Source organism: Candidatus Paceibacterota bacterium, from assembly GCA_028711505.1.
Classification (GTDB): domain Bacteria; phylum Patescibacteriota; class Minisyncoccia; order JAHISW01; family Tagabacteraceae; genus JAQTSC01.
This window is the reverse complement of the sequence record JAQTSC010000005.1, coordinates 1-47373: the sequence shown is the minus strand read 5'-3', so window position 1 is coordinate 47373 and position 47373 is coordinate 1. Positions and strand designations below refer to the sequence as shown.

The 47373-nt window shown below is 41.2% G+C and carries 46 protein-coding genes, 1 tRNA gene and 1 rRNA gene; 11 read left to right on the top strand and 37 right to left on the bottom strand.

Annotated elements, in window-relative coordinates; all coding sequences use genetic code 11:
• The 17 genes from PHC85_02745 to rpsB all read right to left on the bottom strand — a co-directional run.
• Positions 1 to 773 (bottom strand): 16S ribosomal RNA (locus PHC85_02745); the annotation flags it as partial.
• Positions 774 to 897: 124 nt separating this feature from the next.
• A complete protein-coding gene (locus PHC85_02740; GenBank protein MDD5033004.1) occupies positions 898 to 2148 on the bottom strand; it encodes a glycoside hydrolase family 1 protein in 1251 nt (416 codons plus the stop codon).
• An 86-nt stretch (positions 2149 to 2234) separates the two neighbouring features.
• A complete protein-coding gene (locus PHC85_02735) occupies positions 2235 to 2612 on the bottom strand; it encodes a response regulator (protein ID MDD5033003.1) in 378 nt (125 codons plus the stop codon).
• 71 nt (positions 2613 to 2683) lie between these two features.
• Positions 2684 to 3664 (bottom strand): beta-galactosidase, encoded by a 981-nt coding sequence (locus tag PHC85_02730; GenBank protein MDD5033002.1) that lies wholly within the window; start codon positions 3662 to 3664, stop codon positions 2684 to 2686.
• A 1-nt stretch (position 3665) separates the two neighbouring features.
• On the bottom strand, positions 3666 to 4571 hold the full coding sequence (locus PHC85_02725; protein ID MDD5033001.1) for an EamA family transporter: 906 nt from the start codon (positions 4569 to 4571) through the stop codon (positions 3666 to 3668).
• Between the two features lie 2 nt (positions 4572 to 4573).
• Positions 4574 to 5275 carry a tRNA (guanosine(37)-N1)-methyltransferase TrmD gene (gene trmD / locus PHC85_02720; protein MDD5033000.1) on the bottom strand — a complete coding sequence of 234 codons (702 nt, stop codon included), beginning with the start codon at positions 5273 to 5275 and terminating at the stop codon, positions 4574 to 4576.
• A 70-nt stretch (positions 5276 to 5345) separates the two neighbouring features.
• Positions 5346 to 5669: a KH domain-containing protein gene (locus tag PHC85_02715; protein MDD5032999.1), complete on the bottom strand. Its 324-nt coding sequence runs from the start codon at positions 5667 to 5669 to the stop codon at positions 5346 to 5348.
• A 103-nt stretch (positions 5670 to 5772) separates the two neighbouring features.
• Positions 5773 to 6186, bottom strand: a complete 414-nt coding sequence (gene rpsP, locus PHC85_02710; protein MDD5032998.1) for a 30S ribosomal protein S16 — start codon at positions 6184 to 6186, stop codon at positions 5773 to 5775.
• Between the two features lie 54 nt (positions 6187 to 6240).
• Positions 6241 to 8412: a hypothetical protein gene (locus PHC85_02705; protein ID MDD5032997.1), complete on the bottom strand. Its 2172-nt coding sequence runs from the start codon at positions 8410 to 8412 to the stop codon at positions 6241 to 6243.
• Between the two features lie 34 nt (positions 8413 to 8446).
• Positions 8447 to 9190, bottom strand: coding sequence for a ribonuclease III (gene rnc, locus PHC85_02700; GenBank protein MDD5032996.1), 744 nt, complete (start codon positions 9188 to 9190; stop codon positions 8447 to 8449).
• 57 nt (positions 9191 to 9247) lie between these two features.
• A complete protein-coding gene (gene nusB / locus PHC85_02695) occupies positions 9248 to 10123 on the bottom strand; it encodes a transcription antitermination factor NusB (GenBank protein ID MDD5032995.1) in 876 nt (291 codons plus the stop codon).
• A gap of 64 nt (positions 10124 to 10187) precedes the next feature.
• Positions 10188 to 10454, bottom strand: coding sequence for a 50S ribosomal protein L32 (rpmF, locus tag PHC85_02690; GenBank protein MDD5032994.1), 267 nt, complete (start codon positions 10452 to 10454; stop codon positions 10188 to 10190).
• A gap of 109 nt (positions 10455 to 10563) precedes the next feature.
• Positions 10564 to 11154, bottom strand: a complete 591-nt coding sequence (locus PHC85_02685) for a PEP-CTERM sorting domain-containing protein (GenBank protein MDD5032993.1) — start codon at positions 11152 to 11154, stop codon at positions 10564 to 10566.
• A 225-nt stretch (positions 11155 to 11379) separates the two neighbouring features.
• Positions 11380 to 11453, bottom strand: a tRNA-Thr gene (locus tag PHC85_02680).
• A gap of 26 nt (positions 11454 to 11479) precedes the next feature.
• The gene (locus PHC85_02675; GenBank protein ID MDD5032992.1) at positions 11480 to 11860 is read right to left on the bottom strand and encodes a hypothetical protein; all 381 of its coding nucleotides are present in this window, start codon (positions 11858 to 11860) and stop codon (positions 11480 to 11482) included.
• A gap of 7 nt (positions 11861 to 11867) precedes the next feature.
• Positions 11868 to 12317, bottom strand: a complete 450-nt coding sequence (tsf, locus tag PHC85_02670) for a translation elongation factor Ts (GenBank protein ID MDD5032991.1) — start codon at positions 12315 to 12317, stop codon at positions 11868 to 11870.
• Positions 12318 to 12338: 21 nt separating this feature from the next.
• Entirely contained in the window at positions 12339 to 13121 is a 783-nt protein-coding gene (gene rpsB / locus PHC85_02665) for a 30S ribosomal protein S2 (GenBank protein MDD5032990.1), read from the bottom strand.
• A gap of 44 nt (positions 13122 to 13165) precedes the next feature.
• Here rpsB and rpmE point away from each other — a divergent pair, with 44 nt between their 5' ends.
• Positions 13166 to 13411, top strand: a complete 246-nt coding sequence (gene rpmE / locus PHC85_02660) for a 50S ribosomal protein L31 (protein MDD5032989.1) — start codon at positions 13166 to 13168, stop codon at positions 13409 to 13411.
• Between the two features lie 212 nt (positions 13412 to 13623).
• On the top strand, positions 13624 to 14358 hold the full coding sequence (locus tag PHC85_02655) for a PCRF domain-containing protein (GenBank protein MDD5032988.1): 735 nt from the start codon (positions 13624 to 13626) through the stop codon (positions 14356 to 14358).
• Between the two features lie 75 nt (positions 14359 to 14433).
• On the opposite strand, the gene PHC85_02650 is transcribed toward PHC85_02655, so the two are convergent.
• From PHC85_02650 to PHC85_02590, 13 genes are all read right to left on the bottom strand, one after another.
• A complete protein-coding gene (locus PHC85_02650) occupies positions 14434 to 15588 on the bottom strand; it encodes a hypothetical protein (protein MDD5032987.1) in 1155 nt (384 codons plus the stop codon).
• A gap of 186 nt (positions 15589 to 15774) precedes the next feature.
• A complete protein-coding gene (locus tag PHC85_02645; protein MDD5032986.1) occupies positions 15775 to 17076 on the bottom strand; it encodes a hypothetical protein in 1302 nt (433 codons plus the stop codon).
• Between the two features lie 28 nt (positions 17077 to 17104).
• Positions 17105 to 17764, bottom strand: coding sequence for a 50S ribosomal protein L25 (locus tag PHC85_02640; GenBank protein MDD5032985.1), 660 nt, complete (start codon positions 17762 to 17764; stop codon positions 17105 to 17107).
• A gap of 51 nt (positions 17765 to 17815) precedes the next feature.
• Positions 17816 to 18784, bottom strand: coding sequence for a D-glycerate dehydrogenase (locus tag PHC85_02635; protein ID MDD5032984.1), 969 nt, complete (start codon positions 18782 to 18784; stop codon positions 17816 to 17818).
• Between the two features lie 5 nt (positions 18785 to 18789).
• Positions 18790 to 19662 carry a class II fructose-bisphosphate aldolase gene (locus tag PHC85_02630; protein ID MDD5032983.1) on the bottom strand — a complete coding sequence of 291 codons (873 nt, stop codon included), beginning with the start codon at positions 19660 to 19662 and terminating at the stop codon, positions 18790 to 18792.
• Positions 19640 to 20938: a hypothetical protein gene (locus tag PHC85_02625; protein MDD5032982.1), complete on the bottom strand. Its 1299-nt coding sequence runs from the start codon at positions 20936 to 20938 to the stop codon at positions 19640 to 19642. The genes PHC85_02630 and PHC85_02625 overlap by 23 nt, the downstream gene beginning before the upstream one ends.
• A 61-nt stretch (positions 20939 to 20999) precedes the next feature.
• Positions 21000 to 21449 (bottom strand): GNAT family N-acetyltransferase, encoded by a 450-nt coding sequence (locus tag PHC85_02620; GenBank protein MDD5032981.1) that lies wholly within the window; start codon positions 21447 to 21449, stop codon positions 21000 to 21002.
• A 191-nt stretch (positions 21450 to 21640) separates the two neighbouring features.
• On the bottom strand, positions 21641 to 22564 hold the full coding sequence (locus PHC85_02615; protein ID MDD5032980.1) for a hypothetical protein: 924 nt from the start codon (positions 22562 to 22564) through the stop codon (positions 21641 to 21643).
• A 116-nt stretch (positions 22565 to 22680) separates the two neighbouring features.
• Positions 22681 to 23019: an ASCH domain-containing protein gene (locus PHC85_02610; GenBank protein ID MDD5032979.1), complete on the bottom strand. Its 339-nt coding sequence runs from the start codon at positions 23017 to 23019 to the stop codon at positions 22681 to 22683.
• A 46-nt stretch (positions 23020 to 23065) separates the two neighbouring features.
• Positions 23066 to 23497: a hypothetical protein gene (locus PHC85_02605; GenBank protein MDD5032978.1), complete on the bottom strand. Its 432-nt coding sequence runs from the start codon at positions 23495 to 23497 to the stop codon at positions 23066 to 23068.
• A 9-nt stretch (positions 23498 to 23506) separates the two neighbouring features.
• On the bottom strand, positions 23507 to 25975 hold the full coding sequence (secA, locus tag PHC85_02600) for a preprotein translocase subunit SecA (protein MDD5032977.1): 2469 nt from the start codon (positions 25973 to 25975) through the stop codon (positions 23507 to 23509).
• 463 nt (positions 25976 to 26438) lie between these two features.
• Positions 26439 to 27389 (bottom strand): UDP-N-acetylmuramate dehydrogenase, encoded by a 951-nt coding sequence (murB, locus tag PHC85_02595; GenBank protein MDD5032976.1) that lies wholly within the window; start codon positions 27387 to 27389, stop codon positions 26439 to 26441.
• Positions 27390 to 27787: 398 nt separating this feature from the next.
• Positions 27788 to 28330 (bottom strand): peptidoglycan-binding domain-containing protein, encoded by a 543-nt coding sequence (locus PHC85_02590; protein MDD5032975.1) that lies wholly within the window; start codon positions 28328 to 28330, stop codon positions 27788 to 27790.
• A gap of 1 nt (position 28331) precedes the next feature.
• On the opposite strand from PHC85_02590, the gene PHC85_02585 reads away from it, so the two are divergent.
• Positions 28332 to 28649, top strand: a complete 318-nt coding sequence (locus tag PHC85_02585) for a hypothetical protein (protein ID MDD5032974.1) — start codon at positions 28332 to 28334, stop codon at positions 28647 to 28649.
• A 14-nt stretch (positions 28650 to 28663) separates the two neighbouring features.
• Here PHC85_02585 and PHC85_02580 read toward each other — a convergent pair whose 3' ends face one another.
• Together PHC85_02580 and PHC85_02575 are read right to left on the bottom strand one after the other, a co-directional pair.
• Complete coding sequence (locus PHC85_02580; protein ID MDD5032973.1) at positions 28664 to 29398, bottom strand: hypothetical protein; 735 nt, start codon at positions 29396 to 29398, stop codon at positions 28664 to 28666.
• Positions 29399 to 29586: 188 nt separating this feature from the next.
• Positions 29587 to 31812: an O-antigen ligase family protein gene (locus PHC85_02575; protein MDD5032972.1), complete on the bottom strand. Its 2226-nt coding sequence runs from the start codon at positions 31810 to 31812 to the stop codon at positions 29587 to 29589.
• An 85-nt stretch (positions 31813 to 31897) separates the two neighbouring features.
• Between PHC85_02575 and PHC85_02570 the strand changes: the two genes are divergently transcribed.
• Entirely contained in the window at positions 31898 to 33223 is a 1326-nt protein-coding gene (locus PHC85_02570; GenBank protein MDD5032971.1) for an exopolysaccharide biosynthesis polyprenyl glycosylphosphotransferase, read from the top strand.
• Here PHC85_02570 and PHC85_02565 read toward each other — a convergent pair whose 3' ends face one another.
• Complete coding sequence (locus PHC85_02565; GenBank protein ID MDD5032970.1) at positions 33224 to 33442, bottom strand: ferredoxin; 219 nt, start codon at positions 33440 to 33442, stop codon at positions 33224 to 33226.
• Positions 33443 to 33534: 92 nt separating this feature from the next.
• Between PHC85_02565 and PHC85_02560 the strand changes: the two genes are divergently transcribed.
• From PHC85_02560 to PHC85_02530, 7 genes are read left to right on the top strand one after another with little or no spacing between them, the layout of a single operon-like run.
• Positions 33535 to 34395, top strand: coding sequence for a glycosyltransferase family 2 protein (locus PHC85_02560; GenBank protein MDD5032969.1), 861 nt, complete (start codon positions 33535 to 33537; stop codon positions 34393 to 34395).
• Positions 34396 to 34404: 9 nt separating this feature from the next.
• Complete coding sequence (locus PHC85_02555) at positions 34405 to 35061, top strand: nitroreductase family protein (protein MDD5032968.1); 657 nt, start codon at positions 34405 to 34407, stop codon at positions 35059 to 35061.
• A 2-nt stretch (positions 35062 to 35063) separates the two neighbouring features.
• A complete protein-coding gene (locus PHC85_02550) occupies positions 35064 to 35780 on the top strand; it encodes a methyltransferase domain-containing protein (protein MDD5032967.1) in 717 nt (238 codons plus the stop codon).
• Positions 35773 to 37215 (top strand): radical SAM protein, encoded by a 1443-nt coding sequence (locus PHC85_02545; protein MDD5032966.1) that lies wholly within the window; start codon positions 35773 to 35775, stop codon positions 37213 to 37215. Before PHC85_02550 ends, PHC85_02545 begins: the two co-directional genes overlap by 8 nt.
• 5 nt (positions 37216 to 37220) lie before the next feature.
• Positions 37221 to 39233: a hypothetical protein gene (locus PHC85_02540; protein ID MDD5032965.1), complete on the top strand. Its 2013-nt coding sequence runs from the start codon at positions 37221 to 37223 to the stop codon at positions 39231 to 39233.
• Positions 39234 to 39239: 6 nt separating this feature from the next.
• Entirely contained in the window at positions 39240 to 40658 is a 1419-nt protein-coding gene (locus PHC85_02535; GenBank protein MDD5032964.1) for a radical SAM protein, read from the top strand.
• A 6-nt stretch (positions 40659 to 40664) separates the two neighbouring features.
• Entirely contained in the window at positions 40665 to 41570 is a 906-nt protein-coding gene (locus PHC85_02530) for a lysylphosphatidylglycerol synthase transmembrane domain-containing protein (protein ID MDD5032963.1), read from the top strand.
• A 46-nt stretch (positions 41571 to 41616) separates the two neighbouring features.
• Here PHC85_02530 and PHC85_02525 read toward each other — a convergent pair whose 3' ends face one another.
• The 4 genes from PHC85_02525 to PHC85_02510 are packed head-to-tail and all read right to left on the bottom strand — an operon-like array spanning position 41617 to position 47203.
• Complete coding sequence (locus PHC85_02525; protein ID MDD5032962.1) at positions 41617 to 43260, bottom strand: hypothetical protein; 1644 nt, start codon at positions 43258 to 43260, stop codon at positions 41617 to 41619.
• Positions 43257 to 44477: a glycosyltransferase family 9 protein gene (locus tag PHC85_02520; GenBank protein ID MDD5032961.1), complete on the bottom strand. Its 1221-nt coding sequence runs from the start codon at positions 44475 to 44477 to the stop codon at positions 43257 to 43259. Before PHC85_02520 ends, PHC85_02525 begins: the two co-directional genes overlap by 4 nt.
• Positions 44478 to 44490: 13 nt before the next feature.
• Positions 44491 to 46815, bottom strand: a complete 2325-nt coding sequence (locus tag PHC85_02515) for a cobalamin-dependent protein (GenBank protein ID MDD5032960.1) — start codon at positions 46813 to 46815, stop codon at positions 44491 to 44493.
• Positions 46808 to 47203 (bottom strand): hypothetical protein, encoded by a 396-nt coding sequence (locus PHC85_02510; GenBank protein MDD5032959.1) that lies wholly within the window; start codon positions 47201 to 47203, stop codon positions 46808 to 46810. The genes PHC85_02515 and PHC85_02510 overlap by 8 nt, the downstream gene beginning before the upstream one ends.
• Positions 47204 to 47373 lie beyond the last annotated feature (170 nt).

Below are 47373 nucleotides of genomic sequence, written 5' to 3'. Positions count from 1 at the left end.
AGAGAACATCGTTTAGGGCGTGGACTACTGGGGTATCTAATCCCATTCGCTACCCACGCTTTCGTGTCTCAGAGTCAGGAATGCGCCAGTCTACTGCCTTCGCTTTTGGTGTTCCCCTGGATATCAACGGATTTCACCCCTACACCCAGAGTTCCGTAGACCTCTCACATCCTCCAAGCACTGCCGTTTCTCACCCATTCCCGACGTTAAGCGACGGGATTTAAGATAAGACTAACAGCGCCTCCTACACACTCTTTACGCCCAATAATTCCGGACAACGCTCGGGGCACTCGTATTACCGCGGCTGCTGGCACGAGTTTAGCAACCCCTTATTCTTAGGGTACCATCACGTAAGTTTTTCCCCTATAAAAGCACTTTACACTCCGAAGAGCGTCATCATGCACGCGGCGTCGCTCCATCAGGCTTTCGCCCATTGTGGAAGATTCTCGACTGCAGCCACCCGTAGGTGTATGGTCCGTGTCGCAGTACCATTGGTGGGGAACAGGCTCTCACCCCCCCTAGCCGTCATTGCCTTGGTAAGCCGTTACCTTACCAACTAGCTGATAGCCCGCAGGCCTTTCTCAAAGCGGATTGCTCCTTTACCCTTTCGGGACTATCGGGTATTACCCAACCTTTCGGCTGGTTATGCCCGTCTTTGAGGTAAGTACCCACGTGTTACTACCCCGTTCGCCGTGGGTCTAAACCCACACGACTTGCATGCCTTATCCACGCCGCCAGCGTTCGTCCTGAGCCAGGATCAAACTCTTAATGAAAATAAAAACTGGGATTTAAACCCCAATCTATATTTTGTAAATAGAACGGAACAAAACAAAAAACACTTTTCTTTTTTCAAAGAGTAGTCTTATTATATACGCCTACATATCCGTGTCAACCCTGTTAGATAATATATTCAAAACCATTATTTTTACAAATCTCCGCGTATTCCAAAGCGCTCTTTCGGACACGCCTTTCAAGCGCCTGACCCGCCTTACCACGAGGCAAATAATCAATTTCAACCAACCCAAACCTAGGCCAAAAACCTTTGTCCCATTCAAAATTGTCCAATAGCGACCAATAGAAATACCCCCTTACGTCAACACCTTCTTCAATCGCTTTATGCGTCCAATATAAATGATCTTTTATAAATTTCGTTCGTTCAATATCACGACTGTCAGCCAACCCGTTTTCCGTTATGTAAATCGGCTTGTCGTAATCCCTAAGATCTTTCAAAACATGATAAATTCCCTCCGGATAAATTTCCCATCCCATGTCCGTTATGAATTCGTTATCATTTTTATTAAACCTAAAACCTTTAATTTTATTATGAAAATAATAATTCAATCCGATAAAATCCAGATGATTTTTTATTTTCTTCAGAAAATAATTATTAACAAAATAATTGGCCGCCTGCTGGATCAAACGCCAACCCTCAAAATAAACATTATTTTCAGCTATGCCGACTTTAGCCTGCGGGCTTACGCTTTTTATAATATCAAAAGAAATTTTATGCGAGCGTATCAACACGCGCAGAACTCTAAAAACAGATATCCAGCTTTTTTTAGCCGGCGGCCATTTTCCCCTTATATAAGAATGGGAAATATAGATCCACGGTTCATTGAAAACAATCCAAAATTTCACATCTTTCAAATTTCTGGCAAGGTATCCGACAAATTCAGAAAAGTGAAAAACAGCGTCATCATGCTCCCAGCCGCCGACATCCTCAAACCACAGCGGCAAAGTCCAGTGATTTATTGTTATAAACGGTTCAATTCCCCTTTCTCGCAAAGCGGAAATAATTTTTTGATAATGCTTTATTTCTTTTTCATCAAACTTCCCTTCTTCGGGTTCTATCCGGCTCCATTCAATTGAAAAGCGGTGGGCGTTTTGACCAAGAGACAGAGCGATGTCAAAGTCCTCACAAAACCTGTTGTAATGGTCGCACGCTTTTCCCGAAATATAATTTTCGGGCTTAAACATTTCCGGAAATCTTTCCTGCTGCCATTTTTGCCAATGAGTTTTTGCCCTTTCGGCAAGCCGCGCTGCGTTTTCTTTTTCCCATTTTGACCAATCGTTATTACAACCGCCTTCAACCTGATGAGCCGAAGTCGCCGCTCCCCAAAAAAATTTTTCTGGAAATTTTAATTTCATATATTTTATCTTAACATTTACCCTGAGCCTGTCGAAGAACAAAAATCCCCCGGGAAAATTACCCGAGGGATCTGCAAACAAACATCTCACTTCTGCATTGCTTCAGCGTACTCAATGGCCTCCTGAAAATGAGCAATGCTAGCAAAAGGTTTGCCAATGAAGAAAGAACCGAGCCGATCTGCTTCAAGGATTTCTTCTTTAGACAACGATTCTCCAGACATCAAAACGAAAGAGATCTTGTGTTCCTGCGTCCTCCCCCTGACCGCCCTCAAAAGGTCAAGTCCATCCCAATTGGGCATTTCCCTATCGGAGACAATAAGCCTGATTCCGGAATCTCCACAGCAGAAAAAATTGTCCCATGCCTCAAGGCCGTCAGCGGCTTCGATCGATTCCGAAAAACCGAAGCTCTTAAGTATTTCGACAACAGTCTTCCTCACTGCCTCATCATCATCCACCACTAACACCTTTACGCTCGTATCCATAAATACCTCCTTGCGAAAGATTTTTTTCTTACTACAGAAAACACGAAACGATACTATTTGTCAAGTGCTTTCACCATATCCCACATTTCCGGATGCCCATTCTGTTTTAACTGATACCACCACTCAACGCCCCACAGATAGAAAGTATCAAAACCCGTTCCTTTTATATATTCTAAAACTTCCTGAAATTTTTCCGGGCTCATTGATTTATATTGCTGTTCAACAGTAATTTCATTTATATGTTTTTCGTCCCAAGGCTCGGCTTGAAGCTCTATCACCACGGCTGGTTTTTCCAGATAAAAAAATCTCGCGAGCCCGAGTTTCAGGCGGAAAAACACCGGAGGCAGAGGATAAGTAATTTGTCCGAAAATTTTATTGTACACAGTGCGATACATCGTTGTCCCGAAAATATCAGCGCGCTTGTAAGCCGAAAACCAACCGCTCATTTCCCCGCTGTCCGTTATCAAAACCGGCTTTTTAGAAAGAGACCTTGTCAAAACAATTTCTTCGTCTAAAAGTTTAACATCCAAATCTTCGCATTTTCCAAAACCCAGAAACGGCTCATTTTCAATTTGCCAAGCGACAATCGCCGGATTTTTGTCATAACGATTAATTGTTTCTTCCATATATTCCAAAATTTCTTTTCTTTTCGCTTCCGGATTTTCGTTTTTCGCCCATTCGGGCTCGTGGCATTCAGGCCAGCGCGGAAGCTTTACGCCAATCGCTAAAATTATTTCCGCGTTATTTTTTTGCGCAAGAGCAATCATTTCGTCATAAACGGAAAAATCGAATCTGTTTTGTTCCGATTCCACGTCTTGCCAATAAACCGGAACTCTTATTTTTTTAAACCCCAACTCTTCAAGCGTGGCGAGATAAACTTCGCGCCAATTCAAGCCAAGTTCATCGGCCTGTTTTTTGGAAAAAGTTATGCCAAAATCTTTAACTTCCCCAGAGGGCGCTTTTTCCAAAAGAAACCGGCCGAAACAAAAACAGCCAGCCGAAAAAATTAAAATCAAAAACAAAAACTTTTTCATATTACGAATAGAGAAAAAGCAAAACAAGAGCGATCGTCAGCGAAACGATACCCGATATTTTTTTAATGATTACGCCAAGAGTCGGTTTCTCTCCCACAAGTCCCGGCCTAAAAAAAGAAATTGCGGCTGTTATAAAAAATATAAACATAAACTGGATCCCCTGCATGGCATTAATAACGGAAACAGAGCCAAGGGAAATGGCGTAATTTAAAAGAAGGAAAGCCACCCCGCTTAAAGTCTTATTGGCGGCAAAAAAAAGAAAAAGCCTTTTTGAAACGCTCAGCGGGTTTTGCCTTATTCCCGCGCGCAATCTGCCGGAAAGCAAAATCGCAATGACCGGAACAATCAGGCCTATCCTGGTCCACGCGAATCCGTTTATAAAACTCGTTGAAAGAAAAACGTATTTTGTTGAAAAAAAAGTGAGAGCGAAAAATACGGCGGATACAAAAGAAAAGAAAGGCGGAGCTTTATGGGCTTTTACGCCCAAAGACCGCACGGAACCCAAACTTAATATAATTCCTCCGAAAATAAGCAGGCAAAGAGCCCAAAGCCAAGACTCCGGAAGTTTTTCTTCAAGAAAGAAAAAAGAAAGGATTAAAACCAAAACAGGAGACACTCCGCCCGAAATAGCCGCCGCCCTGTCGGCTTCTCCCTCCTTCACGGCCTTGTTCAAAAAATATATTGCCGGAAAAAATGATGCGCCGGCAATAAAAGCGACCAGCGCGGTTTTAGACGGAATTAAAGAAAAATCAAAAGGCCAAAGCAGAAAAACCAAAAGACTCAAAGAGGAAACATAGAAAGAATACACCAAAGGATCTTTGGATTTGTGCGACAATAAAAATTTGTCAAAGACCAGGACAACCGCGGCCAAAAAATAACTTATTGCGGCCAGGATAAGCCAAGACATGTTTATTTTATTTTAGAACGCGTTTCGCGCCACTTTTTTATTTTTTTATGGTCGCCCGACAGAAGAATTTTCGGCACGGGATATTTTTTGGCGTTAAATTCAAAAACTTCGGGACGGGTATAATGAGGATATTCCAGCGCTAAACCCGTTTTGATATTTTTTTCTTTTTTTAGCAAAACGTTCCAGTGCGATTCTTCCTGGAGAGATTCCATTTTTATAACTCCGGGCACGAGCCTGGCCACAGAAGAAATCAAAGCCATGGCTCCGACATCGCCGTCGGTAAGCACATAAGGCCCGATAGAAATTTCTTCGGCCTTAAGCGCCGATTTTACGCGCTCGTCGATTCCCTCGTATCTTCCGCAAATTAAAAAAACTTCGTCGTATTTTTTCGCCCACAAATAAGCGATTTTTTGATTAAATTGTTTTCCTTTGGCGGAAAGAATGGCAATTTTGATTTTACGGGCACTGGGCTTATTTTTTAATTCTTTAAAAACGGCTTTAAGTATGGGTTCGGCTTTCATTACCATTCCCGCGCCGCCGCCATATGGCGAATCATCGGTTGTTTTGTGTTTATCGTTTGCGAAATCGCGGATATTGTAAGTTTTTACGCGTATGATTTTTTTATCCAAAGCGCGTTTAAGAACCGATACGCCAAGGTACTTTTCAAAAACTTCCGGGAAAAGGGTAAATATTCTAAAAAACATGATACTGCAAATATAACAAAAACCGGCGCCTTTTTACAGCGCCGGTTTTTGTATAAACACAAAATTCAAATTAAAGCTTGAGGTCGTCAACGACATCATCTACGCTTCTGTCTTCGGATGGAGAAGGCATTCGGCGTCCGCCAGCCGGCTCTTCAATCTTCAAATTCACGCGAGCCTGGTTTTTAATGCCGACTACACGCAAAAGATTTCTGATGGATTTAGCCGTGTTGCCGTTCCTGCCAATGATCTTTCCCATATCCGCCTGGTCAATCTTCAAAGTGAGAAGAACGCCCATTTCATCAACCTTGCGGTCGACTTTTACGGCATCCGGGTTATCAACCAAAGACTTCACAACGTATTCAAGAAATTCCTGATCCATATGCTTTTCCGCCATGATAATAATCTCTTCGGTATTTAAGTTAATCTGATAAATCTTGCTTTCGACCTACTTTTATTATTAATTTTATTATATATAAAAAAATCAGTTTGTCAACCCCCTATTCGGTTCCTGCTTTTTCTTGTTCCTCGGCTGGAGCATCTTCTGTTATCTCGTTTTCCGGAATTCCCGAATTTTGGACAATTTTATCTTCGCCGCCATTTCCGTTTTCTTCGACGGCTTTTCCTTCTTCACTTGGTTTCTTCCTCTCTGCCGAAGTAATCTTTCTCTTTTTGCCTGAAAGTATTTTTGCGTCAACCAAAGCGTTAAAAGCGCTGTCGGAAACCTGCGCTCCTTTTGAAATCCAATATTTAACCCGCTCACCGTCAAATTTCTGATCCTCGCCGCGCGGATTATACGAACCAAGATTTTCCAAATAATCGCCGCTTCTTAGCGCTTTTCTGGAATCAACAACAACGAGCCGGAAATACGGATCGTGTTTTCTCCCTATCCTTGTAAATCTTATTATCAGCATGTTGGCTATTATATCAATAATTATTTTTTGGTCAATAAAACCCGGATAACTTGATTACAATTTGGATTTTACCATTTCCTCCGCTTCGTCAAATTTTACCGAAAGAATTCTTGAAGAACCGTCAGCTCCCATCGTAACTCCGTAAAGAACCGAAGCCGCAGACATCGTTTCCCTGTTATGCGTGACTAAAATAAGCTGGGTCTTTTGGCTGAGTTCTTTCAGCATTGCCCCGTATTTTTTGGAATTGGATTCATCAAGCGCCGCATCGGTTTCATCCAAAATTAAAAATGGAGGAGGATTTACCTGGGAAACGGCAAAAAGCAAAGCAATAGACGTCAAGGCGCGTTCCCCGCCCGAAAGCATGTTTAATGAGTGAATTTTCTTGCGCGGCAAGTTAACGGAGATGTCTATTCCGTCTTCCGCTTCTTCTCCACCGGCGTCCTGGCAATCGCCAGAAATTGGAACTTCCTTTTCTCCCTCCAAAAGATCCTGGTCTTTTTTCTTTCTTCTGGGCGGCGTTATTATTTTTATTTCGGCTCTGCCGCCGCCAAACATCAATTCAAAAAAATTCTGAAATTCGATATTTATCTTTTTAACGCCGTCCTTGAAATCTTCTCCGAGCTTTTCTTCAAGCTGTTTTATAAGAGTTCTTAGCGAATCTTCAGTTCTCCCCATATCACCGAGCTCGGAAGCCAAAAATTCATCGCGGTTTTTTACTTCCTCGTATTCTTTCATAATTTCTCCGCTCAAACCGCCGCTTTCTTCCACTTTTATCTTCAATCGTTCTATTTTCTTTTTTTCTTTTTCCGTTTCCTCTTCGACAAGAACGCGCGCGCCCGAAAAATCAATTTTAGATCCCAAAATCGCTTCTATTTCCTCACGGTCTTTCGCTAACTCTGCGGATTTAAAAGAAAAATCTTTTTCTTTTTCGGCCAAAAGATTCAGCTTCGATTTTGCTTCGCTTAATTTCATCTCTTTCTGGAAAAGCGCCCTCTCAACGTCGAAAGAAGCGGCTCTTTCTTTATCTATCAATTCTTTTTCTTCTCTCGCTATTTTTAAAAGTTTTGAAAGTTCTATTCTCTTCTTTTCTATCCCCTCAATTTCAGAGCCAATATCTTTTTTCACGAGTTCCTCTTTTTTTTCTTCTTTTTTAAAAACATCCAGCCTCTTTTTTATTTCCAAAAGCACGGATTTTATCCGCTGCAAATCTTTTTCTACTAGGGCCTCGTCAATCTTTTCTTCAAGCGTCTTAAAAAAGGAAACCGCTTCTTTTAAATCGATTGCCGGACGGGAAATTTTTTCTTTTTCCGGCTCTCTTTCCGCCGCCGATTTAAGGTGCGATAAAATTCCTTCGCATCTTCCTATCTCTCTTTCTATTTCGCTTATTTTTTCTCCCGCTTTGTTAAGCTCCAAATCCATCCCTCTGTTCCCGGCCAGTTTCTTTTTTGAGTCTTCTATGTCTTTAGACGCCGAAAAAACTTCTTTTTCCGCCGTCGATTTTTCCGAAAAAATTTCTTCTTTTTCTTTTTCAAACCGCTTTTCCGCGGAAAAGAAGAAGGAAGACGAGAGTTTCGCGAGCTCTTCTTTCCAAGAAAAAACTTCGTTCGCTTTTTCCACTTGTTTCTTCAAAAATTTAAGATGAGGCTGTATTTCCCTCCTGACCGATTCAATTTCTTTCATATTGCTCAAAGTTTTCTCCAGTTTTCTTTCTCCCTCTTCCTTTTTTAGCTGGTAAATTCTAAGCCCCAAAGCGTCTTCCACCATGCTCATTCTCTCTTTTGAAGAAGTGTTTAAAATCCTGTCCGCCTCGCCCTGGCTGATTATGTGGTGCCGCAATGTTCCTCCTCCAGCCGCGCTCAAAAACTCCAAAATATCTTTAAGGCGGCATTCTTTTCCGTTAAAAAAATATTCGTTCGTCCCGTCGCGGTAGACCGAACGGGAAATAACGGAATCATCACCCTTCGCGCTCTCGGAAAAAATCAAAGAAGCCGAAGCTTTTGACGCTTTGGCGGTAATATGAGAACCGTTAAAAATAAGGTCTTCGCCTTTTTTGCCGCGAAGACTTTTCATCGATTGCTCGCCCAAAACCCACGCGATGGCTTCGGTGACGTTGGATTTTCCGGAACCATTAGGCCCCACGATAGCGGAAATTCCCACGGGAAAATCCAGAGAGATTTTTTTGGCAAAAGATTTAAATCCGGAAATCTGTAATTCTTTCAAAAGCATCGCGAATCGTTTGTGTTAATAACTGTTTATTTTTTCAATCCGCCCATCCTTTTTCCTTAAGCGCTTTTTCGGCGGCGTTCATCTCCGCTTCATGCTTTGAAAATCCTTCTCCCTTGGCGACAAGTTCACTTCCGATATAAACGCCTATTACAAAAAGTTTTTTGTGGTCGGGACCGCTCGCCTCAAGAACCTCGTAATTCGGAGTGATACTCTCGCGCTCTTGCGCTTCTTCCTGAAACAAGCTTTTGGCGTCTCGCCACAATTTTTTCTCAATAACCTCGTCAACGCGCAGGCATATGTTTTTCTTCACAAATTCTTCGGCTTTTTCATACCCCTGGTCAAGATAAATCGCGCCGATAAGCGCCTCAAAAGTGTTCGCCAAAATAAAATTTCTGCCTTTGCCGGATTCTTTTTCTTCTCCCTTCGAAAGCCTTAAAAATTTTTCAACGCCCATGTCGGAAGCGACTTCAAAAAGCATTTTTGAATTCACCAAAGCCGCGCGCAATGATGTAAGTTCGCCTTCCGGCTTTTCCGAAAATTTATAAAAAAGAAACCTGGTTACGGCAAGCTCCAAAACAGCGTCTCCCAAAAATTCAAGACGCTCGTTGTGATGCTCGCCGAGCTCCCTTTTTTCGTTCAAAAAAGACCTGTGGGTTAAGGCCTCTTTGAGCAAATCAATGTTGTTGAATTTAACTTCAAGTTTTTCCTCCAATTCAGAGTATGAACGAACCATGATATTTTTTAATTTCCAATTTCCAATTTTTAATTTCCAAATCATGAAAATTAATTCATTGAAAATTGATCGTAAATCGCTAAATTATAAATTCGCTTAAATCTATGACTTAAGCAGTTTAATCGCCTTTATAAAAATCGGTTTGAGATCATCGTAAATTTTCAAATCCATAAGCTCGTCTTCCTTAAACCACCTAGCGTCATCAAGCCCTCCCGATGTGCCAAGTTTTATCTTTTCATTTTTTGCCTCGGCAAGAAAATATACCACTCTTTTTCTTATCTGCCCTTTTTCCGGATTTGACGCTACATATTCGTTTGAACCGAGTTCTTCTTTTATTTCTATATCAAGACCGAGTTCTTCTTTTATTTCGCGAATTGTCCCGTCTTTCAAATCTTCCCCTTCGTTAAGCCCTCCTTTTGAAAGAGTCCAGAAACCGAATACGTCGTGAACCAAAGCAAAAAAGATTTCTTTCTCCTTTCTTCTGTATACGACCGCTCCGCCGAGATTTTCAAGAGGCAAATTTTCATGGCTGATTTTAGAGCCCTCGTTTTTTCCCGGCTCTCCCATTTCTTTATAAACAGTGCCCAAAACTCCGTTGACGAACTTTCCGGAAGTCTCTCCTCCGAAAGTTTTCGCGAGCTCTATTGCCTCGTTTATCGCAACTTTCGGCGGGACCTCTCTGTGATTTCCAAAAACCAATTCGTAAAGTCCGAGCCGCAAGATATTTCTGTCAACCATCGCGATTTGCGCAAGGGGCCATTCAGGAGCCGTCTTTTCGATTATGGAATCCAGTTTTTTGCTTTCTTTCAAAACTCCCCTTACCAAATTTTCAACAAACCCCCTGTCTTCAAGCCCGGGAGCAAATTCTCGCAGACTTCTATTGATTATTTCATCAATTTCCGCGGCAGAGAAACAGTTGAAGTCGCACTCAAAAAGCACCTGCATCGCGATACTGCGTGATAAATGACGATTGGCCATAATTACAAATTAAAAGTACAAAGTAAAAATTAGAAAAGGTAAAAAATTAATTTTTACCTTTATGTTATTTTTTTGACATCTTCGTGGCGTCAAGCGGCTTGTCTTTTGTCTGCTCTTCCTGCCCTTTCAGTTCTTTTTCTTTATTCTTTTTCTCTCTTTTTGTAAGTTTTTTCAAAACATCAACAACTTCGCGTTCGCCATATGCGCCGCAATTCTGGCAAACCAAATGAGGCAATTTCATTTCGCCGCATTTTTGACACGCGACAAGACCCACTTTTTTGACAAAATGGTGGGAACGCCTTTTCCCGGTATGGGAACTGGTATGTCTCATTCGTACGCTCATATAATTAGCCTACTATAAAAAAATAATCTTTTCAAGAAAAATCCCCGGCTGGCTTTAAAAAAGACAGCCGGGGGACGGAAAAAATATCCGCGGATTTTTATGAAGCAAAACGCCTCAATTGTTTCAGTTTCAAAAACTTTCTTGTCCCAGCCAAGCACCCGGCGCATAAAAGGACTATGGTTGCGGGCTCGGGAACCGGAGCAGGAGGAGGTTCTGCCTGTTCTCTGCAATAAGGCTCTTCAGGAATCAAATTCCAATTATAAGACCATCCTTGAGCCTCGCCGCTGCGGTTCCACACAGTTCTATACGCGTAAATCAAAGTGTCGTCATTGTATCCCAACTGATGAAAATAAAACCATTCCGCGTCAGCCGGAAGGCTAAGATCAAAAGTCATTTCTGAAACTTCAGGACCGGACAGACGGGCAAAAACATTATTGATTCTTTCCCCTGTCCAACCGGCAGCACTGAAATTCCCCGGAGAGACGGCGCCCCATGAAATGCCGGTTATAAAAAACTCAATCTCGTCTACGGGTCCGATCCCGTACCGATGGCTGGAATTTTCGGCATTCAACTGGAAGGTGTTGCTCCACCCAAGAGGTCCCGCGGTATTTAAGATGTCCGCAAGGCACGTGCGCGTGGCGAAGAAAAAGATAAATAAAATAACGGAAAGCGTTCCAACAATCTTCATCCTTTTCATAATCTGATCGCTCCTTTACAATTTGAAATAATTAATTTACCCAACCTAACCCAGACCTTGTCTTTTACCTCCTTCCCAAGTTTCTAAATTGAATGAACAATTAATCCAAATGGCAAATTAGCACAAGCTTTTTATCTCGTCAACAAATTGAGGTTTCTTTAAAAAAAGCCGAAGCCGATGACAAAAATCGGACGTCCGACCTAATTATCCCGTTAGAGCTGGAGGCGAGATTCGAACTCGCGACCTATGGTTTACAAAACCATTGCTCTGACCAGCTGAGCTACTCCAGCTCTAAAGGGACGGACAAAAACTAATTTTATTGTTCCTTCTTTTCTTCGTCTTTGCTTGCTCCGCCGTTTAATTCGTTTTTGTACCCGTTAACTTCTTCCCAATATCCGCTCATTCCTCCATTTTTTATCCGTTTTCTTCCATGCATATTATCCGAAAACTTCCTAAATTTTTTCTTGCATCTGGCGCAAATGCCGCGGGCGTGAAAAATACAGACAAGAGCGGCTTTCCCTGCCGGAGAAATAAATTTTTCTGAAATTTCCGGAAAAAAAGATCCGCAATCGATCAATTTTTTATAAATGCCTTCCTTGCTCAAATTTTTTAATGAATAAATTTTAAAACCCAAAATGCCCGCCGCCCCAAAAAAAGACGCCGCGCAAATCCAAATGAGAATTTCAATAAAATCCATAGCCTAACTATACTTCAAAACGGGAAAATCGTGAAATTTCCATGTTCTCCCCGAATTTTTGTATCGCTTCGTTTAAATAATCGGATACTTTGATCGAAGGATTCTTTATATATGGCTCCTCAAGAAGCGCTTCCATCTCGGAAACGCCGGAAGCCGCAACATGCATAGCTATATTATGGGCGATTTCTTTAAATTCAGAATTTTTCGCCACAAAATCAGATTCGGTCTTAAGTTCGACAAGAACTCCGACGCGTCCGTTTGAATGGACATAAGCTTCCACAAGGCCGGCTTTTGTCTGTCTTTCCGATTTTTTTTCCGCGAACTGCATCCCGTTTTTTGAAAGCCATTCCATGGCTTTTGCTTCATCTCCTCCGGTTTCTTCAAGGGCTTTTTTGCAAATCATCATTGAAACACCGGTTTTGTCCCGCAGATCTTTAATTTTCTCGGAATTAATCATGTCTGGTTTTATTTATTAGTTTTAACTGTTAGTTGCAGCCGTTGGTTCGGGAGCTTTTGCTCCCTCTTTAACTCCTTCTTTCAAGCCGCTGGCTATTTTATCCAAAAGCAATTTTACGCTGCTTTCCGAAGCATCATTGCCAGGTATTGGATAATCTATTCTTACGGGGTTGCAATCGCTGTTTAAAATGGCGATTACTGGAATTTTTAATTTACGAGCTTCAAGCACCGCGGCTTTTTCTTTTTTGGGATCAATAACCAAAAGAGCTTTCGGCATCTCGTTTAAAATTTCCAAACCCTCAAGATACTTCTCCATCTTTTCTATTTTTTTGCCGATTTTCATTATTTCTTTTTTCACCAAACCTGCGAAGTCCCCTTTTGCTTTTTTGTCCCTTAATCCTTTAAGCGCGGATATTTGTTTTTTAAAAACTTCAAAATTGGTAAGGGTTCCTCCGAGCCATCTTTCCGCAACAAAAGGCATCCCTATTTCCCTGGCAACGGTTTCCATGGCGTCGCGAATTTCCGGCTTTGTCGCGACAAAAAGAATTTTGCCGTTGGAAGCCCCTATCCCCTTGGCGAATTCAACCGCTTTTCCAAGGCAAAAATAAGTTTTTTCCAGGTTAAAAATCTGCACATTGTTTCTTAAGCCGAAAAAATACGGCTTCATCTTCGGATGGCTGGAAGACCTCGAATATCCGAAGTGCACTCCGGCGCGATACATGCTTTCTATCTCCGCGTAAACTTCTTCTTGATTTTTATCCTGAATTTTGGTATCAGTTGTATTATTGGTTTCGGTTATTAACATATAGGAAACATTTTAGACAAATTTAATTTTTTTGCAATACGAATATGAAAAAAGACACACATCCGACATATTACCCAGACGCCGTAATAACTTGCGCGTGCGGAAATAAAATGACAATCGGTTCAACCAAAAAAGAAACGGAGGTTGAAATTTGCGCCAATTGCCACCCTTTCTTTACGGGAAAAGGCAAAATTATCGACACAGCCGGACGCGTTGAAAAATTCAAGGCGAGAATGGCCAAGTCAAAAATCATAAAAGAAGCAAAACCGAAAGGAAAAAAGAAAGCGTAAAACGTTTGAAAAAACGTTTTCCAGAAGTTCCGCAAATAAAAATTTTAGCGGCCCGCTTTCCGCTGTTCCTCCCTGTTTTAACATAATATTAATACTTTTGTGAGCGTGGCTTGTCATAGTGCAGGCTTAAACCAGCGGGGTCGTTCCGACCTGCCGGCAGGCAGGCAAATGCTAAAATTTTTTATTCAACGAAACCTCTAAAATTATTATCCATGGACAATCCACTCTCAATAATAATTGAAATCAGAGCCGGAGCCGGAGGCAAAGAAGCCGCGCTTTTCGCGTCCGATATTTTCAGGATGTATATGAGGTTCGCGGAAAAAAACAAATGGCCTGCAACTCTCATTGACCAATCGCAAGACGACCTCGGCGGCATGAAAGAAATAATTTTTGAAATAGCGAGCCCTGAAGCGTACAAAAAGCTTAAATTTGAAGGAGGCGTGCATCGCATCCAAAGAATTCCCTCCACGGAAAAATCCGGAAGAATCCACACTTCAACCGCATCCGTAATAATACTTCCGATCTTTCCGGAAAAAAACCTGGAAATCCGTCCGGATGATCTGGAGATCGGGTTTTCCCGCTCCGGAGGAAAAGGCGGACAAAACGTCAATAAAGTTGAAACCGCGGTGCGAATAACCCACAAACCGACCGGTCTTGTCGTAAAAAGCGAAGGAGAAAGAAGCCAGGGAAGAAACCGCGAGGCGGCAATGAAAATTCTCAAAGCAAGACTTTCGCAGATGATGCAGGAAGAAAAAGTGGCTAACGTGGGAGAACTCAGAAAAACCCAGATAGGAACCCAGGACAGATCCGAGAAAATAAGGACTTATAATTTCCTGCAGGACAGAATCACCGACCACCGGTTTAAAAAATCATGGCACAACATTGAAAAAATCCTGGACGGCGGGCTAGACCCGATAGTGGAATATATAGAAAAATCCGGAAAATAAAAAACCAAGATAAAAAATAAATATCGCCCCGACGCAGCGTCGGGGCGATTAGTATTTCGGTCTTGTTAAACCGATTTAAATTAAAACGATTCCCTTGTTCTCAAAAAGGACATCGGGCTGCCTGGCATCGGACAATATCCTTAACTCAAACAAAAGACATTTAATGTCAAAAATGACACAATGAGTCCGAAACCAATCAGACAGAAAGGACTTTGCTTCTTGGAAAAACTTTCGCCCAAATTTTTTCTGGTCACAATCCATAAAGATAAAGTCCCGATTGATATCAAGCCGCGCGCAAAGCGTATCCCGCCCGGTATCGATATTCAAGATAATCCGAGGAATCTGAGAATGGCCGGGACCGAAAGAAAACCAAAGTTTTGATTCAACTTCTTCCCGTAAGGATTCTGCCGCGCGAAACAGCCTTGGAAATCTTTGGCAATCTTGTTCCAAAGCATTAAACGCGCTGCTAAGAAGAATTTTATCTCCATCAAAACGCTGCTGATTATGAATCTCTTCAAAAAGCGGCTGAAAAACGCGCAATATGCGGGCAAAGTTTTTTGAACCAATCCATTTCATCCAACCGGCCTTCATCACCCGAAAAATCTCTTCTTCGGCTCCACCGCTAAAAGACGTGTAACCTTTTTCATTCAAAATGAAACAGATAGTGTGCCTCACAAGACGCATAATCGGAAAACTTAAATCCACAATGCTCTCTATGATTTTTCCAAGCACGTCTTTACCTTTTGCCTGATAAAAATCTACAAAAACGAAAACAAGAAAATTAAAAATCTTATCCGCTTCCTCTTCATCCCGTGTTCCTTTCCACTGTGAAGCGATTACCATTATCATTTCTTCCACGGTTTCAGGAAAACGTTTGGCGTGAAAACCGACGGCATCATTATACATTTTCATGGCCATTGCCGCCTGCGCTTTTCTGGCAGTGATTTCTGCCAAAGAGACATCATCTCCGCGAGAAAGTCTGCCGTCTTGCCCCACAAAAGGCAAAAGTTCAATATCTTCCACGCATTTCATCAAAACCGCAAAAACATCCTTGGCATCTTTGTCAGAATTTTCCTTGACGCAGAAATTGAAAACATCCATCAAATAGCCCATTGTCCATTTCGGTTCTTTACCGGAGATCATGCTGCAAATAACAAAACTATTCATTTCCTTTGCCAAATCAAACGCTGTTTTATATTTTTCTTTCATCACAATTCCTCCTTCAGCCATAGTCTGTAGTATTTAGACCTACAGGCAAGGCTCTCCGGCCGCAGCCGTGTTTTACTTTTTCCCGCGGGAAAAAGCCTTTGCCGTATGGCGCGCCAAACGGCAAAGAGATTGTCAAAAAACCCTCAAACTGAGTAAAAAATAGAATAAAATTAAAACCGAGTCAATAAAAGAAACTCGGTTAAAAATTTACCGAGAAATTATATCAATCTGCTGCTGGTATTTAGCCGCGAGCTCCATCACATCGTCTCCGTAAAACGCGTAAGCGGCTTTCTGGGCGTTCTTCCAGCCTGCCAAATAACGCAACGCCGCCAAGCGTTCCGCGCTGTAAGTTCCGGCGGCCGCGCCGTTTTCTTTGAGCAAAATGGCTGATGCGATAAAGGCGTCATAAGGATCCCACGGATTCGGAGGATTATGCCCCGTGAGCGAAGCGACTTTATCTTTGTAAAGCACCCATGTTGACGGAATAAACTGCGCCGGTCCCATCGCGCCTCCCCATCCATACCAAGCTTTTTTGGATACGGGCATTTGATCGGGGTCCAACCCAAGCTCCGCTGTTATTTCTTTAAAGACCGGAACATCTCTTGTGGGATGCATGTCAACGCGCCAATTTCCGGTGCCCACATTCTCCCCCAAATTTGATTCTTCCGCTATCACGCCCAAAAGAAACGCCGGCCTGACCCCCGTTAATCGCCAAGCCGTGTTGGCATATTCCACCGCTTTTTCAAAAGGAATGGCGGCGGAGCCGCGCAAGGCGAAAAGTTCGGTCCTTATTGCCGCGGCCGATTTCTGATTTTTAGCCAGTATTTTTTGATACTCCGCTTCCTGCCCTTTCGTAATTTTTAAAAGCCTTTTTTTATCCGCTTCTTTTTGCTCTGATTTTTTCTTTTCGCTTTCTTGAATATATTTAAGCTCTGTTTCCTCCGACTTCTTATTTTCAAGAGAAGTTCTTTCTTCTTCCGTTCTCGTCTGGGTATTTTCTATTTCAACCAAAGACACCTGAAGCTCCTTTTGGATTGATTCAAAAGAATTAAAATCTTCAAAAAATTCGGAAAGAGTATCATAGCCCAAAACTATCTCTACAAGGCTTGTGGAATCCATCTCATCCACGCGCCGCAAAAGTTCGGATAAAGAAATTTTTTCCTGAAAGGTTTTTTGTTCAAGGTCGCCGATAACTCCGGTCTTTTCTTTTATTCCGTCGTTTAATTCAGCAATGGCGATATCCCTCGCCTTTATTTCCAGTTTTGCTTTGTTTATTTGCGCCGTAAAAATAGAGATGTCCCTTTCCAAAGTCGTGCTTTCCCTTTGCTTGCTTTGTATAAGCAGGCTCTGTTCTTCTATTTGTTTTTCCAATTGAGAAAGTTCCGCCTCAAGCCGGGCTCTTCTGTTTTGTACCGAATTTGAGTCTATTTCTTCGGCAAAAAGAAAGCCGCCGGAGAAAAAGGCCGCCAATAAAAAAAATAGTGAAAAAAACTTAAAAGATTTTGCCATTTGTTTGCGCCAGAAGAAAAAGCGAAAGCTAGTCTTTTTTCTCTTCTCCGCTCTCTTCAGCAGCTTCTTCTTCCTTTTCTTTCTTGCCGACGACTTCTATATCGGCCAAGGTTCTTGCTTCCTCGGCAATAGGCTCTTCTTTGGCTTCTTCAACCAACGCGACAATTTCATCGGGCTCGGCAAGAATTTCAACTCCCTTGGGAAGAACGATGTCTTTTACCGTTATTTTATCTTCAAAAGTGTTTAAAGACGAAAGATTAACCTGAAGTTCCGGAGGCAAATCAGACGGGAAAGATTCAACTTCAACTTCATGCAAAACTTTTACCAAAGCGCCGCCCGCTTTCACGGCAGGAGCCTCTCCTTCAAAAACCAAAGGAATATTGGCGGTAATCTTCTTATTCATGTCCACGGCGTAAAAATCAGCGTGCCGCGGCTCGCCATTAACGGGGTCTTTGTCCAAATCGTAGATAAGGGCATTTTTCTTTTCTCCTCCAATTTCAATCTCTACAAGAGACGATTCTCCGGCCGCGTTCCAAATTTTTTTAAACTCGGCTAAAGAAACGGAAATTGAAAGACTGTTTCCTTTTGAATCGTACAAAACCGCCGGCATTTTTCCTTCCTTGCGGCTTTTATTTAATTTTTTTCCGAAAGTGTTTCTTTCTTCGGCTTTTATCTTTAGAACAACCATACAAATACAAATGATACTTATTTTTTATCATTTAACAAGCCCCTCAAAAAATTACTGCGCTTTTACCAAGTTCGGAGGAGTTTGACCTTCCAACGCGGCAATGATATTTTCCGCCGCCATCTCTGACATTTTTGAGCGGGTTTCAATCGTCGCGGAAGCGGTATGCGGGGTTAAAACAGTATTAGGCAACTCGGCCAGCCCAGCTGCCAATTTAGGCTCTTCTTCATAGACATCCAAGGCCGCTCCTTTTATGTCTCCGTTCTTCAATGATTCGACTAAGGCCTTTTCGTCGACAATCGGACCGCGGGAAGTATTTACAAGATAAGCGCTTTTCTTCATCATCTTTAGCTGATTTTCCCCGATAAGATGCTTGGTCTCCGGCAAAAGAGGAACATGAACGGAAACAAAATCCGATTCTTTCAACAAATCTTCCAGGGTTTTATATTCAAGATGATATTTTTGTTCCAGCTCTTCATTTCTTGAAACATCGTAGTAAAAAACTTTCATTTCAAAGCCGTCGTGCATTCTTTTCGCCACTTCAGCGCCAATGCGTCCCAGCCCGACAAGCCCCAAAGTCTTGCCCAAAAGATCGTCCCCAAGAAAAAGCATCGGCGCCCAACCGATAAATTTTCCGTCTCTCGTAAACTGGTCCGCTTCCACCACTCTTTTGGAAATGGAAAAAATGAGGGCAATCGCGTGCTCGGCAACCGATTCGGTAAGAACGCCGGGGGTATTTGAAATCATTATTCCTTTTTCTCCGGCGATTTTTACGTCTATGTTATTGTACCCAACCGCGTAATTAGCAAAAATTTTCGCTTTCGGCGCCGCGGCAAACACTTCAGCGTCAATCGTATCCGTCAAAAGACAAAGCACCGCGTCATATTCTTTTGCCTGGAGAGCCGCGATAAGTTCGTTTTTAGCCAAAACTTTGTCTTCCTGATTTATGTCAATCTCATATCCTTTTTCTTTTAATTTGTTTATTCCCGCGTCAGGAATCTTTCGTGTGATGTATATTTTCATATGATTTATAATTTATTATTTCCAAAAAGCACTATTTTTTCTTTTGCCACTTTGTAAACTTCTTCAAGCGCCGGCTTTAAAATTTTGTATGGAGCGACTTCGTCTTTTTCTTCAGACAAAATTTTTCTCAAGGCATTTGTATATGCCATTCTTAACTCCGTATTCACGTGAATATTCGTTATTCCGGCTTCTATAGCCGCCCTTATCTGCTCATCGGGAATACCGGAACCTCCGTGCAAAACCAAAGAGACGCGCTCCGGAAGAATTTTTCTTATCGCGGCAATCCTTTCAATATCAAGCGCAGGCTCATCCAATGAAATGCCGTGGCTGTTTCCGTACGCGCCCGAAAAACGGTCTATCCCGGTTTTTTCCGCAAACTCCGCCGCTTCTTCCGGTTTGGTTAAATCTTCAGGTTTTATTTCAATTTTTTCTTTCTGGACTTTTGATTCTCCGCGCAGATATCCGAGTTCTGCCTCAACAGAAATCTCCGGATTCTTTGACTTTACGTAATCCGTCACTTCTCTCGTGCCTTTAATATTTTCTTCAAACGAAAGTTTCGACAAATCTATATGCACGGAATTAAATCCCGCGTCAAAAGCCGCTTTTGCCGATTCGACGCTTTTGGAGTGATCGGGATTCAAAAAAACCTGAATTCCAAATTCTTCTTCAAACGCCTTGGCCGCGTAAACGGCTTGTTTAACGCCAAAAAAACTCCGCTCTCCTTCGGAAAACCCGATCATGACAGGAAGTCCGAATTCCTTCGAAGCCATAACAATGGCGCGGAATTGTTCCAGATTGGAAGCGTTGAAGTGGCCCAATGCCCAATGTTCTTTTCCCGCCTTTAAAAAAATATCGCTAAGCTTTATTTCGTTTTTCATAAATTTCCGACAGATAAGCTTCGTTTTTCAAATCGATGTAGCCTTTCTCAAAATTTCTGAGTATAAGTTCTTCTGTTTCCGCTTCTCCTATAAAATCAAAGAAAATTTTATTCCACAGCGCTTCCTGATGATGATATAAATATTTAGTAAGCATATTCTTTTGCACCAAAGACATAACGGTATCCACCAGATTAAAACTTACGAGTATCTCCACTCCTGTTTCCGTGGGATAAAAATCCCCGATAAAACTCAAATCTTTCCAAAAACTAAGATCAAGACCGGCGTCTATTTCTTTGCCCAAATCGCTGATATTGTTTTCGGCTTTTTTCCAATGAAGAGCCTCGGGGTTCACGTGAGGCTCAAACAGGCGCCAATCGTTTGGGTCGTCTTTCGCGAGATATCTCTGGACAAGCAGCCATCTCTCTCCCGTATCTATTCCCGGAGAACGCTCGTCAACCACATCTCCGCGCAGAGAACTCACAAGCCTCGTGGCAAAATTTCTTCCTGCGCTGTATTTTCTGAAAAGCTTCGAGTAAAAAGATATTTCATGGAGATAATGGAGCACCAACGCCAGTGTCCTTAATGTTTCTCCGTTTATACCCAGAACCGCCGGAAGCACGAAGACAACGCCAAGCTCTTTCAAATGGCTTATATTATGATATTTTTTCTTCAAAAATTTCTCGGCGACTTCTTCCCATTTGGTTCCCAAAACAATCGTTTTTATTTCCCTTTCTTCAAAATCGTCGGGAGTCAAATTCTCGTACTGTTTGAAAAAAACATCATTGAGCCAATTCGCGTCCTCCATAAATCTCAGCCCGCAAAAAATTTCGTAAAGATTTTCTTTCTCCAAAAGCTGGCCGACATCTTGGTACCCCAGATTTTTAATAATATTCTGCGGAGGAGTATGCATCAAAAGTTCGCGCGCTTTGTCTTCTTTCAGAAAAAATCCTTTCCCCACATTCGAGATTTTTTGCGCCGCGTCCAATAAAGGCTGGCAGCCTTCCGGAGTAAGGCAAATAGGATGCCCCAGTTTAACAAAAAGATTTTTATCGTCTTCTTCTATCCTTTTAAGCAAAGACCCGTAAACTTCGCTCGCTCTGGAATTATTCGAACAACCCAGCTTAACCAGTTTTTCCTGAACTATTTTTTCGTTTTCAGCAATGATTTTATCAATAACATCGTTATGACCGACCAATTCGGTCAAAACTTTTTCCGCGCTAAGCACGGTATCTTTGTCCGCTCTCAAAATTCGAGCTAGTTTTTCGTATGATGTCATAAAAGATATTTTATCATTAAAAACCGCCGCTTCAAATACGCGGCAATTTAATTTTAATACTTTACAGCTCTTTTCTAAAGAGGTAGCTGGATAAAGCAAACCCCAGGCCTTTATGGAATTTTCTGGATTTTGCGTTATTTTTATCCACTGTCACTTCCATAATATCCGCTTTTTTGGACTTCGCGTAAAAAATCATCTCTTTGGCAAGTTTTCTGCCGATTCCGTATTTTTGAAATTCCGGCCTGATAACGATATAAGAAAGGGAAGAAACTCTTCTTTCCGGAAATTCCACCAGCCCAAAACCGCTAAACACACCTTCCCTTTCCGCTATAAAAATCCTGTTCTTGCTCTTTCTAAATGCCGGTTTTATCCTCTCGTCCATTATTCTTGAAACATTTCCTAAAATATCGCGGGATTTTTCCACTTCCATAAGATACCCGACCATTTCTTTAATTTCCGGCAAATCAGCTTCCACTGCGCTTCTTATTATGATTTTTCTGCCATTTGCCATATTTTAATTATACCAATTTAGGCAAATATCCCCTAAAACTTTTTAACGGTTTTGATTCCCTAAATCGTGAACATGTGTAAAAAAAGAAAAGGCTTATCCACGATATTGCTGTGGATAAGCCTAAATTTCGACCGCCTGCGGCGGAATTCAAGGGATCAAAAGCCCCAAGAATTTAAGACCTCAAGGGTCGGCTACTGCGAGAGGAAGCCGGACACCGAACCGAAGATGACGCTCGGGTGGCTAACGAGGTACGCGTCGAACTCGACCCTGCCGACGCCGAAGAAGAAGTAGTAGGGAGACCTGGAAAAGTCGCCATCGGCCTCCGGAGAGAACTCGTCGCCGGAGCAATCCATGTCCAGTTCCTCCCAACGGACGAGCCGTTCGGGGTGGGTCAGAACGATGGAACCGACTGCGAGACTTCCGAGACCGAACTCGTTGGCCACGAAGACCTCGCGAGCCCGACGGACCGACTTGCCACGATGGCGCATGCCGAGCTGGGCGGCGACGATCAGGATATCGCCCTTCTGCGTTTCGGCAATGAGATCAAACGCGTGCGCCGTGCGAGCGTGAACCCGCAACTGCGCCGGCGTGATCTGTCCCTTACGGCAGTTGTAGAACGACCGGGAGGCCGCGATCTTGGCGTGAACGAGCTGGACCGCCTGGCAATACTTCTGATCCGGATCGGTCACTTCGGGGAAGTGCTTCTTGGCCAGCGCGTCGACCGACGGAGTAGCGAACCATCCTGTCCACTTCAGCGCATCAGCCGGAACAAACGATTCCAGTACAGGCAAGTTCTTGACGAACTTGAGAGCCTGGCTCGGATCGAGATCGAAAATCTTGGCGATTGCCTTAATCAGGTCGGCGATCGGCTTCGGTCCCTTGTATTCCTTCGGGTACGTGCAGTTGGAACGAACTTCCTCGTTGGCGTACTGGTCGGACGTGGTCAGCTTGGCGATGAGCTTCGCGATCCCGTTTTGCGGTTCACCACCGCGCTCGTTGAGCCGCTGTGCGCGCGCGTCGTCGAGCTTGGATTTGTTGTAGACGGCCTCAAAGAGACCGGTTGCGTGGAGACCTTTCGGGTCTCGGCTGGTGATCAATGTCTGCGACATCGTCATCCTCCTATGTTTAAAATGTTTAAAATTGAAAGAACTATTACATTATTTAAGTATAACAAATATTAACCTTTATGTCAAATACCAAGGAGTCTCCTCTGGTGATTTTACCCTCTCCTTTATAAAAGTTTAAATTCAATAATTTTAACGATAGTATCCCGATCAACTTTGTCTCCGTAATATTTTTTATATGTTTCAAGCATTTCTTCCCTGCTTTCAAACTTTTCATGTCCTTCGAGGTCTTTTTCTTCAATTTCCCCGAATTTTTTCTCTCTTATTTTTATGATTTCAGCATCGGCAAATTTCTCTCCCGATTCCCAATCCATCAATTCCAGTCCATCGCCGATTTTTAAATTTTTATCGTCAAACAATCTCCACGTGACATTTTTCCTGCCCGCAAGAATTTCTTCTGCTAAAAAATGGCGGAATTTCAATTTTTTAACGATTTTATTTCCCATGGCAATGTTTGAATTTAGTTTGAATTTAACCTCGTGTCCGCAGAAATTACTTCTTAATCTTTGAAATATTATCAACCGTAATCCATGCTGACATTGCGCCAAATCCAGTCTTATCAATATCAAATGATTCAATCTCTTGAGGATTTTTCAAAAATATCAGCATGCAAAATTTCTTATCTTTAAATCTCTCGAAAAATTCAGGAATTTTTTCTTTCTCCAATCCATCATCGCCGCCGTATTCGTCCAAAATCTCCTTTACTCGGTTCGGAGTCAAATCAGTAAATTGCATAACTTTACTCACTTCAGCTTTCAATTTTACTGGCTCACCAGAATCTTTAAAGTAAACCGTTTCTCCTTCTTTTATTCTATCCCACGGCTTATATTTTACTGAATACCAACGCGATTCAATTTTTTTCTGACCGTTCAGGATTTTTTGAGTCAATCCCCAAGATTTTCGCATTATTGCTAAGTGCTCCATATTCTACTTCTACGCCCCATGACACCTCTTATATTTCTTTCCCGAACCACACGGGCATAAATCATTTCTACCCACGTTTGCGAAATTCGGCTGGCCGGAAACCGGTTTCGGCGCTTCCATGGAAACTGCGCCTTTTGTCGGCTCAACGTTTAAAAGCAACTTCACGAAAGTTCCGGCTATCGCGGCATCTAAATCCTTAAACATCCTCGCTCCCTCATTTTTGTATTCAACGAGCGGGTCGCGCTGTCCGTAAGCCCGAAGCCCGACGGACGAACGCATGTAATCCATGATCTCCAAATGGTCCATCCATAGCATATCGATAATTCTTAAAAGCAAGTTCTTCTTCACCCTGGCAAATTCATTTCCCCCGAATAAGTTTTCCTTTTCTTTCGTTCTGCCGAAATCTTCTCCGGCTTTTTCAAACATTTTTTTAGCGATATCGTCCAACTCTTCGCTCTCCGAAAAAAGTATTTTTTTGCGAAGACTGTAAATTTTCGTCCGCTGCTTGTTTAAAACATCGTCGTATTCAAGAAGATATTTTCTGGCGTCAAAATTCGCGCCCTCTATTTTGCTTTGCGCCGATTCAATAGCTCTTGAAACCATTCTGTTTTCAATGGCTTCGTCCTCGGGAAGTCCCAGCCTTTGCATAAGACCTTTCATTTTTTCCGAACCGAAAACGCGCATAAGATCGTCTTCAAGTGAAACAAAAAATCTGCTTTCTCCGGGATCGCCCTGTCTGCCGGAACGCCCGCGAAGCTGATTGTCTATTCGTCTCGCTTCATGGCGTTCGGTGCCAAGCACAAAAAGCCCTCCAATATTTCTCACTTCTTCAAATTCATCTCTATTGACAGGGTTGCCTCCAAGCACGATATCGACGCCGCGTCCCGCCATATTCGTGGCAACGGTCACATTTCCTTTTCTGCCCGCCTGCGCGATAATTTCGCCTTCCTCTTCGTGGTGCTTGGCGTTTAAAAGCCTGTGAGGCACTCCTTCTTTTTTTAAAAAAGCCGACAAAAGTTCGTTTTTTTCTATTGAAACAGTTCCCACCAAAACAGGCTGCCCTTTTTTGTGCCGCTCTTTTATTTCCCTCACAACAGCCATGATTTTTCCTTTCTCTGTCGGAAAGATGAAATCGGAATAATCTTTTCTCGACATCGGCTTATTTGTAGGTATAAGGACCGCGTCAAGATTATAAACTTTATGAAATTCTTCCGCCGAAGTCAGGGCTGTTCCCGTCATGCCGGAAAGTTTTTTGTACATCCTGAAATAATTCTGAAACGTGATGCTTGCCAAAGTACGCGATTCTTTTTGCACCGCGACGTTTTCTTTCGCTTCAACCGCCTGGTGAAGCCCTTCTGACCATCTTCTCCCCGGCATCAAACGACCGGTAAATTCATCTACAATAATAACTTCTCCGTCTTTTACGACATAATCCTTATCAAGTTTAAACAAAAAATTAGCCCTTAACGCCTGATTCAAATGGTGCACGTACTTCACGCCTTTTTCCGTATAGATATCGGAAATTCCAAGTAATTTTTCGGCCTTTTCAATTCCTTCTTCGGTAAGGGAAACTGCCCGCTTCTTTTCGTCTATTGTAAAATCCTGTTCCGCGGCAAGTCTCGGAACTATTTTCGCGAAAGTTTTGTAAAGATCCGCCGACTCTTCGTCGGGAGAAGAAATAATAAGCGGAGTTCTCGCTTCATCTATTAAAATTGAATCAACCTCGTCAACAACAGCGTAATTATAGCCGCGCTGAACCATTTGTTCTCCCGAATACGACAAATTATCGCGAAGAAAATCAAAACCGAATTCATTATTCGTGCCATAAACGACATCGGCCGCATACGCTTCTTTTCTGGAACACGGACGCAAAAATTCATGAATGACTTTAAAACTGCCTATAGTGTCTCTGGTTTTATCTAATTTATTTTCTTCGTTAATTTTATTTTGTCCGCTTTGCGTATGCTCCGGGTCATACAAAAAAGAACTTTCATGATTCAAGCATCCCACAGATAAATTTAGCGCCCGATATATCTGTCCCATCCACGCGGCATCTCGGCGGGAAAGATAATCGTTTACGGTAACCAGATGAACTCCTTCTCCGCTTAAAGCGTTAAGGTACGCGGGGAGTGTCGCCACTAAAGTTTTTCCTTCTCCTGTTTTCATTTCCGCTATTTTTCCTTTGTGCAAAATCATTCCTCCTAAAATCTGCACGTCAAAATGCCGCTGACCTAAAGTCCTTTTCGCGGCCTCCCTTACCGCGGCAAAGGCTTCCGGCAAAAGCGAATCAAGCGGCTCGCCCGAAGCGAATCGCTTTTTGAATTCATCAGTCTTGTTTTTCAGCGCTTCAATCGAAAGTTCGGAAAAAGTTTTTTCCAAATCATTTATTTTTTCAACTTCTTTGCGCAGGCTTTTCAAAAAACGCTCGTTTGAATCGCCTAGAATTTTAGTTAAAATACTCATTTTGATTAATTTCATCCTAGCAAAACGAACCGATCAAAAAAAGAGCCCCGGTCCGCCAAAGGCGAATCGGGGTCTTTTCGCAAAGAAGAAATATTATCTTTTCTTTTTTGTAGTTTTCTTCGCTTTCTTCGCTTTCTTTTTCTTAACCATTTTTTTCTGTATCTGCGTCTGATTAACAAATATCGACCACGAATATTTGTTTTCTACGCGGCTGACCCAGACGATTAAATCAGCAACGCGGAAATGCAGGGTGCTAAAAATTTTCAAAAAAAATTTTATTGCATTTCCTAATATAATTTTAGATAAAATTAACAAACAAATAAACAAAAAAAATCGACAAAACTGTGGATAACTTTAATATTTTTTATTTCATAAAAAATATTAATCGAATTTTATATCTGCTTTTAAAAAAATTCCTCCAAAAAAATTTTTGGCGGAATATTTTTTAAATTTTTATTTTCTTTTTAAATGTATCGCCTCAATCAAAGCCCACCAGAACCGTCTCTTCTTCAAGAGAAAAACCGTACTTGGAGGAAATCCTGTCTTTTACCATTCCCGCGAGCATCATCACTTCGTCGGCGGTCGCATTTTCTTCATTGACGATAAAATTGGCGTGTTCTTCGGCTATTTTCGCTCCGCCAATTTTTTTTCCTTTTAGCCCCACGGAATCTATAAGAAAACCGGCTGGGATTTTCGGCATTTCCGAATATTTTTTAAGTTCCGGAAATTTTTGAAAAATTTTATCCTTGTCCAAATCCTTTCTTTTCCATTCCACATTTTTAAAAAAACATCCAGCGGAACAACCTTTAACATGAGCCTCCGATCTTTCTTTTACGTACTGCTTCATGTCTTTGTCTATCGAATCTTTGTTTTTTCTTTTAAGTGAAAATATTGCGCCGAGGATGAAAAAATCCGAATTGTTTTTAAACATTGAATCGCGATAACAAAAATCGCATTCGTTTTTTGAAAAGTACAAAACTTTTCCGTTTTTCAAATCAAGCGCCTTTATTGTCTTCACCGCGTCCGAAGTCGCTTTTCCAAAAGCGCCGGCGTTTCCGCACACGGCTCCGCCGATTGTTCCGGGTATTCCGATTCCCCATTCAAACCCGCTTAAGCCGGCTTTGGCGGATTCAATGACAACTTTAGTAAGCGATGCTCCGGCATCAGCGTAAATTTCCGAATCTAAAATTTTTATTTCAGAACTTTTTATTTTTATAACGAGACCGCAAAACCCTTTATCAGAAACCAAGACGTTGGAGCCTCCGCCCAAAACGAAAATCGGCAACTCCCCGGTCGGCTGATTCTTTGCCCACTCGCAAAGTTTTTCTATCTCTTCAACGCTTTCGGCTTCGGCAAAATACTTCGCCGGACCGCCTATTCTAAAAGTGGTATACGGCGCGAGTAAAATATTTTTTTGAATATTAAACATAAAAAATTATATACTGCTCGCTTCCATTGAGCGGACAAGAAGGCAAAACCTCATATCTATGTCTTTATGTGAGTGCCATTTACTCTTGGCCGCTCGATAAAAGCGAAACTTCTTACATTATATTATATATGTATAAAGCGTCCAAATTATAAAAAGTTATCCACGGCATAACCAACTATTAAAAATAGTTTACTCATCAAATTTATTCACAAAAATATTGACTTTTTCTCTCAAATTTGCTATATAAACAATATGTGAGTGTTCTGTCGCTTCGGCGATGGTTCATCCTATGTCTGCGCAAAGCCCCGATTTTTTCGGGGTTTTGTGTTTCCTGCGGCGCTAAAAACAAATCCGACCCTTTTTAAAGGGCCGGATTTTCGTTCGATCTTTCAATGATTTTACTGCGTGGCGCTGAATACTTCCTGCAATTTCGCTCTTGTTTTTGGGCCCACATATCCATACCCCGCGTCACCGGATTTTGCCAGATTGTATTTTACCTGGAATTTTTGCACCGCTTTTTCAGTTAAAGAACCGAAATATTCGGATTCGTTTCCAGGAGAGCCGGCGCCCGATTCCGCGATTTTAGTGTCAGAATCAGAGTTCAAAAGCTGTTGCAAGCGTTTGACATCGGCATTGGTTGTTCCTTTGGAAAGCCCCGATGTGAAAACAGGAGAAACAGCGGAAGAAATTGTTGAAGTTTGTGTGACTGCGGCAGATTCCGTTGTTTGAGCTTGAGTAGACGCCTGTGTTTGAGTTTGTGTTTGTGTTGTTTGAGACGAAACGGTTGAAGGTGTAGCAGGAGCGGTATAACCATATCCGCTGCTGCCGCTACCACCTCCGCCTCCGCCGCCTCCTCCTCCGCCGCCAAAACTGCAAGCGCTGGAAGAAGGAGTTACCGTAACCGTCTGAGATGAATCGGAGGATTCGTTTTTAAGAACCAAAATGGATTGGCTCGTCCCACAGGAAAAACTCTGTTTGTATTCTGATGGAGAAACTGTAAAACCCCTTCTGTCGGTGGAAGAAATTGAAAGCTCCGCTGATTTTGGCATCACAACGGAAAAACTGGAGGAGCTAACGGTTATAGATTCCATATGGCTTACAGAGCTAACCGTAAAATTTACTCCGCCAACGGTAAGTATCGCAGAATTGCTAAGAATCACGTCGCTTGAACCAGCAAACGCAAACACGGGCAAAATCAAGAAAGAAATCAAAGATGTTATAATGTACGACCTCATGCTAAATAAATTTAGGCTTAATTAATTGACCCGTGATTATTACCTAATTGCCATCCAGTACCACGTGTCAGTGGTATCTATTGTTATGTCCGTAGAAGTTGAAGAGTTAAACACAGCAACTTGGATAACGTTACTCCCTGTTGACGAAGCGCTGCTGAAAACCATGTACTGGTCTAATTTGGTAGGAGTCATAAAAATTTTGTCTCCCGCAAGCACTCCTGTCGCAGTGCAATTAGTGGTAGTGGCCAAATCTGCGGTAAAAGCGCTTCCAAAATTCACCGTGCAGGTTCCGACAAGAACCTTATAAAGAGCGGAACCGGACGGACCGATTACCGCGCCATTGTAATGCGTTGTCGTCGCCGTAAACAACGCGGTTGTTGACGCCTGCAAAGTGCCCGTGAATAAATTCACGTCAGTGGCCGCGTCGCCGAAAGTGGAATTGCCGTAAGTGGTTAATCCGCTGGTAAACAACGCGGTTGTTGACGCCTGCAAAGTGCCCGTGAATAAATTCACGTCAGTGGCCGCATCGCCGAAAGTGGAATTGCCGTAAGTGGTTAATCCGCTGGTAAACAACGCGGTTGTTGACGCCTGCAAAGTGCCCGTGAATAAATTTACGTCAGTGGCCGCGTCGCCGAAAGTGGAATTGCCTGAAACAGTCAAAGCCCCTCCGGTAGTAATGTCAGTGCTGATTGTGGTAGAACCGCACGCAACAATTACAAAGAGAAAAGAAACGGCAATTGAAGCAGCTGCCGCCGGAAAAAATTTTTTCATCATAAATAAAAACTAATAATTTTTTCTTGTTTTTAATTTTAGAAAAGGGTCGACTCCCTTTTGTACTTATAATATTTATAATAATCTCAATCTTTATTATTTAACACGTGTGGATAACTTCCAATAATAAAAACCGAGTTTTCGGTAAAACCGAAAACTCGGATATATCGGACATTTCTATCGGACAAAAATTAAGGATTCCTTCCCTCTTTTATCTCGTTTATAAAATATTCTCCTTGTTCTTTGAATTCCGGATTTAATTCAATGGCTTTTTGAAGCTCTTCTATTGTTTTTACCCTATCGCCAAGCTGTAAATAAGTCGCGGCTAGGCTTATATGATACTGAGCATTCGTCGGCTCTTGTCTGATAAACTCCAGCCAAATATCTCTTACGCGATCAAAATGTCCTGTTTTCGCAAAAGCATTGAGCAAAGATTTATCGGCAATTGCCAAAGTTTTATATTCATTCAATAGAAGTTTTTCAGTCTCTTCGTGTTGACCATCCAACAAATAAACAATAGCCAAATTTCTAATTGAATCAGGGTTGCCATGAGCTAAATCATAAGCACTTTTTAAAATTTCCAATGCCTTATCATTTTGCCCCAGAGTCAAATAAACATCCGCCTTGGCAAAATAAAGCTGCTGTTTTTTTGGAGAAAGTTCCAGCGCCTTGTTCGCCATCTTGAGAGCATCGTCAATTCTGCCCGCTCTTAAATACAAAGACGAAAGCATTACAGTGGAACGGAGGTCTTTCGGATTATCGACAATTTGCTTTTCAATCTCGGAGATTGTTTTTTTTGAAAGGTCGCTTTTTTGCTGGTCAGAAAATGCGGAAGATTCAAACACCGCGTTTGTGTAAGCGACAAGCTGTTCGCGTCCTTCTCCTGTTCCAAAAGTTTTGTATGAAAAAACTTTTTCAAATACTTCCAAAGTTTCCGCCGGGTCCTGGCTGGACGAAGCTGTCTGCAAAGCTCCCAAAAGAGACCTGCATGCCAAAAACGGCTTTAGTGTGACAAAGTACAAAGACAGCAAAACCGCAAGAAACGCGAAAGAAATCGCGGTAAGCTTCAGCCCCTCCGATCCCCCGGAAATAGTTTTTAGTTCTTGTTTTTTAACTGAGTCGTTTGGGTTTTCTTCTTTATTTTTAGAAAATGAATACGAATAATTCACAAAACCCAAAACCGAAAAAAACATAAAATAAGAAGTAAGGTTATCGAAAACAAACAAATTGTGGAATCCGTACGCCGCAAAAAGAGCGATTATCGCCGATGTCTCAAACGAGCTTAGTTCGCCTCTTTTCATACTCTTCCAAAGCATGAAAATCGCTGAAATAAAAATACTCAGGTAAGCCAAAAAACCCAAAGAGCCAGCGCTTATGAGCCAGTCAAAGAATACGTTATGCGCGCGGTCAAACCAAGGTTCCTGTCGCCAAAGCTTAGGCTCAAAATATTTATTGAAAACGATATTGAAATTTTCCGGACCCCAGCCCAAAACCGGATGCTCGGAAAATCCCCTAAGGGACATCTTCCAAATGGTAAGGCGGGAAACCGTGGTCGTGTCGGAAAAAGAAAGATTGGCGAACCTTGAAAGAGTTTGGTTGTTTTGGACAAAAGAAGTGTTCCTTGCGAACATAAACGCGGAAACCGCGACAACCGCAAGGACAAGAATAGAAAAAGCCAGATAACGAATTTTTTTATCCTTGGAAGACAGGACCAACAGAATCCCCAGAAGAATCAATCCGCCCAAAAGACCCAAGATGGCGCCCCTGGTAGCGGTAAAGAATACAATAACCAGCTGGCTTGCCATTAAAATGGAGAGTAGAACACGGACCCATACATTTTTAAACCAACGGAAAAACAAAGCCGCTATAAAAAAATTAAAAACCATCAATATGGCAAGATAAGTGGCGTTTCCCAGTGTGGCATCAAGCCGGACTCCGCCTTGATGAATTTCCGTTTTGCCGGCGAGCTGAAAAAATCCATAAATGGAAAGTATAAAGCTAACGACCAGGTTGGAAGCAAAGAAAATTTTCCAATCTTTCTTGGATTTAAAAACACTGGTCAAAATCAAAAAATAAGCAAAAAGGTGAAAGTGGGCGACAAGCCCCTCCATTCTTTCGTAATTTGACCAAAAACTTCTGTAGGGGTTTTCGCCAAAAATAGTCGCTAAAACCAAAATAAAAAGAGTAGCTCCAAGAGCGTAGAACAAGGGCGTTTTTTTCGGGCGATACTGCTTATCAAAGACCGCGATTAAAACCCAAAGAAAAAACAAAATTTCCACAAGCGCTCTGAAAAAGAAATTCTTCCCTGTTATAAAAGGAAAGAAAAGCGAACCGGGAACAATCAAAGAGATAACAGGCAAAACCAAAAGCCCGGCTTTTATGACATTTGATACATACCTTATGTTTTTTGCAGACATTATTTACAAATTAACATAAAGAGGTAATCTTAACAATAATGCCAAAGCAAACTTTTATGGCGTAAAACGGGGTTATACCTAAAATATGGCTCGCCTGCAAAAACCAAAAATTTTTCTCATTCTCGCCGGTGACGCGGCGTTATTTTATATTTGCCTATACCTCTCCCTCTTTCTAAGACATCAAAAATTTGTGGACGGGAAGATGTGGTATTTCCATCAGTTTCCTTTTTTGACAGTACACATGCTGTGGATTGTCGTATTCTACATCGCCGGACTTTACGAACTTAAAAATTTTTATTCAATCAAAAAAACGGGGGAATTGGTTTTGAAAACAATGGCTGCCGCCGTCACTTTGGCGGTGTTCGTTTTTTATCTCATACCCTACACGAACATAGAGCCGAAGACGACATTATTGATAGACGCAACATTGCTTTTGGTTCTTTTAACCGCATGGAGGCACCTTTTTTGGCTGATATCCGGCAAAACAGAGAAAACGCGCGTGCTGTTTTTGGGAGAATCAAAAGAAATCAGATACATAGCTAAAATTCTGGACACAAATCCCTATCTTGGCTACGAATCAGCCGGAGTAATGGCAGAGGTCGAAGGAAACTTGACCGAAATAGCGAAAAACAAAAACGCGGATATAATCGCCGCGTCCCGCCAAATAATGGGAAATGCCGCAACGGCAAAAAAACTATACGAAACGGTTCTTGCCGGAATAAGCGTAATGGACTTTGAAAATTTTTATGAGTCTCTTGTTGAAAGAATTCCGGTCTACCTGATAAGCGAAGAATGGTTTTTAAAAAATCTTTTTGAAATAAATAAAAAAATTTACAAAAAAATAAAAAGGGCTTTTGACTTGGTTCTCGCTCTGATTTTATGCGCCCCGACAATTATCTTATTTCCTTTTTTGGCTGTTCTTATAAGAATGTGGAGCAAGGGTCCTGTTTTTTACAGGCAAAAAAGAGTCGGTAAAGACGGAAAAATTTTTGAGCTTATAAAACTCAGGACAATGGTAGACAAGGCGGAAAAAAACGGCGCGGTTTGGACCAAACAAGAAGACCCGAGAATAACAGGGATCGGAAATTTTTTAAGGAAAACCAGGCTGGACGAACTGCCTCAATTAATAAACGTGATAAGGGGCGAGATGTCTTTCATCGGGCCGAGGCCGGAACGTCCGGAATTCGTAAAAGACCTGGAAAAAGAAGTGCCGCATTACGCGATGCGGCATATTGTAAAACCCGGACTTTCCGGGTGGGCTCAAATAAAATTTCCTTACGGGGCTTCCGTTGAAGACGCAATGGAAAAACTTCAGTACGATTTATATTATATCAAAAACCGCTCGCTGATTTTGGATATCGCGATTACGGCTAAGACAATTTCCGTGGTGCTCGGAAGCAAAGGAAGATAATTAAGATATCTCTATGATTTTTACCGGACACATATCGGCCGCGTCTTTGTTGCACGACGGCTCGCTTGTCTCCAGTTCGTAATTTCCCGTCTGGCTGTTTAGAATTCCATTTTTGAGTTTTGCTTTATTGTTGTCCCCCATTTCCCAAAAATCGGAACAAGCGGCGACACAAACTCCGCAGCCGATGCAATCATTATGTTTTTGCGTAATTTTAACCATGCTTCGATTTTATCACACCAGATTCAAAGGTCAAAATCCTTGTAAAAAAGGGCAAATAATCTAAAATAGAGTAATTATTAAAATAAAAAGACATGGAACCATTCTCTGTAATAATTCCCGCTTACAACGAAGAAAAGGCAGTGAGAAAAACAGTCTCCGGGCTTAAAACATATCTTGAGACGAATTTTTTCGATAAATATGAAATTATTGTCGTAAACGACGGGTCAACCGACGCGACCGCGAAAGAGCTAGAGGGGATGGACGGAATAAAAGTAATAACCCACCCGAAAAATAAGGGCTACGGCGCCTCCATAAAAGAAGGCGTGGAAAATTCCAAATATGAATGGATTATCTGGTTTGACGGAGACGGCCAGCATCAAAATGAATATATTCCGTCTCTTTTGGAAAAACGAAAAACAGCCGACATGGTTTTGGGAGAAAGAAAAGGATACAAGGGTCCGTTGATCCGCCAGCCCGGTAAAAAAATTCTGAAGTGGACCGCGGAATTTTTAACAGGGCAAAAAATTCCCGACATAAATTCCGGTTTCAGAATTTTTAGAAAAGAACATTTCAACCGTTTCAAACATCTGCTTCCGGACGGTTTTTCAACGTCAACAACTTTGACAATGTGTTTTCTTACCGAAGGCCTTTTCGTCGCTTATGTGCCGATCGAAATAAAAAAGAGAGAGGGAAAAAGCACGGTTTCAATGAAACACGGAACTCAGACTTTTCTTCTTATTTTAAGAATGATAATGCTTTTTAATCCCTTGAAAATATTCCTGCCGCCAAGCGTTTTAACCCTGGTTTTTGGAATAATTTTCGGCGTTGACGGAATAATAAGGTACGGCAGTTTCCCCACTTCCGCGGTCGTAATAATAATCGCCGGCATGCTGCTTTTTTTTAACGGGCTTCTTGCAGACCAAATCGCAGTGCTAAGAAGAGAAAGAAAATAAAACTAAAATATGGATATCCTGTCTTTTATCAAAAGCAGAAGAAGCGTAAGAATTTTCGAAGAAAAAATACCGGACAAAGAGGCTGTAGAAAAAATAATTGAAGCAGCCTCTTTTGCTCCTTCAGCCTGCAACGAACAAGGCTGGCATTTTATTGTCATAGACGATACGCAAAAGAAACAGCAAATAATCGACATGGGCGGTTCCGCGAACATAAAAAATTCGCCGTTGGGAATTTTGGTTTTATACGACAGCCGGACAAAAAATTCTGAATACGCCGACAACGTCCAAAGCGCGGCGGCCGCGACGCAAAACATGCTTCTTATGGCTCACGATTTAGGACTTGGCGCCTGCTGGACTTGCCACCTGCCGCCCAAACGCCAGCTTAAAAAAATATTTCATATTCCTTCGCATCTTGAACCCGTAGCTTACGTTCTTCTCGGTTATAAAAAAACCGAGCCTATTGATGTCCCGAGAAAATGGAAAAACGAAGAAATAATAAGCTACAATATTTTTGCCTCAAAAAAACCGCAAGAAAAAAATTCCAAGATAAAAACATTTCTGCTGAAGTTACTTTTAAAAATATATTTTTTAATACCGGTTTTTGTAAAGAAAAAATGGCTGAACAAATTTGTTGACAAAAATTTCGTAAAGAAATTTGAAAATTAAAGATGAAAAACAATTTTACCATAGATGAAGTCCGAAAATTTTGGGACGGCGTCGGAGACGAATACGACGAAATAAACGGGCGGATCGGGAAAACACATCATCAAAGATTCAGAGAAGCTTCAAAATATTTAAACAGTTTAGCCGGACAAAAAATTTTAAACGTCTGGTCGCGCACAGGAGAAGCGATTCCTTATATAAGGCAGATCTGCCCCGACGCGGAAATATTCAATTTGGAAGTATCAAATGAATTCATCAAAAAAGCGAAAGAGAAATTTCCAAAAGAAAATTTTGAAGAAACCAATTTGGACAAATTCCCTTTTGAAAAAGATTCTTTCGATTATGTGATATCTCTTGAAACGCTGGAACACGCGCCCTTGCCTTTAGAATTTTTGAAAGAATGCCGCCGTACGCTAAAACCCGAAGGAATATTGATAATGAGCCTGCCTCCCAAAACCGCGGAACTGCCTTTGAGGTTGTATGAATTATTCTTTAAAAATCACGGAGAAGGACCGCACAATTTTTTATCGTCAAAAACAGTGAAAAAGATGATTAGAGACGCGGGAATGGAATTGATAACGCACAGGGGAACTCTTCTTGTCCCGGCAGGTCCCGAATGGCTCAAAAATTTTGGAGAAAAAATAATTGAAAAATGCCAAAACACACCCTTAAAAGAGATGGGCATAAGGCAATTTTACATATCAAAAAAAACAAATGAGTAAATTAAAAACCTTACTGATAAATCCGCCGCTTTCTCTTGAGGACAGGTACGGCAAACAACTCAAGCATTTTGGCGCTTTGAGCGAACCGATGGGATTGGCTTACATAGCGGCAAGCCTTCAGTCTTATAAATACCCGGTAAAAATATTGGATTGCCCCGCCATGGGAATTACTTTGGAGCAGCTGGCCGAACATATAAAAGAGTGCGATTTTGACATCGTCGGCATCACAATGCTTACGCCGATGTATTCCAAGGTGAAAAAAACCGCCGAGACAATAAAAAAAATCCGCCCGAAAACAAAAATAATTGTCGGAGGGGCGCATGCCACGGCCCTTCCTGAAGAAACCTTAAAAGATATTCCGGAAATCGATTTCGCCTGCGTCGGAGAAGGAGAAAAAACAATTTTAGATTTCGTCCGGTTCCTTGAAGGAGAAAAAAACGTTGAAGAAGTAGACGGATTATTTTACAGAAAAGACGGAATAATCAGCCGTAACAAACCCAGAGAATTTGAAGCAAATATCGACAATTTTCCTCCTCCAAGCCGGGATCTTTTGCCCATTGAAAAATACAAGCTTACGGCTTCACGCGTAATGAAAGGCTCTTTTGCCCCGACGCTGATAGTCGCCAGAGGATGCCCTTTCAATTGCCTTTATTGTTCTCATCCCTTCGGAAGAACTTATCGCCGCCATTCGGTGCAAAGAGTGATAGAGGAAATGGAATCGCTTATGGAAAAATACGACATAAGAGAATTCAATATAGAAGCCGACAGTTTGGCGGTAGACAGAAATTTTGTTTTATCCTTGTGCGAAGAAATGATAAAAAAAGGGATAAGCAAAAAAATAAGATGGACATGCGAAAACCGCATGGATTTGATAGACGAAGAGCTGCTAAAAAAAATGAAAGAGGCCGGGTGCTGGCAGATAAGCTACGGAGTTGAAAGCGGGGTGCAAAGGCTTTTAAACTTAATCAACAAGGGTGAAACCTTGGAACAAATGGAAAAAGCTTTCCGCCTTACAAAAAAAATTGGCATAACCATAAGAGGGTTTTTTATGCTGGGTTTGCCGACCGAAACGCGAGAAGAAAGCATGAAAACAATAAAATTCGCGAAAAAAATTGACCCTTTATGGGCGCAATTTACGATAACAATCCCTTATCCGGGAACGCCTCTTTTTGAAATGCTCAAAAAAGAAGGAAAAATAAAATCTTTTAATTGGGACAATTACAATACATGGGGCGGATGGGCTGAAAAAACGCTGCCTTTCGTGGCGGAAGGAAGGACCGAAAAAGAGTTAAAACTACTGCAAAAGAAAGCGCTTATATCTTTCTACATGAGGCCGAAGGTATTTTTCAGATTTATTAAAACAATAAATTCCCTGGAGAGCTTCAAGAAATACAGTCGGGGATTTTTTACACTTCTAAAAACTTCTTTAAAATAAAATTTATGTGCGGAATATTTGGAGTATTAAGAAAAACACAGTCTGATTTGAATCCTGATTTATTGATGTCTGTTCAAAATCATCTGTTTACTCTTTCAGAATCCCGAGGGAAAGAAGCTTCGGGAGTCGCATTGCTTTCGGGAAACGCGATACAAATCTGCAAAGATGCCGTTCCCGCTTCCAAATTAATAAAATCAAAAACCTATCAAGAATTATTTTCCGGCTTGCGCGATAAAAATACCGCCAATCCTTTTGCCGTAATCGGCCACACAAGACTCGTAACAGACGGCGGGGCGGAAAACAACAAAAACAACCAACCGGTTTCGAAAAGCGGCGTCGTTTGCGTGCACAATGGAATTATCGTGAACCATGCCGAATTATGGGAAAAATTCCCTTCTCTAAAAAGAGACTACAAAGTTGATACAGAAATAATACCGGATCTCCTGAACTTTTTTTTGAAACAGGAAAATGACATTGCCGAGGCGGCGGTAAAAATGTTCGGACTGATAAAAGGAACGGCTTCCATCGCGACTCTGTTTGACGACAAAAACTGTCTGCTCCTCGCGACAAACAACGGTTCTCTTTATTTCTGCCTAAGCGAAACCCAGAATACTTGTTTGTTCGCCTCTGAACGGAATATTCTTGAACAAACATTGAAAAAAAATTATTTCAAAAAAATACCGGGGAATTTTAAAATACAGCAGGTTGAAAGCAATACTGGATTTGTAATTCATTTCAGCGGACGAAAGGCGGAAAAATTTTCCTTCAGCGGCGGAAATAAAATTCCAGTAGCAAGCAGCGGCAAAACATATAAAATAATGGATGTCTCGCCAAACAAAAACGGCGGGGTGGTTTTTGAAACCAAAAAACCGGATCAAGCAAAAATAGAAAAACTGATAATTGAAGAATTCGAGGAAAACGCTGTTTTTGTGGATAAACTTAAAAGATGCACGAAATGCGTTCTTCCGGAAACCATGCCCTTTATCGAATTTGACGAAAAAGGAGTATGCAATTATTGCAGAAACCACAAGACGGCGGAAAAAAAAGGAGAAGAAGCGTTAAAAGAAATAATTCTAAAAAACACACCCAAAAACGAAAAGCCGAAATGTCTTTTCCCTTTTAGCGGAGGAAGAGACAGCAGTTATGGATTGCACTACGTAAAAAACGTGCTAAAGATAGAACCAATCGCCTATTCTTATGATTGGGGAATGGTTACGGATCTTGCGCGGAGAAACCAGGCAAGGATATGCGGAGAGCTCGGAATTGAACACATTATCGTTTCAGCGGACATCAGAAGGAAAAGAGAAAATATAAAGAAAAATATAATCGCATGGCTCAAAAAACCTGATTTAGGCATGGTTCCTCTGTTTATGGCGGGAGACAAGCAATATTTCTATCACATAAACCGGCTGGAAAAACAGCTGGGCACCGATTTTACAATCTACTCCGAAAATCCGCTGGAAAAAACCGACTTCAAATCCGGATTTAACAACATCCGTTCTAGCTTCAGCGGAAAAAACATACACAAACTTCCATTTTTTGACACCGCCCATCTTGCCATGTATTATTTTAAGCAATTTCTGCTAAACCCGTCTTATATAAATTCTTCATTGATAGATACTTTCTCCGGCTTTCTGTCTCACTATACAATTCCTCATAATTATTTATTTCTTTACCATTATATTGCGTGGGACGAAAAAAAAATAAACTCCACGCTCATAGATAAATACGATTGGGAAACGGCAAAAGACACTGATTCCACATGGAGAATAGGAGACGGAACGGCGCCATTTTACAATTACATCTATCACACCGTCGCCGGTTTTACCGAAAACGACACTTTCCGCAGCAACCAGATAAGAGAAGGGGTCATTTCCAGAGAAGAAGGATTGAAACTGATTCGGGAAGAAAACAAACCAAGAATTGAATCCATAAAGTGGTATTGCGAGACGATAGGCATTGATTTTGAAAAAACACTGAAAACAATAAATAATATTACCAAACTTTATAAAGCTTAGTTCAAAATGAAAATATTACTTATCAATCCGCCGCAACTGGAAGCTATAAATCCGAGCCTTCCAAAAATCTTTCAGGAAAAAGAAGACCCGATGCCGCCTCTCGGGCTGATGTATGTGTCTTCATATCTAAAAAATTCCGCCAAAGAAAAACATCAAATAAAAATCTTGGATTGTCAGCTTGAAAAAATAAACCATAAGCATCTGAAAAAAATAATTTCCGAAGAAACGCCCGATATCTTTGGGATAACGGCCACTTCTTTTTCTTTGCTTGCCGCTCTCCGAGCGGCCGAGATAATGAGAGAGATAAGACCGGAAACAAAAATAGTGCTGGGAGGACCGCATGTTCATATTTATCCGGCGGAAACGCTTTCTTTAAAAGAAATAGATTTTATAGTACTCGGAGAGGGAGAAGAAACTTTTACTGAATTCGTGGACAATGTAGATCAACCGGAAAATTTTTATAAAATCAAGGGTTTTGGTTTTAAAAAAGACGGAGAAGTCGTCATAAACGAACAGAGAGAACCGATAAAAGACCTTGACACTCTGCCCTTCCCCGACAGGCGCTTTTTGCCTTATGAAAAATACGAATCTGTCATTTCCAGAAAAACGCCGATAACCACGATGTTTTCCAGCCGAGGATGCCCGTTCAAGTGCCTTTTCTGCAATCGTCCGCACCTTGGCAAAATCTTTCGCGCAAGGTCCGCGAAAAACGTGGTCAATGAAATGGAAGAATGCGCGAAGATAGGAATCCAGGAAATATTTTTTTACGATGATACTTTTACGGTTGACCGGCGGCGGGTTGTAGAAATTTGCGATGAAATTTTAAAAAGGAAATTAAATATTGGCTGGGATGTGAGAGCGCGCGTTGATACGATTGACGAAAACCTGTTGGTTCTTATGAAAAAAGCGGGGTGCCAAAGAATACATTACGGGGTAGAAGCCGGAACGCAAAAAATTTTAAACACCCTAAGAAAAGGAATAACTCTTGAACAAGTGGAAAAAGCTTTTTCCCTCACAAGAAAAATCGGAATTCAAACTTTGGGTTATTTTATGATAGGGTCTCCGGGCGAAACAAAAAAGGAAATATCCGACACGGTTAAATTCGCCAAAAAAATCAACCCCGATTTTGTAACCTTTTCCATAACAACCCCTTATCCCGCCACCGATCTTTATCTTCTGGGGCTGGAAAAACATCTTCTGCCCTGCGATTACTGGAAAAAATTTGCCGAAAACCCAACGCTTGATTTTAAACCGATGGTGTGGGAAGAAAACTTAAAAAAGAAGGAACTCAAAAAAATGCTTAAAAGAGCTTATTTTTCCTTTTACTTCAGGCCGGGATATATATTAAAAACCATAAAAAACATAAAATCGTACAAAGAGTTCGCAAGAAAAACGATAGCGGGCATAAAACTGTTGGAAAATTAATTCAAAATGCTAAAAAAACTGCTTAAAAGAAGCTACATATTAATAGGTTTTTTGATTTTTTTCTGGGTTGTGAAAGACATTGATTTTTCCTATTTCAAAGGACAAATTTCAAATCTAAATCTTGTCTATCTGCCGTTCGCTTCTCTCCTCTATATTCCTATCCTTCTTTTAAACTCCTATCGTTTCAAGAAAATGGTAAGTTTTCAAAATATCAAATATTCGCTAAAAGAAGCTTTCTATATCGTAGGAATATCAACAATGCTTGCCATCGCCACGCCAGGGAGAATCGGCGATTTCAGCAAAATAATTTACCTGAAAAAAGACGGGCATTCCCTGGGAAAGTCCATTTTAAGCAATGTTTTGGAAAAAATTTTTGATCTTTTGTTCGTACTGATATTTTGCGCAATATTGTTTATTTTTCTTCCTTCCGTCCCCCGCATAGAAATCAACGGCGGCATGATAATAAGATGGATCGTGCCGATAGCCATATTCGCGGGTTTTTTAACGCTGTATTTATACAAAACCAACGACAAAGCCAAAGAGATAATAAAAGATATTTTTCTGGGACTTAAACAATATAACTTTAAAAGAAGCCTTTTTATTTTCTTTTTGACGGCAATTGCCTGGATTTCTTATTTTTTCATCATAAATCTTCTTGCGGCCAGTGTCGGAATCAGCGAGCATTTAAGTTTTTTCTTTGTCTCTTTTCTCGGAGCTTTCTCTGTCTTAGCCGCGCTTCTGCCAATATCAGTTATGGGAATAGGAGCAAGAGAAGCTGTTTTTATCTTTCTGCTTTCGCCGTTCGGAATAGCGAAGGAAACCATAGTACTTTTTTCTCTTCTTATCATGGCAAATTACCTGACGCTTGTGTTAGTCGGGCTTGTCTGCTGGTATAAAAAATTTCTTGCCTGACGAAAATCGGGAAAAATTCAAAAAACAGGCGAATTTTTCCGTTTGGCTATTCGGCTTTTAGCGGAAACGATTTGATTCCGGACGATTCAAAAATTTTTTCCGAAAGGACATCATTGTATCCCAAAACGTAATCTACTTCGAAATAATCAAAGGCTTCCTTAAGCTTATTCTCTTCAATGAGACGCTCTACCGTTTCCGGGTTAAAAATGACGAGAGATTTTTCCGACAGATAATTAAGAGCCGAAGAATCTTGCAGCCCGAACCCGACGGCAGTGATGTCTTTTTCGGTTTTTTCATCTTTCATCCGCCTCGCGTAATCTTCAATTTTTAAAACGCTGTTTGTTTCGCCATAGATAAGACCGAAAGCTAAACGATTGGCAAGGTAAAGATTAAAAAGAGAAACAAAAATCAGAAAAAAAGACAGCGAATAAAATTTCTTTCCGGAAAAACCCGACTGCTCTTTAAAAACAGACAATAGATAAAAAACTCCGAGAGAAGAGAGAAGCGGAAGCAGCCAGCAAAAATCCACCATATGAGTTCTTGAAGCCAAGACAACAAACGACAAAAGGGAAAGCGTTCCCAGTGTCCAAAAGAGGGAGAATCGATAAAGTTCCCTGTCTCTTTTTTTCAGAACAAAAAACAGCCCCAGGATTGCAAAAAACAGAAAAAACGGACCGCCTCCTTTTTCAAGAGAAAGAAAATATTCCATATGCCCGAAGGCAAGCGAACATCCCAGAAAAAATCTTTCGCCGATGCCGACACCCCGCTCTCCAACGTTTGCCAAAACTTTTTTCATCTGCAAAGACCCAAAAAAACCGGTATTTTCAATCTGCTCTTTGTAATTTTTTAAAAATTCGCCTTTTTCAAAATGGTATGTATAGGGATCGGGATAAAGATGCCCGTAATTTTCAAAATCCAGGAATTTTTTTTCCTGATTACTGCCGGCAAAAAACAATTTTGAATAAACATTACCGCCGTCTTTTTTGAAAAAAGACGGAACGTAAAAAACAGACAGAATCAAAATGAGCGGGACAAGAAAAGGGGCGACAAAACGCCGTCCGCGGGAAAACCACAAATATAAAAAAACGAGAGGTATCAGCAAAAAAAATGCCTCCTTTGCCATAACGGCCAACGCCAAAAAAATACCGGAAACAGCCAAGAAAAAGTTTTCCCGCTTATTATCGCGGCCCAAAATAAAGAAAGCAAAAAATAAAGAAACAAAAAATATCGCGAATTCGTAAGAACCGATTGAATAAATCTGCTGCCAATTAAAAGGCGCCAGCACATACAAAGAAGAAAATAAAGCTGTCAGCTTAAAACCAAAGAGACGGGAAACAATAATGGAAAAAACTACGAGAGCCGAAGAATTCAAAAAAATTGAAAACAAAACCAGTTGACCCGGGCTTAAAAAGCCAAGAGCAGAAAAAACTCTGGAATACAAAAAGGCGGTCAATCGGTTACCGGCCAAAGATTGCTCAGCCGAATCTTTTGCCAAGGAAGGAGCCAAAATAACATTCTTTCCGTTTTCATATCCATACACTCCGGAAATCTCGATATTTCTGGCAAGCAAAATCGAATCTTTTATTTTATAAGGAGCGTACCCTTTCAATAAAACCGGCGAATACCACACAAAAAAAGAGAAACAAAAAATTAAAACAAAAAATAAAACCCTTAAAGACGGTTTGTTCATTTTTTCAATTCTTTTTCTATTAACTCGTAAACTTTATCCACAGAAATGGCTTTAACGCATTTATTTTCTTCGCAAACGGTGCTTCTGTGGTTGAATGCGGAAAGGCACGGCGAACATGGGAAATTTTCAAAAAAAATCTTGGTATTTTCTCCCAGGGGAGAATAAAGATTGGGCGATTCCGGTCCAAAAAAAACAAAATTCTTAATAGGGGTAAGCGAAGCAAAATGCCCCGGACCGCTGTCGCTCGTAACCAGGACATCGGAAACGCAATATAAATCCAGGAGTTCGCCGAACTCCGTCTTGCCCGACAAATCAATGACTTTTTCTGAATTAAAAGCGCTATTTATTTTTTCAACAACCGGAATATCGGATTTCGCACCGGTAAGCACCACAAAATTATTTTTGTCTTCCAGAATTTTTCCCGCAAGCGCCGTAAAATTTTCAACGGGCCATGATCTTATGGGCAAGTCTCCTCCGCTTGGATTTAAAATAACGATGTTGCTTCTTTCGCTTATGGCGGGATTTATTTTTTTAAGTTTCTCCCAAATCAATTTTATGTTATCCGGACCCGGCTCGTAGACGGCAGGGGTTAAGTTATCCGGAAAGATGCCGTTATCCATTGTCGGCTTGTTTTGAAAAGCATTTTCCGCCGATTTAACGAAAGAAAAAAATGTTTTGCTTATATGCTGCTGAAAATTATACTGGATTTTGTGAGTGAGCAAATTGCCCCTGTAAAGCCCTTCCATTTTATATTTATAAAATCCGACTCTTTTAGGCGCGCCGCTTAAATAAGTTAAAATTGCCGTCGACCGCGCAAAAAGCTCCAAATCAAAAACCGCGTCAAATCTCTCCCTGCGCATTCTTATTATATTTTTTAAGGAATCGCGAAAAAAATTAAAAACCGAATCAATATTTACAGTAAGCACATTCTCTTTGGGGATGGTTTTAAGAATGTCAACGCTTGCCCTGTTTTTTTCAAAAATCATAAAAAACAGCTCCGCTTCGGGATAACTATCTTTAATATATTTCATCGCCGGATAAGCCAAGATGGCGCTTCCCATCTCGGAAAGTTCTATAAAAAGAAATTTTTTTGAAACACCGGCTTGTTCCCTCCCGTTAAAAAAAAGAAGTTTTTTTGCCTTTCTAAGCAGCGTCAAAAAAAAGCATGCCGGCACGCCAACCCAATAGTCTATTATCCTTGCCGCGGAAACATTCATGATTTATAAAAATTTATTTTTTCCCTTTTATAAAACCTAAAACAAACGTAAGACCTTTCATGTACCTCTTTATGTCTTCAAAACTGTCTATCTTTTTTATTCTACCCCAAATATACGCCGGTCTCATATAGAACTGTCTCATTGCCCTTTTTTCAATTTTTTCAATCTCCTCCCTATTTTTGTATCCGAAAGGAACAAAAACGGGGCTCCAACCGTGATATTCGGAAAAATTTTTAGTGAGCGTTCCGTATTTTTCCGCTTCATCATAAAGCCTTGTCCCCGGGTACGGAGTTGTCACGGAAAATTGCGCGTAATCCGGATTCAATTTTTTGGCGAAATCTATGGTTTTCTGTCCAAGCTCCGGAGTCTCTCCAGGAAGAGCCAGCATGAAAGAAGCTCTTACTTCTATTCCTACTTTTTTGCATAAATCGTTCGCTTTTTCAATCTGTTCCAAAGTTATGCGCTTATCTATATTATCCAAAAGTTTTTGGTCTCCCGATTCAAAACCGAAAAAAATATTCCAACAGCCGGCATTTTTCATTTTGCGAAGCAGTTCTTCATCGACGGTATTTACCCTAGAATAACAAGTCCAAGTTATATCTATTCCTTTTTCCAATATCAAATCGCAAAACTTCATCATCCATTCCCTGCTTACCGTTATGGCATCGTCCCAGAAAGAAATTTCCTTAACGCCGTATTCTTTTATAAGATATTCTATTTCATTTACAGTCCTTTCCGGAGACATCAGCCTTATTTTCCGGCCGAACATTGAAGCGCTCGAACAAAAAGTGCAGTTAAAAACACAACCCCGTATCGCCACCATATTGGCGACAGGAGCTCTTTTATACTGATTCGGCAAAGGAAGGTATTTATCCATCGGCAGAAGATCTCTTGCCGGAAAAGGCAAGGCGTCCAAGTTCTCAATCATATCCCTGTCTCCGGTAAAAATCACTTCATCTCCACTTTTAAAATAAATGCCTTTTATTTGTCCGCATTTTTTTAAGAAATCTTCCCTGTTCCAACCGAATTTTTTATATTCCTCCATAACTTCTTTCGCCGTGAGCTCTCCTTCGCCCTTAACCAAAATATCAAAACATTCATTTTCCCTCATTATTTCCAAAGGCATTATGGCCGCGTGATGGCCTCCTATTATAACAAGGGCGTCCGGAAGAATTTTCTTTATCTCTTTGGCTACAGCAACCGCCCTGAAAAAATTGGATGTTAAAGCGGAAATCCCGACAACCCTCGGATTTATTTCCAAAATCTTTTTTGCCAAATCATTAATAGTATAATTTTCGGCAACAGCGTCAATAATTCCGGTATTAAAACCTTTCTCCCTCAAGTAAGCCGCCACATTCGCGATTCCAAGAGGCGCGAGATTTCCTCCGGCCTTGCCGACATTGCTGGAATATCTTTCGTTCACCGAAATGGGAGGATAAATCAACAAGATATCCATTTTAGAAAAATTATGCTGTTTTTTCGCGCCAATGCCGCAATCTTTTAAACCAGTCTGCTTGCTTTTTTCAGCGATCGCTAAAATCTCGTCGTAGAACAGGAGGCCGGAAAGAAAACTCATCGGTCTGTGGAAAAACCTGAATTTGGTAAAAAATTTGCCGATTAACCCGATTTCCGTCGTGCTTTTTTCCAATCCCGAAAAGCTTCTTTTTCGGGTAATTCTTTCGAGCAGAAGGACCTTAAAACCAGACTGCTCCAAAATTCGCCTTAAAGATTTTTTATTGAAATAAAAAAGGTGTTCCCTCGGCTTTATCTGATAAGCTTTTCCCAAAAAACTGTCCATATCGCAGGTCGTTACCATTAAAATCCCTTTTTCAGACAAAATTCCGCGGGCGGTTTTTAAAACAGCTAAAGGATTGGACAAATGTTCTATGGTGTCAGACATGTGCACGGCGCTAAATCCCGACGCGCCAAAATTTTCGTCAAAAAAATCCGAATAAACTTTTCCGTATTTTTGGGCGATTTCAGCGGCCTTTAAATTCGGCTCCACCCCGGCGGCTTGCCATCCTTTTTTTTGAGCCTCTTTCAAAAAAGTTCCGACACTGCAGCCGATATCCAGAATAGAACCAGGCTTGATAAATTTCTCCAATTTTTTCAGATTTCTGCGAAAATACCATCCGTCGCAATCATCGGCTGATTTATAATATTCAACCCTTGACGATTTGTCCTCCAAATATTGATTTCTATAATCTTCTGGCAAAAAATCGGGGGCGACAAATCCCAAATCGCATTTTTTGCACTTAAGCACTTCAAATTTTTCTTTCTTTTTCCAAGAAAAAACTCCGCTATCTCCGCACAACGGGCATGAAATATTTTTAGTCATCTTTTCTTTTAAAAATTTGATTTATCACGGAAAATCCGTTTATAACCAAAAGCTTTAGCTCATACGTATTTCTTATGGACGCAATCCTTCTAAGAAGATAAGACGGTCTTAAATAAAAACTCTTGTCGGCTTTTTCCTTCAGCCCCAAAATTTCTTCAGCCGTCATCTTGTCGCTGCCCATAACGGAAAAATTTCCGCTTTGGTCCATGACTTTTATTCCGCTTTTAACCCATCCTTTTTCTATCGCCTGTTTTCTGATATTAGTATTCATTCTCGGTATCAGAATATTAAAAGAAGCGAAATCCGCACCTATTTCTTTGGCAAATTCAATGGTTTTTTCACAAGACTCTTTGCTTTCTCCCGGCAGTCCAAAAAGAAACGTGCCCAAAGTTCTGATTCCCAGTTTGCGACAAAGGCCGAAAACATACCTTATGGTAGGTACCCCAAATCTAAGACACTCTTTGTACAATATTTAGCAGCCAATATAATTGGGGTATATGACAATAACAAAGAAACACCGCATTTCCAAAGAAGTGCGCGACCAAGTGCTTAAAAGGA

Coding starts and splice junctions, on each gene's coding strand:
- PHC85_02740 (MDD5033004.1), bottom strand. CDS start 2,148: ATGAAATTAAAATTTCCAGAAAAATTTTTTTGGGGAGCGGCGACTTCG.
- PHC85_02730 (MDD5033002.1), bottom strand. CDS start 3,664: ATGAAAAAGTTTTTGTTTTTGATTTTAATTTTTTCGGCTGGCTGTTTT.
- PHC85_02725 (MDD5033001.1), bottom strand. CDS start 4,571: ATGTCTTGGCTTATCCTGGCCGCAATAAGTTATTTTTTGGCCGCGGTT.
- trmD (MDD5033000.1), bottom strand. CDS start 5,275: ATGTTTTTTAGAATATTTACCCTTTTCCCGGAAGTTTTTGAAAAGTAC.
- PHC85_02715 (MDD5032999.1), bottom strand. CDS start 5,669: ATGGCGGAAAAGCATATGGATCAGGAATTTCTTGAATACGTTGTGAAG.
- rpsP (MDD5032998.1), bottom strand. CDS start 6,186: ATGCTGATAATAAGATTTACAAGGATAGGGAGAAAACACGATCCGTAT.
- PHC85_02705 (MDD5032997.1), bottom strand. CDS start 8,412: ATGCTTTTGAAAGAATTACAGATTTCCGGATTTAAATCTTTTGCCAAA.
- rnc (MDD5032996.1), bottom strand. CDS start 9,190: ATGATTTGGAAATTAAAAATTGGAAATTGGAAATTAAAAAATATCATG.
- nusB (MDD5032995.1), bottom strand. CDS start 10,123: ATGGCCAATCGTCATTTATCACGCAGTATCGCGATGCAGGTGCTTTTT.
- rpmF (MDD5032994.1), bottom strand. CDS start 10,454: ATGAGACATACCAGTTCCCATACCGGGAAAAGGCGTTCCCACCATTTT.
- PHC85_02685 (MDD5032993.1), bottom strand. CDS start 11,154: ATGAAGATTGTTGGAACGCTTTCCGTTATTTTATTTATCTTTTTCTTC.
- PHC85_02675 (MDD5032992.1), bottom strand. CDS start 11,860: ATGGATTTTATTGAAATTCTCATTTGGATTTGCGCGGCGTCTTTTTTT.
- tsf (MDD5032991.1), bottom strand. CDS start 12,317: ATGATTAATTCCGAGAAAATTAAAGATCTGCGGGACAAAACCGGTGTT.
- rpsB (MDD5032990.1), bottom strand. CDS start 13,121: ATGTTAATAACCGAAACCAATAATACAACTGATACCAAAATTCAGGAT.
- rpmE (MDD5032989.1), top strand. CDS start 13,166: ATGAAAAAAGACACACATCCGACATATTACCCAGACGCCGTAATAACT.
- PHC85_02655 (MDD5032988.1), top strand. CDS start 13,624: ATGGACAATCCACTCTCAATAATAATTGAAATCAGAGCCGGAGCCGGA.
- PHC85_02650 (MDD5032987.1), bottom strand. CDS start 15,588: ATGGCTGAAGGAGGAATTGTGATGAAAGAAAAATATAAAACAGCGTTT.
- PHC85_02645 (MDD5032986.1), bottom strand. CDS start 17,076: ATGGCAAAATCTTTTAAGTTTTTTTCACTATTTTTTTTATTGGCGGCC.
- PHC85_02640 (MDD5032985.1), bottom strand. CDS start 17,764: ATGGTTGTTCTAAAGATAAAAGCCGAAGAAAGAAACACTTTCGGAAAA.
- PHC85_02635 (MDD5032984.1), bottom strand. CDS start 18,784: ATGAAAATATACATCACACGAAAGATTCCTGACGCGGGAATAAACAAA.
- PHC85_02630 (MDD5032983.1), bottom strand. CDS start 19,662: ATGAAAAACGAAATAAAGCTTAGCGATATTTTTTTAAAGGCGGGAAAA.
- PHC85_02625 (MDD5032982.1), bottom strand. CDS start 20,938: ATGACATCATACGAAAAACTAGCTCGAATTTTGAGAGCGGACAAAGAT.
- PHC85_02620 (MDD5032981.1), bottom strand. CDS start 21,449: ATGGCAAATGGCAGAAAAATCATAATAAGAAGCGCAGTGGAAGCTGAT.
- PHC85_02615 (MDD5032980.1), bottom strand. CDS start 22,564: ATGACGATGTCGCAGACATTGATCACCAGCCGAGACCCGAAAGGTCTC.
- PHC85_02610 (MDD5032979.1), bottom strand. CDS start 23,019: ATGGGAAATAAAATCGTTAAAAAATTGAAATTCCGCCATTTTTTAGCA.
- PHC85_02605 (MDD5032978.1), bottom strand. CDS start 23,497: ATGGAGCACTTAGCAATAATGCGAAAATCTTGGGGATTGACTCAAAAA.
- secA (MDD5032977.1), bottom strand. CDS start 25,975: ATGAAATTAATCAAAATGAGTATTTTAACTAAAATTCTAGGCGATTCA.
- murB (MDD5032976.1), bottom strand. CDS start 27,389: ATGTTTAATATTCAAAAAAATATTTTACTCGCGCCGTATACCACTTTT.
- PHC85_02585 (MDD5032974.1), top strand. CDS start 28,332: ATGGATTGGCTCGTCCCACAGGAAAAACTCTGTTTGTATTCTGATGGA.
- PHC85_02580 (MDD5032973.1), bottom strand. CDS start 29,398: ATGATGAAAAAATTTTTTCCGGCGGCAGCTGCTTCAATTGCCGTTTCT.
- PHC85_02575 (MDD5032972.1), bottom strand. CDS start 31,812: ATGTCTGCAAAAAACATAAGGTATGTATCAAATGTCATAAAAGCCGGG.
- PHC85_02570 (MDD5032971.1), top strand. CDS start 31,898: ATGGCTCGCCTGCAAAAACCAAAAATTTTTCTCATTCTCGCCGGTGAC.
- PHC85_02565 (MDD5032970.1), bottom strand. CDS start 33,442: ATGGTTAAAATTACGCAAAAACATAATGATTGCATCGGCTGCGGAGTT.
- PHC85_02560 (MDD5032969.1), top strand. CDS start 33,535: ATGGAACCATTCTCTGTAATAATTCCCGCTTACAACGAAGAAAAGGCA.
- PHC85_02555 (MDD5032968.1), top strand. CDS start 34,405: ATGGATATCCTGTCTTTTATCAAAAGCAGAAGAAGCGTAAGAATTTTC.
- PHC85_02550 (MDD5032967.1), top strand. CDS start 35,064: ATGAAAAACAATTTTACCATAGATGAAGTCCGAAAATTTTGGGACGGC.
- PHC85_02545 (MDD5032966.1), top strand. CDS start 35,773: ATGAGTAAATTAAAAACCTTACTGATAAATCCGCCGCTTTCTCTTGAG.
- PHC85_02540 (MDD5032965.1), top strand. CDS start 37,221: ATGTGCGGAATATTTGGAGTATTAAGAAAAACACAGTCTGATTTGAAT.
- PHC85_02535 (MDD5032964.1), top strand. CDS start 39,240: ATGAAAATATTACTTATCAATCCGCCGCAACTGGAAGCTATAAATCCG.
- PHC85_02530 (MDD5032963.1), top strand. CDS start 40,665: ATGCTAAAAAAACTGCTTAAAAGAAGCTACATATTAATAGGTTTTTTG.
- PHC85_02525 (MDD5032962.1), bottom strand. CDS start 43,260: ATGAACAAACCGTCTTTAAGGGTTTTATTTTTTGTTTTAATTTTTTGT.
- PHC85_02520 (MDD5032961.1), bottom strand. CDS start 44,477: ATGAATGTTTCCGCGGCAAGGATAATAGACTATTGGGTTGGCGTGCCG.
- PHC85_02515 (MDD5032960.1), bottom strand. CDS start 46,815: ATGACTAAAAATATTTCATGCCCGTTGTGCGGAGATAGCGGAGTTTTT.